This is a genomic window from Blattabacterium cuenoti, assembly GCF_014251755.1.
Taxonomy (GTDB): Bacteria; Bacteroidota; Bacteroidia; order Flavobacteriales; family Blattabacteriaceae; genus Blattabacterium; species Blattabacterium cuenoti_AN.
Window position 1 is genome coordinate 97,957 of sequence record NZ_CP059200.1, and the last position, 56,932, is coordinate 154,888.

Sequence of the window (56,932 nt, forward strand, 5' to 3'; positions counted from 1 at the left end):
ACTATGGGTTTTGCTTTACCGGCTTCTATAGGAGCTCAATTAGGTGTTAAAAATAGGCAAATTCTTTGTATTGTAGGAGATGGAGGTTTTCAAATGACAATCCAGGAAATGGGAACTATCTTACAATATAAGATACCCGTTAAAATTGTACTATTAAATAATAATTTTTTAGGAATGGTACGTCAGTGGCAACAGCTTTTTTTTGATAAACGTTATTCATGTACAAAATTAGTTAATCCAGATTTTATAAAATTAGCTCATGCTTATAACATAAAAGCAAAAAAAGTAAATAAAAGAGAAGAATTAGAAAAATCAGTAAAAAAAGCATTGAATTACAAAAAAGCTTTTTTATTAGAAGTTCTCATCGAAAAAGAAGATAATGTTTTTCCTATGATTCCTTCAGAAGCCGCTGTAGATGAAATTCGTTTAACATAATAATTAATAAATAATAATGATTGATAAATAAAATCATATATAAAAACACTATGAAGCATCAATTCAGAATAATAATTTTAGGGGAAAAAAAACAAGATTATTAAGTAAAATTCTTCTTCTTATATTCCATCGAATAAATATTAAAACTGATCATACTAATGTAGTATCTAGTAAGAATAAAAATGAAACCATCAGTAATATTCAATATGTTTTAGACTTAAAATGTAAAGAAGAACAATTATTGAAAATCAAAAAATCAATTGAAAAGTTAATTGGAATTATTCATGTTTATGATTACAAATTAGAAGAAAAAATTCAAAACAAAACTTATGGAAAAAAATGGATTTACCACTAGATACAACATATTAAATTACTTAAATTAAATCATACAAATTATGAAAATTAAATTTGGATCAATAAAAGAAACTATCATTACAAGAGATGAATTTCCATTATCTAAAGCTAGAGAAATTTTAAAAAAAGAAACTATTTCTGTATTAGGTTATGGAATTCAAGGTCCTGGACAATCTCTTAATTTAAGAGATAATGGATTTCAAGTGATAGTAGGACAAAGAAAACATTCTTATTCTTGGGATAAAGCATTAAAAGACGGATGGATAGAAGGTCAAAATCTTTTTTCTTTGGAAGAAGCTTCTGAAAAAGGGACAATACTCATGTATTTGCTATCAGATGCCGGTCAAATTTCTTTTTGGCCTACTCTTATAAAATATTTAATTGAAGGAAAATCTTTATATTTTTCACATGGATTTGGATTAACTTTTTGTCATCAAACAAAAATATTTCCCCCTAAAAAAATAGACATTTTTTTAGTAGCACCCAAAGGATCAGGAACAAGTTTAAGAAGACTTTTTCAACAAGGAAAAGGAATTAATTCTAGTTATGCTATTTATCAGGATTATAGCGGAAATAGTTTAGAAAAAACTTTATCAATTGGAATCGGAATAGGGTCTGGATATTTATTTGAAACAAATTTTAAAAATGAAGTATTTTCTGATTTAGTGGGAGAAAGAGGAACTTTGATGGGAGCTATACAAGGCATTTTTGCAGCACAATATCAAATATTAAGAGAAAAAGGTCATTCTCCTTCAGAATCTTTCAACGAAACGGTAGAAGAATTAACACAAAGTTTGATGCCACTAATATCGGAAAAAGGAATGGATTGGATGTATGCTAATTGCTCTACAACTGCACAAAGAGGTGCTTTAGATTGGTGGAAAAAATTTAGAGATGCAACTCTTCCAATATTTCAAGAATTATATCATGAAGTATATTCTGGAAATGAAGCAAAAAGAATTATTAAAGTTAATAGTAACATAGATTATAGAAAAAAATTACAAAAAGAATTACAAGATCTTAGAAAAAGTGAATTATGGAAAGTGGGATCCATTATTCGGAACCTTAGACCGGAAGAAAATAAAGATAAAAATTTATAATATTTACTGATAAAAGATTGAAAAATAAATTCAAAGGATTCTTTTATTCTTACAAAGAAAGAATTAAAGCTAAAAATCTTTTAAAAGATATTATTAATGAAACTTCATTACAGAAAAATTCTCTTTTATAAGAAAAATATAAAGCGAATGTTTTTCTCAAAATAGAAGACTTACAAATTATACGTTCATATAAAATTAAAGGGGCTTATAATAAGATAAAAAGTTTATCTCATATAGAACTGAAAAAAAAGATTATTTCATTGTAAAATTTATACAAAAAGCTGGTGTTTTAAAGGAATTCGTCAATAATAATATATTGGGGACCAAAGATGATATTACCTATTTTGAATATTCTAAAAAAAACTTCCAAAGAAGAAGGAACTGCAGTAATAGGAATAAAATTAGCAGATAAGAACGAATTTTATGGATTGATAGGAAAAATGAAAAAACATAAAGTTCATTTTCAATATTTAAATAAAAATCCAGATTTATTTCGTGTTCTAATTTGAAAAAGAAATAAATGAATTTATTTTGTACCCACGACTGGATTTGAACCAGCACATCCTAATCGGATACCACCCCCTCAAAGTGGCGTGTCTACCATTTTCACCACGTGGGCTTTCTTGATCTTACTCATTGGTTGTTTTGTATATCATTCCATTTATATATATACTTATTCTCTATTCATTCAAATATAAAATTTATTAAGACTTCATCAAAAAAAAAATATAAACTATCTTTGAATGAATTATGAATTCTGTTCAAATCAAATAAAATAATATGAATATAGCAATAATAGGATATGGAAAAATGGGAAAATCGATAAAAAAAATAGCTAAGATTAGAAATCATAAAATTTCATTATGTTATGATGATACCCCTTCTTTACTTTTATTAAAGAATTCAAATTCAGATGTAGCAATAGAATTTAGTCAACCTCATTCCGCATTCAAAAATGTAAAAATTTGTATAGAAAATGATATTCCTATTGTAAGTGGAACGACAGGATGGCTTGAAAAATTTGAAATTATTAAAAAAATATGTAAAAAAAAAAATGGATCTTTTTTGTATTCTTCCAATTTTAGTATTGGAATGAACATTTTTTTCGAAATTAATAAAAAATTGTCTAAACTGTTACAGTTATATGATAAAGATTATGAAGTAACAATCGAGGAAATTCATCACAAAGAAAAAATAGATAAACCTAGTGGAACAGCTATTTCTTTAGCAAAAGATATAATGAACAATAAAATGAAAAAAACATGGATTTTGGATGAAAGAAAAACAAAAAACCAAATTTTGATTTTGTCAAAAAGATTCGATCATGTACCAGGAATACATATCGTTAAATATGAATCTCAAATAGAGGATATAAAAATTCAACATCAAGCTCATAACAGAGAAGGTTTTGCATTAGGTGCTGTTATTGCAGCAGAATGGATACAAAACAAAAAAGGTGTTTTTTCTATGAAAGAAGTTTTAGGAATATAAAAATATCTTTTTATGTATACATATTTAATTTTTAGCGGAATTTTTTTATTTATTGAACATGTTATTCATATTTTAGGAACATGGAAGTTTTATAAAAAATTGGGGATTCCATCTTGGAAAATTTTTATTCCTATATATAATATTTTCATTCTTTTAAAAATTTATAAAAGATCTATATGTTGGATTTTTCTATTGTTTATTCCATTAACTAGCATTATATTGATTTTCATTTTGTGGATGGATTTAATTTTTACTTTTTTAAAAAAAACGAAAAAACATTTTTTTTTATTTTTTTTATCTGCAGGATTATATATTTATTACATAAATTTTTTTAAAAAAATTCCCATTTTTAAAATTGAAAATATAAAAAAAAAAGAAGAAAATATAGGAATTTTATTAGCTATGATTTTTTCTTTTATTACTCATACTTATATTGTTCAACCTTTTGTGATTCCCACTTCTTCTATGGAAAGAACTTTATTAGTAGGAGATTTTCTATTAGTCAGCAAAATTCATTATGGATTACGAATGCCTATATCTCCTATATATATCCCTTTTACACATAATAATATCATTGGAAATATAAAATCTTATATCTCTATTTTTCAATGGCCTTATTTTCGTTTTTCTTCCATACAATCTGTACAAAGAAATGATATCGTAGTTTTTAATTTTCCTAAAGATTATAATCATAAAATAATAGATCGAAAAGATCATTATATTAAACGTTGTGTAGGATTACCAGGAGATTTAATTTCTATTAAAAAAGGGATTTTATTTGTGAATTATAAAAAAGAAAGATCTTTTTTAGAAAAACAACAAGCTTATTTTATTAAAACAGAAAATATTCCTTTAAATGTGGAATATCTTGAAAAAGAAATGGATGTTAAAGATATTGAATATATTGGAGAAAAAAATAATGAACATTTTTACCAAATTATGTTAAATGAAAAAAAAGCAGTCGATATAAAAAATTTATTTGAAAACATAATTTTTATAAAAAAGTATATTCTACCCATTCATTTTAAGGAACATTATATATTTCCTAATCACTTTGATTGGAATAGAGATTTTTTTGGTCCATTACACATACCTAAAAAAGGAGAATTCATTAAATTAAATTCAAAAAATCTTCATATTTATAATGAAATTTTCAATTATGAAAAAGTTGAAAAAATTGATATAGTTTCAAAAAAATATTACAAAGTAAAAAAAAATTATTATTTCATGATGGGAGATAATAGACATAATTCATCTGATTCTCGTTATTGGGGTTTTGTTCCAGAAGATCATATAGTAGGTAAACCGATATTTATATGGATGAGTATAGATTGGGATAGAAAAAATCCTATAAATATATTTAGTTGGAAATTTCGTTGGGATAGAATGATGAAAACAATAGATGGAAAACATTCTTATTTATCTTTATTTTTTTTATTTTCATTTGTATATATAGTTTATTTTTTATTTAAAAGTGAAAAATCATGAACTCAATAAAAAGTATTTTTTTCATTATAAAAAAAACTTCCTATAAAATAACCAGATAAAATTCCACCAATATGAGCAAAGTGAGCGACTCCAGGTGCTAAATTAAAAATTGCAGAAATTAAACTTCCAAAAATGAAAATAGTCATGGCTTTCCGAACTGCTATTGGAAAAGGAAAAGGAAGAATGAAAATTTTATGTTCCGGAAAAAATTTAGCAAAAACTCCTACGATTCCACTTACGGCTCCAGAAGCTCCCATCATAGGGGAATACATAGAACTATAAAGATTCATTTTTTGTTCTTCATTTAAAGAATCTAACGTTTTTTGAGCTTGTGAAAAATCTAAAGTTTGAACAAAGTAATATAAAACACCAGTATTAAAAATAATTTGAAATAATGCGGCTAAAATACCTGATAAAAAATATATAATTATAAATTTTTTGACTCCTAACAAAGTTTCTATCTGTCCTCCAAACATAAATAAAGCCAACATATTAAAAATGATATGCAAAAAAAGTCGTTTGGAATGTACAAACATATGAGTTAAAATTTGATAGAATTCAAATCGTTCATCTAAAGGATGATATAAAGAAAGGATGCTATCTATTTTATATTGTGAAAAAACAAAAGTAGCTGTATACACAAGTATATTAATACTAATTAAATGTTTGACAGCATCTGAATTGAAATTGGTATAAAAATTCACTTTTTAAAAAAAATTTTTGTTTAAAACAAAAAACACGGGATCTCCTGAATACGTATAATTTGGATTATGACAAGAAAATAAATCTTTGATGATACATTTCATTCTTTCAGGATATAACTTTGTTCCATATTTTATAGATGCAGATTTAGATATGATTTGGAGAAGTTTTTTTTTATTATTTTTTTTTCCTTTAATAAAATTATATGTTATAATATTTTGAATAACTTCAATCAACAGATTTTGTTGTATCTGTTCAGGAATAGAATACAAATAAACGTATTTTTTACAAATATATAAATGAAAACCAAAACTGATTAAATCATTTTTTATATTCTTCAAAGAAAGAGATTCTTTTTTCAAAAGTTTTACTTTTATAGGAAAAAGAAATTGTTGACTGATCAAATTTTTTTTTCTATAAAAAAATTCAAATAGTATGTTTTGATGTGCTCTATGTTGATCCACCCATACCATATACTCATCATTCAAAACAAAAATTATATATTTCCTCTTAATTTGAAAAGTTTTTATCTCTTCTTTTTTATTATGATGATAAACAAGATGATATAACTCATTTGTTAATTGACAATTTTTTTTAAATGTCCCATATTCATTGAATTTATGAGAAAAATTTTCTAGTCGAACGATTTTTTCTTTATCATAAAGTTTATCATACAAATTATTTAATAAGGAATCTTTTTTTAGTGATTTACAAGATAAAAAAATATCATAGTTTTTTAATTCTTTATTTTTTACTTTATATTGAGAAAATAGAACATTTTTGATTTCTTGTTGAATCATAATACCAATCGTCTCTTCTTCTTCTAATTTTACTTCTTTTTTTGTTGGGTGTATATTCCAATTTATTAAACTAGAATCTATAAAAATAAAAATAAAATAAGAAGCGGTTTTGAAATTTTTCAAAAAACCATCATAAGCATGAATAATTTTTTTATGTAAAAATAAATGAGTAATACAACGTTGATTGACCAATAAAAATTGATCTCCTTTTTTCATAGAACCATCTGGAACGCTAACAAATCCTTCTACAAAAATTCTCTTCTTTTTTATCAAGATAGGAGCTAAATTATTTTTTTCATTTTTAAAAATTTCTTGAATTCTTTCTCTTAAAGAAGCTTTTTTAAAATAAAAAATGATTTTATTATTATGATAAAAACGATATGTTATATTTCTATGTGCTAAAACAATTTTATGAAATTCATAAATAATATGTTGAAATTCTATTCTAGAAGATTTTAAAAATTGTCTTCTAACAGGAAGTTTATAAAAAATATTTTTCACAGAAATTCTTGTTCCTTTAAGCATATTTATAGGAAATTGTTTTTTCACTTGTCCTTCTTCTACAAAAAGGTATGTTCCTACTATATCTTCTCTCTTTTTAGTTTGTATTTCTAATTGAGAAATAAGTGCTATAGAAGATAAAGCTTCTCCTCTAAATCCTTTTGTTTTAATTCTGAAAAGATCAGAAGTTTTTTTTATTTTAGAAGTAGCATGTTTTTGAATACTCATTTTAGCATCGTCAATACTCATTCCTATTCCATCATCTGTTAATTGAATTAATGTTTTTCCTGAATCTTTGATAAAAATATCAATCATTTTTGCGTTTGCATCTATTGCATTTTCTAAAAGCTCTCTTAAAACAGAAGAGGGACGTTGAATGACCTCTCCTGCAGCTATTTGCTGAATCACTTTTTCAGGCAAAAATTGAATAATATTTTTCATTTTATAGATTTTCTAAATAAAGACATATATATAGCTGTTTTAGCACATTCAATTCCCTTATTTCCATTTTTTCCGCCTGATCGATCAAAAGATTGTTGTTGATTTCTATCAGATAAAACACAAAAAATAATAGGAACATCATAGATTATGTTGATCTCTTTAATTCCATGCGAAATCGCTTGACATAGATATTCAAAATGAGGAGTCTCTCCTTGTATCAAAGATCCTATTGCAATGATTGAATCAAAATGGAAACATTGAGCAATTTTTTTAGAAGAATAAATTAATTCATAACTTCCAGGAAGTTTCCAAGTTTTAATTTTTTCTTCTAATACACCTAATTGAATTAAAGTATCATAAGCTCCTTTATACAATCTACTCGTAATTTCTCTATTCCATAAAGAAACAAGAATAGCAATTTTTAAATTTGCATTTTTAATTTTTTTTGGATCTAATGAATAAACAGGATCTTTCTTCATAAAGGTAATTTATTATAATTTATTTTCAATAAACATAATATATTTTTCAACGTTTTTTTTGTATAAAAAAAAAGGATATTTTTTTTCTATTTTTTGAAAAAAAAATTTAGAATTCTCGTATTTTTTCATATAAAAATTCAATAATGCGGCTTTGTAATAATAAAGAGGAGTCGTGATTTCATTCTCTCTTATATTTGCTGCTATAACATAATTTTTTAAGGCTTCTTTTTTATTTTTTATTTGAATGAAAGCATCTCCTATAATTCCATATTTTATAGAAGATAAGATTTCATCTTTTGCGTAAAAACTTTTCATCATTTTTATAGATTCTTTGTAATCCCCTAATTTATAATAGCAAATTCCTGCATAAAATTTAGATATATTACCTGCTTTTGTAAAAAAATATTTAGAAGCTATACCTGAAAATCCTAAATAGTTGATTTTCATATTTTTTTTATTTAAGGCTTTATCTATATCTCCTTGAGAAAGATATTGTTGAGCATAATTCAATTCTTTCATCGCTTTTTCTTCTGATGGAGATAAAAATAATTTTTTAAAAGAAAAATATATAAAATATAATGTGATTATCAATATAATAGAAAAAAAAATGAATTTTTTTTTCATTTCATAACATTTATTTTGATTTATACAATAAATTTAGTTTTAATACACAATATAGATATAATCTAATTCATTTTTTTCTTATTACTTCTATAGTTTTGATCCTTTTATGATCAATACTTTTTATAATAAAAGAATAATTTAAAAAATTTATTTTTTGTTTTTTTTTGGGAAATTCTTTATTTATTTCCATAATAAATCCTCCTAAAGTATCTGCATCCCCTTTTTGATTTTCAAAAAAAATTTCTTCTTTAATATTCATAATACGATAGAAATTAATTAAAGATGTTTTTCCATCAAATAAATAATTATTTTGGTTTAATTTAGAATAAGACATGTCTTCTTCATCAAATTCATCAATAATATCTCCTACTATTTCTTCAATCACATCTTCAAGAGTAACTAGTCCACATGTCCCTCCATATTCATCTACCACAATTGCTAAATGTATTTTTCTTTTTTTAAAATCACTTAAAAGATTATCTATCTTTTTTTTTTCTGGAACAAAAAAAGGAGAATGTATGAGTTTATTCCATTGAAAATGTTTATGATAAATAAATGGAAGTAGATCTTTAGCAAAAAGAACTCCTTCTATATCATCAATACTATCTTTATAAATAGGAATACGAGAGTATCCTTGATCACGAACTGACTCTAAAACATTAGAAAAATTTATATTTTTATTTAAAGCAAACATATCTATTCTGGGAGTCATAATTTGATGTGTTTCTGTATTTCCAAAATCAACAATTCTTTGTAAAAATTGACATTCCTTAACATTTTTTGGATTCGAAGATGTAATTTTTAAAGCCTTTGACAGTTGATCTACAGAAATGAGATTCTTTTTTTTTATGGCTTTTTTATCTATAGATTTTGAAATTAGAATTATCAATTTACTAATTGGATTTAATATTTTGCTAAGAATTATTAAAGGTTTTGCCATAAAAATAGCAAAACGGAAATTATTTTTACTAGCATATATTTTAGGAATGATTTCTCCAAATAAAAGTAAAATAAAAGTAAGAACTACCACTTCCAAAAGGAAGTGAATGGGAATATGAAATTGTTTATAAATAACTAAATATTTTTTTTGTAAAAATTCTGTTATTAAATAAGAACTTAATATAACGATTCCAATATTCAAAAAATTATTAGATATTAATATTGTTGCTAATAGTTTTTTTTTCTCTCTTAGAATTTGAAACACAATATTCCCTTTATAAGAATTTTTTTTTCTTTCTTTGTCAAGAGTTTTTTTTTCAATACAAAAAAAAGCAGTTTCTGATCCAGATATTAGTGCAGAAAATAACAACAGTATTATTATTAATGCAAAATAGAAAACCAAATATAAAGTTTTTTCTAAAAAAATATTCGTCGAAGATTCTTTTTCCAATAGATTAAATTTTGATAAAAATTTTTAGAAAAGAAAATGTAAAAATTGATATGATCAAAAATGGATATAAAATTCATATTAGGATTCATTGAAAATAAAAACTAAATCATTTTTTCGTGTTTTAAAAATAAAATAATAGGACGAGGAAAAGGGTACTCTCCTATTTGATTTGGGGGGATAAAACAAAAATTTTCAAAAAATATATTTTTATTGAAATCTTGCAAGATTTCACAATTCAAGAATTGAATTGATAAAATTTGATGAGTTAGTTTTTGTTCTACTTTATAAATCCCATTTTTATAAAATCTCACTCTAAATTTTTCCCAAGTTTTATCTATGATTTCATAAATTGAAAGATTTTGTTTTGATTCTATTAAAGGAAAATCATAAAGACCCTTCCATATATCTTTAGTTGATCTTTTATTTAAACAAATATTTTTGTTCTGATCACATATGAAAAGATAATAAAAAAATCTATGTCTTATGAATTTTTTTATTTTTTTGACAGGTAATTTATATACAGTTCCATTTTGAATAGAAAAACAAGAATCTTGAACTGGACATAATAAACATTTAGGACTTTTTGGAGTGCATAAAATAGAACCTAAATCCATAATTGCTTGATTAAAAATTCCTGGATGTTCAAAATCCATTATTTTTGAAACCGTAACTCGGAATCTATTTTTTGTAGTAGTAGATGTTATCTTATTGAAAATTCCAAAATATCTAGAAAATACTCGAAAAGCATTTCCATCAATAGCAGGGATAACTTCATGAAAACATATAGATGCTATAGCTGCTCCTGTATATGGACCAATTCCTTTATATTTTATTAATTCTTTATATTTTTTTGGAAAAAATGTTTTATTATTTTTTAATTTTTTAGCAAAAGAATGCAAGTATTTTGCTCTAAAATAATATCCCAATCCTTCCCACTTTTTCAACACATCTTTTTCTTTCGCTTGAGCAAGTTTTTCTAAATTTGGAAATGTTTTTATAAAATTTAAATAATGCTTTATGGTTGTTTGTGAAATTCTTGTTTGTTGCAACATAAACTCTGAAACTAATATATAATATGGATTTTTAGTTTCTCTCCAAGGAAGTTTTCTATGATTTTTTTTATACCAATTTATTATTTTTTTTGAAAAATCCATATATCTTTAATTTTTAAGCAATTTTATAAAAAATTGGTATATTTAAGAAACCGAATTTTGTTATTCGATATAATGATTTAACATGACAAAAGCAGATATAATAACAGAAATCATATCAGAAACTGGATCTGAGAGAATTGATACGCAAAAGGTGATAGAAACATTTATGGAAAAAATCAAACAAAGTTTAACATCGGGAGAAAATGTTTATTTAAGAGGATTCGGATCATTTATTATTAAATTTCGAGCGAAAAAACTTGGACGTCATATATCCAAAGATATGTCTATTGTAATTCCTGCGCATAATATACCAGCATTTAAACCTTCAAAATCTTTTACAGAATTGATAAAAAAAAATGTTCCTATAAAGGAATAAATAAAAATAAAAATACATTGAATCAATAATTACTAATTGTTGAGAATTATGCCAAACGGAAAAAAAAGAAAAAGACGTAAGATAGCAACTCATAAAAGAAAAAAAAGAAATAGGAAAAATAGGCATAAAAAGAAATAATAATTTTATAAAAAAAATGTAATTTCTAAAACTTTTTTCCTTGTTTTTGTGTATATGAATCAAGAGTTAATTATAAATGCAGAAGAACAAGAAGTTAAAATAGCTCTTTTGGAAGAAGGAAAATTACTGGAGCTTCATAGAGATGTTTTGAATAAAAAATTTTCTGTAGGAGATATTTATTTTGGAATAGTTAAAAAAATTTTGTATGGATTAAATGCGGCTATTATAGATATAGGACATTCAAAAGGAGCCTTTTTGCATTATGATGATATTGGATTTCAGATTGATCAAATGTTAAATTTGATATCTTCCAATCATATTAATAATAATCAAAAAAAATCAAATGATTTCGAAAATCAAGAAAACAAAAATTCAATAAATCATATATTGAATATTGGACAAAAAATATTGGTTCAAATTTCCAAAGAACCTATTTCTAATAAAGGACCGAAACTTACTACAAAAATTTGTATTCCAGGTAGAAATTTAATACTTATACCTTTTTCAGATCAAATTTCTATTTCTAAAAAAATAGAAAATATAAAAGAAAAAAATAGATTGATCTCTTATATCAGAAAAATCATTCCCAATAAATTTGGTATGATTATTCGTACAGCTGCTGATAATGAAACAGAAGAAGTACTTCATTTAGAACTCATTTTTTTAATAAAAAAATGGAAAAAAACATTAAATAATTTGATGAAACTTTTTCCACCAGTTCGTGTATTGAGTGAAAATAATAAAACTTATTGTTTATTAAGAGATATATTCAATGACGATTTCAAATCTATTTGTTGTAATAACAATTTTCTTTGCCAAGAAATTCATTCATATTTATCTTTAATTGCTCCAAAAAAAACAAGTATAATTAAATATTATAAAGGAAATGTTCCCATATTTGAAAAATATGGGATAGAAAAACAAATACAAGTATTTTTAGGTAAAAATGTACCTCTTGAAAATGGAGCTTATCTTATTATAGAACATACTGAAGCTTTACATGTTATAGATGTAAATAGTGGAATGATCAATCATATGATGAAAAATTGTACAGAATCAGAAAGGATTAATAATATATTGAAAATTAATTTATTAGCAGCAACAGAAATAGCGAGACAGCTAAGATTAAGAGACATGGGAGGTATAATTGTTGTGGATTTTATAGATATGTATGATTCCATACAAAAAAAACAGCTATATGAACATTTAAAAGAAAAAATGAAGAATGATAGAGCCAAACATCAAATTTTGCCTCCCAATAAATTTGGTTTAGTTCAATTTACTCGTCATAGAGTAAGACCTGAATTAAAAAAAAGAAATGTAAATAATAAACAATATAAAAATTCTCCTGAAAATTATATTCATCATTTAGAATTTGTTATAGAAACTATTATAAAAAACAAAAATCATAAAGGAATCCAATTACATATTCATTCTTTTGTATCAGCTTTTTTAAAAAAAGGATTTCCTTCTATTCAACAAAAATGGTTATTAAAATATAAAAAATGGATTAAAATCATTCCAAGAGATTCATTTAGATATACGGAATATAAAATTGTAGATAAAAATCACGAAATCCTATTGTATTCTTTTTATTTTCATTAAAATTTATTATAACTTTCAAACGAAGTGGGCGTGGTGAAACCGGTAGACACGTCAGAATTAGGATCTGATGCCTATATATAAGGCGTAAGGGTTCGAATCCCTTCGCCCGCATTACGCATTAAACTAATTTTTTTTTATATTTCTTTTTTTATATCCTACATAAATTTGTCTAGGTCTGCCTATGGGATCTTTATTTAATTTCATTTCTTTCCAATGAGCCATCCAACCTGGTAATCTTCCTAAAGCAAACATAACAGTAAACATCTCTTTTGGAATCCCTATAGCTTGATAAATAATTCCGGAATAAAAATCAATATTAGGATAAAGTTTTTTTTCTAAAAAATAAGAATCCTGAAGAGCTTTTCTTTCAACATCTTTTGCCAATTCTAATATTGGATCAGAAATACCTAATTGTTGAATTACATTTTCAGCTACTTTTTTAGCTATTTTAGCTCTAGGATCAAAATTTTTATAAATTCTATGTCCAAATCCCATGAGTCGAAATGGGTCTTTTTTATTTTTTGCTTTTTCTATCCACTTTTTTATATTTCCTCCACTTTTTAAAATAGCTTCTAACATTTCAATTACAGCTTGATTCGCCCCCCCATGTAATTTTCCCCAAAGAGCACTCATCCCTGCAGATATAGATGAAAATAATCCAGCATGAGCAGAACCTAATAAACGAACGGTAGTTGTAGAACAATTTTGTTCATGATCTGCATGTAATATTAAAATCTTGTTCAAAGCATCCGAAATAATCGGATTTAATTCATAAGATTGATTCGGAATAGAAAAAAACATTTTTAACAAATTGGAAGTATAATCAAGATGAGGATCTGCATAAGTAGTAGGTAACCCTATTTTTTTTCTGTAAGTTAAAGCAGCTAATATAGGTAATTTAGCTAACAGATGAAGATATAGATCTTCTTCCCGTAAACAATTTATAAATGCATCTAAAATATAGGTTAAAGAAGATAAAATTCCCATTGGATGATAAGAATTTGGAATATTATCAAGTATTTTTTTTATTTCTTTATGAATCGAATTAAATTTTTTTATTTTTTCAGAAAAATATTTTAATTGTGCAGTATTAGGAAGTTCTCCATTTAAAATAAGATAACTTGTTTCTATAAATGAACATTTATTAATAATTTGTTCAATAGGATATCCTCTATAGAAAAGTTCTCCTTTTTCTCCATCTATAAAACTAATAGAACTTTTTGTTATTCCTGTATTTTTAAATCCTGGATCAAATGTAATAAAACCTGTACTTTCTCTTAATTGAGAAATATTAATAGCTTTTTCACAAAAAGTTCCATAAATGACAGGAAGTTTGTAATGATATCCATTGATATTAAAATTCACGACACTGCACATAATAAATAAATTTTATTTAAATATATATAAATAAAATGTTACTTTTATATTTTAAAAATCATTTCATCAAATGAAATAAGAGTATCAAATCCCTTATTGGAAAAATAATTTTTCATTCCTTTTCTAGAACTTATCAAAACAAAATCTCCCCCCCAAGCACCTAGACTTTTTACGACTCCTAGATAATCTGGGAAATATGTTTCTTTAATAGTTGGAAGATTCAGTATTTTTGATATAATTTTTTCATGTTTTAGTAATAATTCTTCAAATTCTTTTAATGTTTTACAAAAAGGAATTTTTTGAGTGATAGAAGATATGGTCTCTATGTTTTCATTAGATATATTAGAAGATCTAATATTAGAACGAAAATATCGTATTTCATCACAAGTATTTTGTTTTTTATTGAGATGAAGAAAAAAAAGTTGATTTTTAAAGGGCGGATTAAATTCTATGGGAATAATATGAGGTTTTTGATTCCAAAGTTTATAAATTATAGGTTTTGAAATAGAAACACAAGCGATATCATATCCACTACCTAAAAAATTATTTCCTAGTAACATATAAGGATCTATTTTTGCCCATTTTGCTATGTTATTAATTAAAGTAGAACTACTGCCCAACCCCCAATTTCTTGGAAATTCCAACTGTGTTTTAACATATATTCCTAATGAATTAGGAAGAAAATTTTTTTGAATTTTTTTAGATTTTAATAACAAATCTCTTAGTTTAAGAGCCGTATTTTTCTCTGTTTCGTAACAAATATCTAAAGAAGGAAGTCGAAATATTCCTTCAAACCAAGGTTGATTGATTTCATCATAACTTATCCAATGTAAAACAGAAGAAAGATTGTGTTTAAAGATAGTTAATGATTGTCCTTTAATTGTAGGGAGAGCTAACCCACAGGCTCCAAAAAGAATAAAATATTCTCCTGTTAACAATAGTTTTCCATGACTGTAAAAAAAACGTCTATATCGATGCATTATGGATTTATATTTTGTTATAAAGAATTTTTTGAAATTTTTTTAATTAATCCTTGTAAAATATTTCCTGGACCTATTTCTGTAAATGAAACAGCTCCATGAGCTATCATATTTTTTATAGATTGTTTCCACTTAACTGGAGAAGTCAATTGTTCTACAAGATTATTTTTTATATCATAAGATTTTCTAACAGGTAGAGCAGTTACATTTTGGTATATTGGATATTTAGAATCTTTAAAAAAAATTGGATTTACTATTTTTTTAAATTTTGTTTGAGCTGGTTTCATAATCGGAGAATGAAAAGCTCCATGAACAGGAAGAATAAATATTTTCTTAGCTCCTCCTTTTTTTAGAAAAGAACAAACTCTTCTCAAAGCTTGAATTTCTCCAGAAATTACTAATTGCTCAGGACTATTATAATTAGATGGAACTACAATTCCATGATCGTTTTTACAAGCGTTTTCTATAATAGAATCTTCCAATCCAAACACAACAGCCATACCTCCATGGGTAGATTCACAAATATTTTGCATGATTGATGCTCTTTGATTTACTAATTTTAATCCATCTTCAAAAGAAAATACATTAATTGCAGCTAAAGCAGAAAATTCACCGAGAGAATGTCCAGCTACCATATCAGGTTCAAAATAATTTGATACTTTTGCTTTTATAACTGAATATATATAAATTGCCAATTGTGTATACTTTGTCTTTTTTAAAATCTCCATGGGTCCTTCAAACATTACAGATGTGATTTTAAACCCTAAAATTTCGTCAGATAATTGAAACAATTTTTTTGCAGAATGAGAATTTTTGTATAAATCTTTTCCCATTCCTACAAATTGAGACCCTTGACCAGGAAATAGATAAGCTTTCATAAAATATTTTGATTTAAAAATTAAAAATGCATTATTTACATGAAAATAACTGATACTCATACTCATTTATACATGAAAGAATTTGATGAAGATATTAATTGTGTAATACAAAAAGCATTTCATAAAGGAATAAATAGATTTTTACTTCCTTCTATAGATAGTTCTATTGTTCCTAATATATTAAAATTAGAAAAAAAATATCCTAATATATGTTTTTCCATGATAGGATTGCATCCTAATAAAGTAAATCCATATAGTTTAGAAAAAGAATTGAAAAATATAAAAACATGGTTATATAAACATTCCTTTATTTCTATAGGGGAAATCGGAATGGATTTACTGGAAAAAAAATTTATTTCTGAACAGGAATACGCTTTTCAAACTCAAATACAATGGGCTAAACAAAAAAAACTTCCTATAGTTATACACTGTAGAAAAGCTTTTGATCAAGTTTTTCATATTTTATCAAAAGAAAAAAATTCCTTTCTTAAAGGAGTATTTCATTGTTTTTCAGGAACTTTAGAACAATCTCAAAAAATTATTGATTTGGGAATCAAACTAGGTATTGGTGGAATGATTACTTTTAAAAATAATCATATCAGTCAATTTTTACATAAGATAAATTTGAATCATTTAGTATTAGAAACCGATTCTCCTTATCTTTCTCCACATCCTTTGAGAGGAAAAAGAAATGAGCCAAAAAATTTAAGAATAATTTTAAAAAAATTATCACAAATTTATTCTATGTCAGAAGAAAAAATATCCGATATCATTTATTGGAATGTAAAAGAATTATTTTTCACACCATTTTAGATGGATTTACAAATTTTTCAAATTCTTCAACAGTTAAATATCCTAATCGAATCGCTTCTTTTTTTAATGTACTATTATTTTCATAAGCATATTTTGCGATTTCTGCTGATTTTTCATATCCAATATGTGTATTTAGTGCTGTAACTAGCATCAAAGATTTATCCAAAAATTCTTTAATTCTTTTATAATTTGGTCTTATTCCCATCACGCAAAAAGAAGAAAAAGAAATACAAGCATCTGAAAGAAGTTGAGAGGATTGTAAAAAATTATATGCCATTAATGGTTTAGATACATTTAATTCATAATTTCCTGAAGATCCAGCCATAGAAATAGCCATATCATTTCCTATAATTTGAGTGCAAACCATAATAATAGATTCGCATTGAGTAGGATTTACTTTTCCAGGCATTATCGAAGATCCAGGTTCATTTTCAGGGATATGAATTTCTCCAATTCCTGAACGTGGACCAGAAGCTAAAAAACGAATATCATTTGATATTTTAATTAAAGAAACAGCAATTTGTTTAAGAGCACTATGAGATTCCACTATAGCATCATGAGATGATATTGCTTCAAATTTATTTTGTGCTACTTTAAAAGGAAAACCAGTCAACTTACATATGTACTTGGTTATTTTTCGATCATATCCTTTAGGAGCATTCAATCCTGTCCCTACAGCTGTTCCTCCTATCGCTAATTCAGAAAGATGATCCAAAGTTTTTTTTATAGCATTTAATCCATGATCTATTTGAGAAACATATCCTGAAAATTCTTGTCCTAAAGTAATAGGAGTTGCATCCATTAGATGAGTTCTACCTATTTTAATAACATTATGGAACAATTTAGATTTTTCTTCCAAAGTGTTTCTTAATTTTTGGATTGAAGGAATTGTTTTTTTTACTAGTTTTTGATAAGAGGCAATGTGCATTGCTGTAGAAAAAGTATCATTAGATGATTGAGACATATTTACATCATCATTGGGATGAATAAAAGATGGGGCCTTTCCTAATTTTTTACCCATCAAAACATGAGCTCTATTAGAAATTACCTCATTGATATTCATATTAGTATGAGTACCTGAACCCGTTTGCCATATTACTAAAGGAAATTGATCATTTAATTTTTCGTTTATAATTTCATCACAAACTAAGGATATCATATCTTTTTTTTTTTTAGATAAAATCCCAAACTCAAAGTTAACATGAGCAGCCGCTTTTTTTAAAAAACCAAATGCATGAATAATTTCTATAGGCATAGAAGCTTCTGGTCCGATTTTAAAATTGTTTCTAGATCTTTCTGTTTGTGCTCCCCAATATTTATTGAAAGGGACTTTAACGACCCCCAAAATATCTTTTTCTATTCTATATGTCATTTTCCTATTTTTTTCCGAAATTATAATAATATAACAAAATTAGAACTGATTTTTTCTATGATTATTAAATTTGTAGGATTTTTGTTTTTTTTACTCATAACTCTATCTGGTTTTTGGTGTATACTTTTTCTATCTTTTTTTAGTATTTACTGGATGATAAGTTTATTATTATTAATGTTTACAACCGGTTTTAATAAGTATGATAAAAAAAACAAAATATAAAATCATAAAAAATAAATATTTTTGGATTAGTATTTTTTTCTTTATATGGATGTCTTTTTTTGATTCAAATTCTTTCATGTTACACTATAGATTTCAAAATAGTATTCGGAAAATGACATATAATAGAGATTTTTTGAAAAAAAAAATTATATTAGAAGGAAGTCAATTAAAAAAATTGAAAACAGATACTCTATATCTTGAGAAATTAGCAAGAGAAAAATTTTACATGAAAAAAGAAGATGAAGATTTGTTTATTGTATCTAGAAAAAATAAAAAAAACAACAAACTAACGTCCCATATAAATGAGTAAAACACTTAAATCTGAAGGAGAAATCCCACTAATTCTTGAAGCTTGAGCTAATGATATTGGACGATAATAATCTAATTTTTCTTTTGCTTCTGAAGAAAGAGATTTAATTGATTGGTAATCAAAATTATTTGGAATTTTAAGATTTTCCAATTTCAATAGCTTTTTTGCATTTTTTTTTTCTCTATCTATATATCCCTTATATTTGATTCTAATAGAAACTTGTTCCAATATTTCCTGATAAAAATCATTTTTTTGAATTTTTTCCATTAAAAATGGAATGGATATAATATCTTGAATATCAATTTCAGAACGAGATAAAATAGTTTCTATTTTTTTATCATGACATATTGGAGCAGATTTTTTAGCATTTAAGATAGGATTTATAGTCTTTGGATCAAAATTTGTTTTTTGAAATAAAGACATACATTTTTCTATTTTAGATTTTTTGTTATCTAACATTCTCATTTTTTTTTCTGAAATTAAACCTATATTATATCCCATAGGAGTTAATCTTTCATCAGCATTATCTTGTCGCAATAACATTCTATATTCTGCTCTTGAAGTGAACATTCTATAAGGTTCTTTTGTTCCTTTGGTCACCAAATCATCTATTAAAACTCCAATATAAGCCTGATTTCTTTTGAGAATAAATGGTTCTTTTTTATGAATTTTTAAATGAACATTAATTCCTGCCATTAATCCTTGTGCCGCCGCTTCTTCATATCCAGTTGTTCCATTAATTTGTCCAGCAAAAAAAAGATTTTCTATAATTTTACTTTCTAAAGTAACCTTTAATTGTTCTGGTGGAAAATAATCATATTCAATAGCATATCCGGGTCTTAATATTTTTACTTTTTCAAACCCTGAAACTTGTTTCAAAGATTGATATTGTATTTTTTCTGGAAAAGAGGTAGAAAAACCATTTACATATACTTCTACAGTATTCCACCCTTCTGGTTCAACAAAAATCGTATGTTCTTTTTTGTCTGCAAATCGGAAAACTTTTTCTTCTATAGAAGGACAATATCTAGGACTGATCCCTTGAATGGATCCTTTATAAACTGGTGAATGACTAAAATTATCTCGTACTATATCATGTACTTTTTGATTGGTATAAGTAATATAACATTTTTTTTGTTGTCTCAATTTTTTTGGATTATAAAAAAAAGAAAATTTTTTCGGATCTCTATCTCCATTTTGAGATTTCATTTTCTCATAAATCAAAGAGCGTCCATCTACTCTTGGCGATGTTCCTGTTTTCATTCTTCCAAATTTAAATCCAAAATTTTTAGTTAACTGTTCCGTAATCCCTCTTACTTCTTGTTCTGCTATTCTTCCTCCATTAATTTTTTTTCTTCCAATATGAATCTTTCCATTTAGAAAAGTTCCATTTGTCAGTATTACTGACTTTCCTTTAATTTTTAATCCAAAAATAGTTTGCACCCCTTTGACCTTATCTCCTTCTATTATTAAAGATATCACTGTATCTTGGTATACATCTAATTTAGAATTTTTTTCTAAAAAATATTTACAATAATAAGAAAATAATTTTCTATCACATTGAGCCCTAGGACTCCACATAGCAGGTCCTTTAGATTTGTTTAACATTCTAAATTGAATTGTACTAGAATCTGCAATCATTCCAGAAATTCCACCTAAAGCATCTATTTCTCTAATTATTTGACCTTTTGCAATTCCTCCTATAGACGGATTACATGACATTTTACCTATAGTTTGCAAGTTAGTGGTAATAAGTAAAGTTTTGGATCCCATATTAGAAGATGCAGAAGCCGCTTCAATGCCAGCATGTCCTCCCCCAACCACAATCACATCATATGTATATAAAAACATGATTTCTTAAAATTGAAATAAATTTAAATAAAACTCTTCTTTTTTTTTCATTATTCTTTTATCTATATGATTCTGGTCATCATATCCTAAAAGATGTAATACAGCATGTATCATAACACGTTTTAATTCAAACATGAAAAATTGATTCCATTGTTTAGAATTGTCATAAATCCGATCTACACTAATAAATATGTCTCCAGAAATGGATTTATTGATAGAATAATTAAATGCAAGTACATCTGTGTAACAATTTTTTTTCAAAAATTTTTGATTCATCTCGAAAAGATAATCATCATTACAAAAAATATAGTTTATATTTCCAATATATCCTCCTTCATTATTTAATAATATACAGATTTCTTTAATGAAAAAAGATTCTTTTTGAATAGAAAAATCATAAATTTCATAAAATAATTTAATCATTAGAAAATATTACTTTCTATTTTAGAATAATTTTTCTTACATATTATATACATTTTGATAACGAAAAAAATAATTCCTAATATATTCACTTTATTAAATTTATTTTGTGGATGCATATCTATTATATTTTTGCAATCAAAAAATTTTAATGATTCTGCTATTTATACTTTATTTTCAATAATTTTTGATTTTTTGGATGGTTTTTTTTCTAGATTGATAAAAATAGAAAATCTATTTGGAAAAGAATTAGATTCTCTAGCAGATATGATTTCTTTTGGAATGGTTCCATCTATAATAGTTTTTCTTTTATTGGAAAACAAAACACCCATTCCATTTATTGAATATTTATCTTTTTTGATTTCCATTTTTTCTGCATGTCGTTTAGCTAAATTCAATATTAACAACCCTGATAATAAAAATCATATTATGGGACTAACAACACCCGTAAATACCTTATTTTTTTCTTCTATCTCTCTTATCATTACAAATGATCCTGTTCCTTTTATAATAGAAAAAAAAATCATATATCTTATTGTAATGCTTTTGATGATATTTTTATCCTGTTATCTTTTGGTATCTAAGATACCAATGTTTTCTTTTAATTTTAAAAATTTATCTTGGAAAAAGAATAAAATACGTTATATTTTTTTATTGATTAGTATATTTCTTTTATTAACTTTACATATGATCGCTTTGCCATGTATTATTATTTTTTATATCATAATCTCAATCTATTTTCATAGATTGAAAAAAATTCATATAAAAACATGAAATTAAAACTTCATCGTCCTATTTGTTTTTTTGATATAGAAGCAACAGGAATCAATATAGGAAAAGACAGAATTATAGAAATATCTATATTAAAAATATTTCCCCATGAAAATAAAGAAGAAAAAACTTGGTTAATTTATCCTGAAATTCCTATTCCTCCACAATCAACAGCCATTCATGGGATTAAAGATGAAGATGTAGCAGGAAAACTGAAATTTAAAGATGTAGCTTCTTCTATTTTTAAAATGATTGAAAATACAGATTTAGCAGGATATAATTCTAATAGATTTGATATTCCAATTTTAGCAGAAGAAATGCTTCGTGCAGGAATGTCTTTTGACATTAAGAAACATAAAACTATAGATGTTCAAGTTATATTTCATAAAATGGAACCCAGAACCCTTTCCGCTGCTTATAAATATTATTGTAGTAAAGATCTTATGAAAGCTCATAGTTCTAGATCTGATACATTTGCCACATACAAAATATTATTAGCACAATTAGAAAAATATAAAAACTTAAAAAAAGATGTAAAAAGTCTAAATCAATTTTCTCATCAAAAAAACATAGCAGATCTTGCTGGTTTTGTAAAAATAGATGAACAAGGAAATGAAATATTCAATTTCGGAAAATATAAAGGAGAGAAAGTTTTTGAAATCTTTGAAAAATTCCCAAATTATTATGGATGGATACAAAATTCAGATTTTCCATTATATACAAAAAAAATATTAACAGAAATCAAATTAAAAAAATTTAATAAATAAAAACCTATTCTTGAATAAGATCCTCCAATCTTTTGGATATAAAATCGGTCAAATTTTTTCCATGTAATAAATCTTGGGATAAAAGAGTCAGATTTAAAGCTTCTTGGATCATCCTTTTCCTTTCTCCTTCTGATGTTTCTTTTAATATTTTTTTCATCAAAATATGATTTGTATTGACTATCAATTGATAATATTTATCTTTTTTTACTATGTTTTCTCCCATAGTAGAATTCATTTCTTTGATTCTTCTTAAAAATTCTGGAATGATAATTAAAAAAGGATAATCTTTTTTGGATAAATCTTCTAATTGTATGGAAAATTGGAATTGTTCCATGATATAATGCTGAATCAAATTTTTTAAATCTTGTTTTTCTGGGTCTGAAAGTTCTGAATGAAGTTCTTCCTTTTTTTTTAAATTGATTAATTTATCAATATGATCCGAATCTACTCGAACAAAACAGATATCTGTATAAGACAATTCTAATTTCTGTATTAAATGAACTGAAAGTGGACTATCAAAAATCAAAACTTCGTAGCATCTATCTATAGCTTCTTTTATAAAACTATATTGTTTTTCTGGGTCTGAAGAATAAAGAAAAACAATTTTTCCTTCTTTATTTTTTTGAGTTTCTTTTATTTTTTCCCTACATTCATCCAATGTACAATAACTATTGTCTATAGTAGAAAAAAGAAAAAATTTGATAGCTTTATCGAAGAAATTTTGTGTACTAATCATTCCATATTCTACTATAATTTTGAAATTATTCCATTTTTTTTGAAAATTTTCTCTGTTTTTTCTAAACATCAAATCTAGTTTATCAGATACTTTTCTTGTTATATATTTAGATATATTTTTAACAGATGTATCATATTGTAAATGAGAACGGGACACATTAAGAGGTATATCTGTAGAATCTATAACTCCTCTTAATAAACTAAGAAAATCTGGAACAATTCCTTCCAAGTTATCCGTAATATAAACCTGATTTTGGTACAAATGTATTTTATCTTTTTGTACGTCTATTTTTTTTCCTATTTTAGGAAAATATAAAATACCTGTTAAATGGAAAGGATGATCTATATTTAAATGAACCCAAAATAAAGGATCTTCTAATTGATTTGGATATAATTCATGATAAAAATCTAAATAATTTTTATCGTTCAACTGAAGTGGATTTTTTTTCCAATCAGGATTAATGTTATTGATAACGATTTCTTTATCCTCTTTTGATTTTGATGATAAAGAAATTGTTATAGGCATAAATTTACAGTATTTTTGTAATAACTTTAAAATACGATCATATTCTAAAAATTCTTTACTTTCTTCATCATTCAAATACAGAATAACTTCTGTTCCTCTGTCTCTTTTTTCAATCTCTCTCATGATGAAATTTGGATCTCCTTCGCAAGACCAAAATATAGATGGTTCGTTTTTTTTATAAGATTGAGTTAATATCATAACTTTTTTTGATACCATAAAAGAAGAATAAAAACCTAATCCAAAATGTCCAATAATATTAGAAGAAGAATCCGTTGTAGATACATTTTTATATTTTTTGATAAACTCTTCGGCTCCAGAAAAAGCAATTTGATTAATATATTTATCCACTTCTTCTTTAGTCATTCCTATTCCATTATCTAGAATATGAAGGGTTTTATTTATTTGATCTATGATAATTTTAACTTTAAAATCATCAATAATATCATACAAATTTTCTAATTTTATTAAAGTTTGTAATTTTACAACAGCATCTATTGCATTAGAAACTAATTCACGTAAGAAAATTTCTTGATTTGAATAAAGAAATTTTTTAATAATAGGAAAAATATTATCTGAAGTAACACTAATTTTAGTCATACCATATAAAATTATACCATACATTTTTTATCTCTAAAGAAGAGACAGACTATGACGGGTTCATCCTCATTCAAAGAAACAATTTACAAATTTTTTTCTATCAAATACTTTTAAATCTTGTATTTTTTCTCCTATTCCCAAATATTGAATAGGAATTTTAAATTGATCCATAATTCCTATTACTACTCCCCCTTTGGCTGTTCCTTCTATTTTCGTTAAAACAATAGAAGAAATTTGAACAAAATAGGTAAATTTTCGAACCTGTTCAAAAGCATTTTGACCAGTTGTTGCATCTAAAATTAGCATAATCTCATGAGGAGGTTCAGATGTTATTTTTTTGATGACTCTACTTATTTTAGATAATTCTTTCATAAGATTAATTCGATTTTGTAATCGACCAGACGTATCAATTAGAACCACATCTTTTTTTTTGGATTTTGCAGATTGTAAAGTATCATATACCACAGAAGCTGGATCCGCATGCATATGTTGTTTAATTAAAGGAACTTCAGCTTTATTTGCCCAGATTTCAATCTGATCAATAGCAGCGGCTCTAAATGTATCTGCAGCACTTATTATAACATGAAACCCTTTCTTTTTTAGAAAAAAAGCTAATTTCCCAATTGTAGTTGTTTTTCCTACTCCATTTACTCCTACTATCAGGATTACATATGGTTTTTTGTTATTTTTCTTGATTTTTTTTTCTAAACAAACATTTTCAATATCTATAAGATTTTCAATTTCTTCTTTAAGAAGATTATAAATATCTTGCAAATTTTTATATTTTTCTTTTTGAACTCTTTCTTCTAAATTGTTAATAATTTTTATAGTAGTTTGTGTTCCTATATCTGCAGATAATAATATCTCTTCTATGTGATCAAGAATATTAATATCGATTTTGGATTTTTTCGAAAAAAAATTTTGGATTTTTTCGAAAAAAAATCCTCTAGATTTTTTTAATTCATGATGGAATACTTTATTTGTTTCTTTCTTAAAAATCATTATAATTCATTACTTTTTTTAAAAAAAATCTTGATTCTGTCATTATACATCATCTTATTCTCAAAAGTATAACAACCTGATTTTTTAGATTTAACTATTTTTATGGCTAAAGTCATTTTTTTTGAAATCTTTTTTTTTTTGTTATCTCCTCCCTTTTTAGACATTGATAATATGAATTTTATTATTTATTTAATTTCTTTATGAATTGTATATTTCCTTAATACTGAATTATATTTTTTTAGTTCAATTCTGTTCGGAGTATTTTTCTTATTTTTTGTTGTTATATATCTGGAACAACCAGAAATTCCAATTTTTCTTTGTTCAGTACATTCTAATATAACTTGTATCCTGTTTCCCCTTTTTCCCATTTTTAATATTTATATTTAAAACGTTTTAAAACGTTTTCTATCCCTATTTTATTGATAAGTTTCACAGTAGAAACGCAAATTCTCAAAGTGATCCACTTTTTTTTTTGTATTAAAAAAAAACGTTTTTTACATAAATTAATGTTAAATCGACGTTTTTTTTTATTATTTGCATGAGAAACTCGGTTTCCTGTCATTGATTTTTTTCCTGTCAATTCACAAATCTTGGACATAAGAATTTTTTTCTTTAATATTGTAAAGAATGACAATATAATAAAATTTATATAATATAAAAACATTTCATGTCAGGACACAGCAAATGGTCAAATATACAACATAGAAAATCAAATCAAGATTCCTTAAAATCTAAAAAATTTTCTAAAATTATTAAAGAAATTTCTATAGCTGTAAAAGAATCAGGAACAAATAATCCTCGTTTTAGAAATGCAATTTTAAATGCAAAATCAATAAATATCCCTAAAAATACCATAGAAAAAGCTATAAAAAAAGCTTTACAAATCAAAACAAATAATTATAAAAATTTAAATTTAGAAGGACTGATTCATGGAATCAGTATCATTATAGAATGTATGACGAATAACAATATTCGAACGATATCCAATATTAGAACACTTTTGAATAAAAATGAAGGAAGATTATGTCATAATGGGGAATTAACCCATTTTTTTAAAAAAATGGGTGTTTTTTATATAAAAAAAAAAGACATTCATTTTTCAATAGAAGATTTTGAACTCATGATAATAGATTTTGGGGCTCAAGATTTTAAAATAAATCACAATATGATTTATTTATACATAGATTTTGAATCCTTTAGATCTATGAAAAATAATTTGGAAAAATTAAAAATACTTCATGAGTATAAAGTGGAACATATCCCCAAACAAATTCAATCTATTTCAGAAGAAAAAAAGAACAAAGTTTTAAACTTAATTGATAAACTTTATCTGAATGAAGATGTAGAAAATATTTACTACAATTTATATAATGAAAATAAAAAGTAAAATGTCCTATCGCATTTTTTAAATAAAAACAATAAATTAAATAATGAGGAAAGTCCGGACACCGTAGAGCAACACAATGGGTAACACCCATCCATCGTAAGATGAGGAATAGTGCAACAGAAAGAATATACAGACAGGATGATATATTGTTGATTGCTGTAGTGAAATCATGTAAACTCTGTGTGGTGAAATGCCATGTATACCGGAAAACTAGCTCGGTTGAAACCGGGGGGTAGGCAGATTGAGATCGTGGGTAACCTAGATCCTAGATAAATGATAGGGTGTGAAAACAGAATCCGGCTTACAATTTTACTTTTTGTATGGAGGGAGAGATGGCCGAGAGGATTAAGGCGCACGTCTGGAAAGCGTGTTCACAAAAAAAGTGTCAAGGGTTCGAATCCCTTTCTCTCCGCTGTTATTTATTATTTCTATAAAGTTTCTATATCTTTTAACTTTTTATCTATCAAATTGTTCCTAACACCTAACAATCGATCTATATCCTTGGAAGCTCCTTGTAATTTATCTTGAGCTTGATGAAGTAACAATCCAAATTTTTTAAATTCCTGTTTGACTATTTCTAAAATTTTCCACACTTCAGAACTTCTTTTCTGAATAGCTAAAGTTCGAAATCCAATTTGGAAACTATTTAATACAGCAGCTAATGTAGACGGTCCGGCTATCACTGTTTTATATTTTCTTAACAATTCTTCTAATAAACTAGAATTTTTTATAATTTCAGCATATATTCCTTCAAAGGGTAAGAACAAAATAGCAAAATCAGTTGTATATGGTGGATCAATATATTTATATTGAATATCTTTGGACATTTTTTTTAGAACAGATTCCATATTTTTTATAGCTATTTCTATATTTTTTTTTCCTCCATTACGATAAGCTTCCTGCACTTTTTCATAAGTTTCTTTTGGAAACTTAACATCAATAGGTAACCATATCATATTTTTGTTTCCAAGTCCTGGAAGTTTAATTGCAAATTCTACCACAAATTTTGTACTAGATTTTGTCACGACATTTGAAGCATATTGTTCTGGAGATAAAATTTGTTGTAAAAGCATTGAAAGCTGCATTTCACTAAAACTTCCACATATTTTTACATGATTTAAGGTTCTTTTTAAAGAACTTACATCTTTTGCTAAAATCTTCATTTCTCCTAACTCTTCTTGTAAAAAAAATAATTGATTTCCAATGATTTCAAATGATTTTCCCAAATGTACATTTAAAGAAGTTTGAAGTTTATTATTAACATTTTCTCTTATGTCTTCCAGTTTTTTTTCAAGAATTTGAATTAATTTTTCCTGTGAGGAATAAATAGCATCTAATTTTCTATCTTGATTTTCAATATAAAATTGAATTTTTTTGTCAATAGAATCCTGAAAAATATTCACAGTTTGTATTATACCATTTTTCATTTCAATGAAAGAATCACCGATTTCGCTTCTACTATATTTAGACAGTTTTTGAATTTCATCTTGTTGATTTTTAAATTCTTTTCTAAAGAAAAATTCCAATTTTCTAAAAAAATAGATGCATATAAAAAAAAGAAAAAAATTTAAAAGTATAAATGAATAATCCATTCAAAAAATTATGAAGCTAAAATAGCGGGAATAGGACTCGAACCTATGACCTTCGGGTTATGAGCCCGACGAGCTACCAACTGCTCCATCCCGCGATAATTGTGAATATAATCTTTTTCATTTACAAAATCAAATATTAAAATTATTTATCCATTCATAGATATCAAAAATTCTTCATTGTTTTGAGTTCTAGACATTCTAGATCTTAAAAAATCCATAGCTTCTACTGGATTCATATCGGAAAGATGTTTTCTCAAAATCCACATTCTTTGTAATGTGTTGGGATCAAGTAAAAGATCATCTTTTCTTGTACTAGAAGAAACAAGATCAATAGCTGGATAAATTCGTTTATTAGCTATTTTTCTATCCAATTGAAGTTCTTTATTTCCTGTTCCTTTAAATTCTTCGAAAATCACTTCATCCATTTTTGATCCTGTATCAATCATAGCTGTAGCAATGATCGATAAAGATCCCCCGTTTTCTATGTTTCTAGCAGCTCCAAAGAATCTTTTAGGTTTATGTAAAGCGTTGGCATCCACTCCTCCTGATAATACCTTTCCAGATGCAGGAGCAACAGTATTATAGGCACGAGCTAAACGTGTAATAGAATCTAACAATATAACAACGTCATGTGAACATTCTACCATTCTTTTTGCTTTTTGCAAAACAATATTAGCAACTTTAACATGTCGATCTGCTGGTTCATCAAAAGTAGATGCAATGACTTCTCCCCTTACGTTTCTCTGCATATCTGTTACTTCTTCTGGACGTTCATCAATTAACAATATAATTAAATATACTTCAGGATGATTAGCGGCAATAGCATTGGCTACTTCTTTTAACAAAGTAGTTTTTCCTGTTTTAGGGGGAGCAACAATCATTCCTCTTTGTCCTTTTCCTATAGGAGTAAATAAGTCTACAATTCTTGTAGAAAGAGTTGCATTTTTTTCAGCTAATTTAAATTTTTCATTCGGAAATAATGGAGTCAGATGTTCAAAAGGATCTCTATCCCTAACAAAAGAAGGACCCCTTCCATTAATCTCAAGAATTTTAATTAGAGGAAAATATTTTTCCCCATCTTTAGGTGGACGAACTTCTCCTCTTATTGTATCTCCTGTTTTCATTCCAAAAAGTCTGATTTGAGATTGAGAAACGTAAATATCATCAGGAGATGATAAATAATTAAAATCAGAAGATCTCAAAAATCCATAATTTTCTGGCATAATTTCCAATACTCCCTCACTAATTATTATTCCTTCGAATTCGTATTCAGGAGTACGGTATTTATTAGAAAAAATTTTTTGTGATCCCACTTCTATTCCGTGAGATGATGATATATTCTGAGTTTCGAGTTTATCATTTTTTTTCCAATTATAAAAATTTTTATGTTTTTTTTGAATTTTTGTGGTTTCTTCTGAGAGTTTAGAATTAGAAATTTTTAAATGTTCTTGAGATATAGATTTTTTTCTATCATTTATGCTTTTGTTTTCTGAAAATGAATTTTTAGATTCAGTATTTTTTTGCATGTTAAATCCTTTTTTTAAAGAATTATCCCTTTTTGAGAGTTCAAAAGTCTTTTTATTATTAAAAATGGAAATGATTTTCTCTAGGAGTTCGTTTTTTCGTAATTGTGTACATTTTTTCAATCCTGATAAACGAGCAATCTCCTGTAATTCAAAAAGTTTTTTACTTTTTAATTCAGTAATATCAAACATAAAGTAATTGGGTTTTTATATATGCTTGGTAAGTAATATACTTTTTAGTATAATAACTTAGAAACGATAAATGCAATTATACAAAAAATTAATTTGAACTTAAGTAACAAAATAAAAAATTATAAAATAATTTAATATTTATATTATGAATTTATATTATTATGTTATATAGAATACAAACATTATACTTACTTATTTCAATTTTTATTTATTCTCTTCTCATATATTTTTTATGTTTTTTTAATAAAAATCTAATGGATTTTCTTGAATGTAATTTTTTGAAAAAAAAATTTTTTTTAATTTTTCTAATTATATGTTTATTTCTATCTATTTTAAGTTTTTTCTTTTTTCATCAAAAAAAAATTCAAATATTTTTAAATAAAATTAATATACTTACTAATACAATTTATGAAGGAATTCTTTTTTTTTCATGTTCTAAATGGAATAAATACACATTTATTATGTTCCTTTTTTTTATATTATGTATATGTTTTTTATATCTAACAAATAGAGCTATCAAAAAAGATATAAAATTAATCAATTCTATCAATCGAATCCGATAAATAAATATTTTTGATTTCCAAAAAAATTTTGAAAAAGATCCCAAAAATGAAAAAAACTTCATTAATTCAAAAGTTAGAAGTTTCTAAAAAGGAATTTTTAGAAACTTCTAAATTAATTATACAACCCAATATTATATCTGATCAAAAAAAATACAGAATACTATTAAAAAAATATATGACATTAGAAAAAATAGTCTTTTTTTATGAAGAGTACAAGAAACAATTGGTTTCACTTAAAGAAGTGGATTTTATTTTAAAAAACGATTCAGATACGGAAATGAAGGAATTAGCTACTACAGAAAAATACAAAATTTTAGAAAATTTATCTTCTATTGAAAAAAAGTCTTATAATCTTCTTTTTTCTTCGAAAGAAGAAGATGAAACAGAAGATGATAAAAAAGCTGTCATCGTAGAACTCCGTTCTGGAACAGGAGGGGATGAAGCATGTATTTTTGTTGAAGATATATTAAGAATGTATACAATGTATTTTAAAAAATCAGGTTGGAAATATAAAATTATACACGCTCAAAAAGGAGGAATCAAAGGATACAAAGAAATTATTTTAGATCTCAATGGAGAAAAAGGAATTTATGGTAATTTAAAATTCGAATCTGGAGTACACAGAGTGCAAAGAATTCCAAAAACGGAATCTCAAGGAAGAGTACACACATCTGCTATAACCGTAGCAGTCCTTCCTAAAGTCAAAGATATAGAATTCAACATTAATTTATCTGATATAAAAAAAGATACTTTTAGATCTAGTGGAGCAGGAGGTCAACATGTAAACAAAACAGAATCTGCTGTACGATTAACTCATATTCCAAGTAAAATTACAGTAGAATGTCAAGAAGAACGTTCTCAACATAAAAATTTTGAAAAAGCGATCAGTGTTTTACGATCAAGAATTTATCAAAACGAAAAAGAAAAAAGATTAAGAAAAATATCCATAAAAAGAAAATCTTTAGTTTCTACAGGAGATCGTTCTATAAAAATTAGAACCTATAATTATCCTAAAAATAGAGTTACGGATCATAGAATTCATAAATCTATTTATAATCTTGCAGGATTTATGGATGGAAATATTCAAGAAATGATTAATTTATTAAAATTATTTGAAAATAAATAACATTTTGTACAATATTTTATAATCCAGTCTCTAAATCTAGATTATCTAAAAAATTCGTATTATAATTTCCTTTTAAAAAATCATTATTTTGCATAAGTTTTCTAAGTAAAGGAAGAGTCGTATGTATTCCTTCTATAACAAATTCATCTAAAGAACGACGCATTTTTTCAATGGTTTCTTTTCTACTTTTTGCCGTGGTAATAATTTTAGCAATCATAGAATCATAATAATGTGGAACAAAATATCCTGCATAAATATGTGTATCGATACGTACGCCTTTTCCTCCAGGTAAATGCATTTGAGTTATTCTTCCAGGAACTGGACGAAAATTTTGATACGGTTCTTCTGCATTAATTCTACATTCTATAGAATACATTTTGGGATAAAAATTTTTTTTTATAGAAAGTTTTTTTCCATAAGCTAAAAATATCTGTTCTTGAATTAAATCTAGCCCTGTTATTTCTTCGGTAATCGTATGTTCCACTTGTATTCTGGGATTCATTTCCATGAAATAAAAATTTTCGTTATGATCTACCAAAAATTCTATAGTTCCTACTCCTTCATAATGAAGATATTCAGCTGCTTTTACCGCTTCATTTCCTATTTTTTTTCTAAGAAATGGAGTTAAAAATGGAGAAGGCGCTTCTTCTACCAATTTTTGATTTTTTCTTTGAATAGAACAATCTCTTTCTGACAAATGACATACTTTTCCATATTTATCTCCGATTATTTGTATTTCTATGTGTCTGGGATTCAAAATTAATTTTTCTATGTACATATTTTTGTTTCTAAAACAATACCAAGCTTCTTTTTTAGCTTCTTCCCAAGAATTTTTTAAATTTTTCTTATTTAAAACAGATCGGATTCCTTTTCCTCCACCTCCAGAAACAGCTTTGATAATAATGGGGTATCCTATTTCATTTGCTATTTTTTCTATCTCTTGATAAGATGATTTAAAAAAACAGTCAGATCCAGGTAAACAAGAAATCCCAATTTTTTTCATGGTTTTCTTGGCTAGAATTTTATTTCCTATCTGAAGCATATGATTTGGTTTTGCCCCAATAAATTTTATTCCATGTTTTTGGCACATCGAAGAAAAATATGCATTTTCAGATAAAAATCCATATCCAGGATGAATTGCATCTGCGTTTGTAATTTCTGCAGCAGAAATCAAATTTGAAATATTTAAATAAGATTGATATGGAGAAGGAGGGCCAATGCATACAGCTTCATCCGCAAAATAAACATGAAGACTATGTTTGTCTACTGTAGAATAAACAGCTACAGTTTTAATTCCCAATTCTCTAGACGTTCGTATGATTCGTAAAGCAATTTCTCCACGATTAGCTATTAATATTTTTTTAAACATAAAATTTAATAGTTAGGATCTAAAATAAATAAAGGCTGGTCATAATCTACAGGAGAAGCATCTTCCACTAAAATTTTAATCAATTTTCCATTTACTTCAGATTCAATATCATTAAATAATTTCATCGCTTCTATCACACAAACTTTCGTTCCTATTTTTATTTGATCTCCTACTTTTACAAAAGGTTTTTGATCCGGATGAGGTCTCCTATAAAATGTACCTATCATAGGAGATGTTATGGTGATATATTGATTCTTGTTTTCTTTTTCTGTTTTATAAAATCTATCAGGAAAATCAAAAGAAGTAGAAGAAGATGATAATGAAGACTTTTTAGTAGTAGAAAAATCAGGATTCCATGAATATGGTTCTTTTTTTATCAATGCTCTATTTTTTATGTAAATCTCAGTATTTCCTATTTTTATCCTTATTTCATCAATATTTGAATCAGAAATAAATTGAATCAGGGATTTTATTTTTTTTAAATCCATAATATTGATGTTTATGAGAATTTTTTTTCATTCTTACCACGACGATATAGAACAATCTTTCCTCTATAATAAAGTTTATTTTCATACCAATATGCATGATGATATAAATGTTTTTGATTTGTTAAAGCACATTTTGCTAATAAAGGTTTTTTGATTTTCAAATGACTTCTTCTCTTATTTTTTCTAGATTTAGATTGTCTTCTTTTAGGATGCGCCATAAATAATATTTATTAAATTACTAATTTAGAAATAAAATTAAATGTGTTAAATAATTTTTCTATCTTTCATATAGATTATTCATTTATTATGTTTTTTTTATGAATCCATTAACTAAACGTAGTGAAAATTATTCAAAATGGTATAATGAAATAGTTGTTAGATCTGGGTTAGCAGAATTTTCCGGAATACGTGGCTTTATGATTCTAAAACCATATGGTTACTCTTTATGGGATAGAATGAAAACAATATTAGATAAAATGTTAAAACTGACTGGACATCAAAATGTTTATTTTCCTTTACTTATTCCAAAATCTCTTTTTTCAAAAGAAAAAGAACATACTCAAATTTTTTCTGAAGGATGTGCCGTGGTTACACATTCTAGATTAATAAGAAAGAATCCAAATCAAGAAGAACTTATCGTTGATTTGGATTCTAAGTTAGAAGAAGAATTAGTAATTAGACCCACTTCAGAAAGTATAATATGGAAAACTTATAAACGTTGGATTCAATCTTATAGAGATTTACCTATTTTATTTAATCAATGGGGAAATGCATTAAGATGGGAAATGCGAACTCGTTTATTTCTTAGAACTACTGAATTTTTATGGCAAGAGGGGCATACTGCTCATTCTACAAAAAAAGAAGCGATAGAAGAAACTATAAAAATATTGAATATTTATACAAATTTTTCCGAAAAATTTATGGCAATTCCTGTATTACAAGGAATCAAACCATATATGGATAAATTTTCTGGTTCAGAAAAAACATATTGCATTGAAGCGCTCATGCAAGATGGAAAAGCATTGCAAATGGGAACTTCACATTTTTTAGGACAAAATTTTTCGAAAGCATTCGATGTGAAATTTACTAATTTTAACGGAAAAAAAGAATATGTATGGTCTACTTCTTGGGGTGTATCTACCAGATTAATAGGTGGATTAATCATGTCTCATTCTGATGATAAAGGATTAATTTTACCTCCAAAAATAGCTCCTATACAAGTTGTTATAATTCCAATATTTTATAAAAAACAACGTATTACTAATATTCATGATATATCCATAAAAATTCTAAATCTATTAGAAAAAGAAGGAATAAGAGTCAAATATGATGATAGAATGATATGTACTCCTGGATGGAAATTTCATGAATATGAAATAAAAGGAATTCCCATTCGAATCAGTATCGGAAAAAATGAAATTCAAAATGAAAAAGTAGAAATCTTTAAAAGAGACACATGTGAAAAAATATATATACCTTGGATAAATTTAAAAAATTCAATTCCAAAATTACTAGATGAAATACAAAATAACATTTATAAGAAAGCGGTTCAAAGAACTCAAAAATTAATCATGAAATCGGATCATTACAATGATTTTAAACATCAAATAAATCATTCAGGAGGTTTTATTTTTGCTCATTGGGATGGAACAAAAAATACAAGTAAAAAAATACAAGAAGAAACAGAAGCAACCATCCGTTGTATTCCTATTTCTAATGAGAAAGAAAAAGGAAAATGCATTTTTTCTGGAAAAACCTCTTTACAAAGAGTCGTTTTTTCTAAATCTTATTGAATGTTTTTTAGTTTTCCTTTGAAACTATTTAAAGATGAATAATTTTTTTTTTCCAAAATCAAAGTTAATTCTTTTTTCAATCTTTCAAACACTAAAATTCCCTCTTTCAGAAATTGTGTTCCAATTTGAACAGCAGAAGCTCCACATAATATATGTTCAAAAATGTCTTTTCCAGAAGAAATACCTCCACATCCTATTATAGAGATATCTTTTCGGAGATAAGTATAAAACTTATGAACATTGGCTAATGCAAATGGCTTTATCATATATCCACCAATTCCTCCAAATCCTTTTTTGGGGCGTATTACGACTGACTCTTTATTTGCATCAATAAAGAGACCATTAGGTAAACTATTAATACAAGTAACAAAAAAAATGGGAAATTGATTTAAAATCAAAGCTATATTTTTAATATGTTCATCTTGAAAATAAGGAGGAAGTTTAATTCCTAAAGGTTTTTTATTAAATTTAAATATGTTTTCTATGAAATTTGATATTTGATCAAAATCATATCCGAACATTTCTTTTTTTCCAATAAGATTCGGACAAGATAAGTTTAATTCTATAGCAGTTACTTTTGAAGATTGATTTGCTTTTTGAATGAGAAAATAATTTTCTTCTTTGGATAATCCGGATATAGAAAGAAAAACAGGTTTATTTATTTTTTTTTTCTCTAAAAAATCTAGATAAAAATGAATTCCAAGATTAGGTAAACCCATAGAATTTATGCTTCCTATATTCCATTCAAAATATCTGGGTAAAACATTTCCTTTTCTTGGTTGAGATGTACAACTTTTTGTAACAACTCCACCAGAAGAACTATTTAATAAATTAGATAGTTCTTTATCTGTAGAACAAAGAACTCCTGAAGCATTCATTATGCATAATGGAAGTTGAATTCCATTTATACTAGCAGTAGTATCTATTTTTTTCATAATCATATGAATCAATTGTAATAATATTCAATTATAAAATTTTTTAACTTTACTAAAACAGTTTTTTATGGAAGAAAAAGAACAATTCTTTTTAGAAATTTATAATTTAGGAATCATAAAATTTGGAAATTTTACACTAAAAAGTGGAATGAATTCTTCTATATATATAGATTTTCGTCCAATAGCTTCTAGACCAGATTTATTAATAAAGTTATCGGATTTACTCCTACATGAGGTTCCATCTTATGATTTTGAACTAATTTGTGGAGTTCCATATGCGGCTTTACCTATAGCTACTACTTTATCTTTAAGATCCAAAATTCCGCTAATTATTAAAAGAAAAGAAAATAAAGGATATGGAACAGAACGAATGATTGAAGGAATATATAAAATAGGACAAAATTGCCTGATTATAGAAGATGTTATTACAAGTGGAGATAGTTTATTAAAAACTATAATAGACCTTGAGAAAGAAGGATTAATAATTAAAAATATTATGTCCATTCTTGACAGAGAACAAGGAGGAATAGAAAATATAAAAAAAATAGGGTATAATATCCGAACTTTATTTCGAATAGGAGAAGTTTTCAAAATATTAAAAAAAAAATCTTTTCTGAAAGAAAAAGAAATACATATGATTCAATTTTTTATTAAAAATAATATAAAAAATATTCAAAATAAACGGATTTCTTATGAAGAAAAAAAAGAAAAAATATCTCATCCTATAGGAAAAAAACTTATAGATATTACGTTGAAAAAAAAAACAAATTTAATAGTTTCGGCTGATTTAATAGATCCTAAACAAATTTTAAAATTAGTCAGTTTAATTGGAGATAGAATTTGTGGATTAAAACTTCATGTAGATATCATAAATGATTTTTCATTTTCATTTATAAATTATCTTAAAAATATTTCTATAAAAAAAAATTTTTTATTATTAGAAGATAGAAAATTATGTGATGTTAGTTCTACAAATTGTCTTCAATTGCATTACGGAATACACAAAATTTCTTCTTGGGCAGATATTGTTACGGCACATGTACTTGCTGGAAGTATGAGTATTCAAAACTTGAACATTCCTTATAATATGGGATTGATTACAATATCTGAAATGTCTTCTTATGGAGGATTATATGATGATAATTACATAAGAAAAGTACTAAATATTTCTTTAAAAAATCCAAAAGTTATTGGAACTGTAGCACAAAGAAAAGTGGATGATAGATTACTATTATTTACACCTGGTATCCATTTTTATGAAAAAAAAAATAATCTAGGAAATAAATATATTCATCCTGTTCAAGCTTTTGAAAAAAATAAAAGTGATTTTATTATTGTAGGCAAAGCTATTTTTCAATCTGAAAATCCAAAAATAACGGCAGAAGAATATAAAAATGCGGGATGGAAAGCTTATGAAAATGGACTTTAAATTATTCATTTTATTCCATTAGCATAATATGAGTTTTTTTTTTAAAAATTAATGATACTGATAATATTTTTCTTTAATTTGTATAAAGGTAGTCATATTTAAAAAATTGTTTTGTAATCATAAAAAAATTGAAAGAAACAAGGTTAAAAAAATTCTTTGAATAAATTTTTAGTATGGAATGGGTCAATTCGTTAATTAGTTGTTTTATGATACTTTTTAGCATTATAGATATATTAGGTAATGCTCCTATAATTATGGGATTTAAATCAAAAGGAAACATTATAGACACCAAAAAAGTTGTAATTACTTCTCTTGTAATATTTTTATCTTTTCTTTTTTTAGGACAACCTATGCTTACAATCATTGGAGTTGATGTCCATTCTTTCTCTGTAGCGGGATCTATAGTATTGTTTTTCATTGGATTAGAAATGATATTAGGAATAGATCTTCATAAGGTTACGGAAAATGCTCAAACTTCTATTGTTCCAATATCCTTTCCCCTTATAGCTGGTCCTGGATCTTTAACAACTTTAATTTCATTAAGAACAACTTATGACGTAAATATTATTCTTTTATCTCTTATTTTGAATATGATAGTTGTTTATTTTGTAATAGATAAATGTGATTTTATAGCCGAAAAAATAGGAAATAATGGATTGGATATTTTAAAGAAAATATTTGGAATTGTTTTATTAGCTTTTGCTGTAAAAATTTTTGGAGCAAATGCTAGTCAATTATTTCAACAATAATTTTTTATTATGTTATTGAAAATTTTTATAACAGATTCATTTACATTTTTAAATTCAGGTAAATAAAAAGCTTTATAAATCAAAATTATGTCATAATAATTTTGATTTATAACATGTTTTTCAATCATGGATTTGTTCAACAAAAAAGAAGCTTTTAACAAACGTTTTATTCTATTCCTGTAAACTGATTTTTTAAAATTTTTTTTTTACTAAAGTTCCAATCAGGTTGATTGATAAATTTTTTTCATTATTTATTTTTTGTAATAAAAAAACAGATAGGATAGGATACACAAACAAATATTTTCCGTTTTTTATTACTTCTTCAAAAATTTTTTTTTTGAATTTCATTTTCAATCATATTCACAATCTAACATAAATTTTTCTAACTTGGAAACCATTCCTATAGGTCCACAAACAAATGGAGTTCTTTGATGTAATTTAATCGGTTTTATATCTAGAATCCGTTGTTTTCCATCAGAAGCTTTCCCTCCAGCTTGTTCAGCTAAAAAAGCCATAGGATTACATTCATAAAGCAATCTTAATTTTCCTTCTGGAGAAGAAGCTGTTTTGGGATAAATATATATCCCTCCTTGTATCAAATTTCTGTGAAAATCACCCACTAAAGAACCGATATATCTTGCAGTATAGGGTCTATTCTCTTTTTTTTCTTTACAATATCTGATAAATTTCCTAATTCCATTAGGAAATTTATCAGAATTTCCTTCATTTATGGAATAAATTTTTTCCGTTTTGGGAAAACAAAGATTAAAATGAGATAAATAAAATGTTCCAACTGAAGGATCTAAAGTAAATCCATGCACTCCATTTCCAGTACTATATACCAATATAGTAGAAGATCCATAAATAATATATCCTGCAAGAATTTGTTGAATTCCTTTTTGCAAGAAATCTTCTATTGTTAAATTCATTTGAATTGGAGATTTTCTCATATATACAGAAAATATAGTTCCAATAGATATATTCACATCTATATTAGAAGAACCATCAAGTGGATCTATTAAAACAATATATTGATTTTGAAAAATATTTTCTTGCTTCCCTTTTATAACTATAAAATCTTTACTTTCTTCAGAAGCTATTCCACAAACAACATTTCTACTTTTAAAAGATTCAATAAATGCTCTATGAGCAAAATCATCCAATTTTTTCTGATTTTCTCCTTGAACATTAGTAATACCAGAACTTCCTATAACTTTTTCTGTTAACCCTGCTTTGTTCACTTCTTTATGAATTGCTTTAGAAGCTAATTTTATAGAGCTAAATAAACGCAATAATGCCTCGGTTGAAGAGGAAAAACAATTGATATTTTTTTCTATAATAAATTCTCCTAATGTGTACATGTCTCTTTCAAACAAGATTTTAAAATCAGATTTTTTTACTAAAAAACATAAAATTATAAAAAGACGGACATGAATAATAGAAAATTTCGTACAAACAAATATCACAATAATTTTTCAATATTCAATAATAAAATAAAAACATTGCTGTAATTCACTTTTAGTTTGAATATTTAAACAAAAAAAATAGCATGAATCAATCTCTTCATCATGCTATTTAATTTTTAAAAATCAGGAATGGGTACTATTCCTGATACTTTATTTAAAGTTTGAATAATTTCTCTAAGATTAGGATCGTTACGCATCATTTCTTTCAGAGATAGTGTTTTTTCATTCTCTTGCTCTTGAGAAGTAGAAGAGGCTGATGCAATTTTTGTAGTTTGATCATCAGTTACTACAGTTTTAGTTTTTTTGATGATATCTGATTTATCAATGATTCCAGATAAACCTTCATCATGACATGATGAAAAAAATATGATCGAAAACAACAAAAAGATGAAAATAAATATTTTTTTCATTTTTTATCGATTTTTATTCCGTAATATAAATCTTTTTTTTTAAATTATTGCAATAAATATGTGCATTACTATAAAAATATTTAATACTTCATCTAATCCTTTACCTAATTATGAAACAAAAGGATCCTCTGGAATGGACTTAAGAGCTTATTTAAAAAATAATATTACAATTCTTTCTATGGAAAGAAAAATTATAAAAACAGGTTTATTTATTGAAATTCCTAAAGGATACGAAGGACAAATTCGACCAAGGAGTGGTTTAGCTTTAACTCATGGAGTCACTGTATTAAATGATCCAGGAACTATAGATTCTGATTACAGAGGAGAAATAAAAATATTATTATTGAATTTGTCCAATCATCCTTTTATTATAGAAAATGGAAATAGAATTGCTCAAATTATATTTTATAAATATGAAAAAATAAAATGGAATCCTAAATTAATTAGAAAATAAATTCTACTTTTCTGTTTTCATTAAAATGAAAATGCTATAATTTAATATATCTATATAATTATCATAAATTTTGTCATAAAAATTTTTTATGTTTAAAAAATTTTTTTCCATATTTTGAATTCTAAGTAATTTTTGAAAGATTATATCTTTCATAGAGGAAAGTTCCATAATTTTCCATGCTTCTTCATAATCAAAATTTTTTTTAATCATTAAAAATTTTGCTTTTTTTGTATATAGATCATAATAATGATATATTTTTTTTTTGATTAAAATCAACATTTTCATATCTATAATATTTTTTTTTATAAAAAAAATAGCAATTATAGATAAATTGATGACATCAACCCATTGATTTTTTTTAATTTTCAAAAAAATAATATTATTTATATTTTTTTTTTGAAAATCTTTTTCTTTATCCATTTTAGAATTTTCAATTAATTTTTTTTTAAAAAAAAATTTACATTTTTTTAATATCACATCATATTGAACAGAAGTCTCAATATTTTTATTATTATTCATTTAATTATTTAAATATTGATCTATATAAATTTTTGCTTGATCAAAAGAATAACAAATATTTACATTCCAATTGTATGAATTTAATATATTTATAATTTTGGTTTGATTTTTCGTTAATTTATTCGGTTTAATTTTAAATTCTAAAGCCATACCTGTTATTCCTTTTTTAGGCATAGGTACCAATAAATCAGGCATACCAGGTCTTAATCTCATTACCTTAATAAGAAATCTTTCATAAAAACTCCTCTTAGATTCATTATGTGGATGAAAATAAAATATATGAGGATACTTATAATCTAAATAATCACAAACAGAACTATGTAATAATTGTTCTTTTCCAAGAAAATTTTTATACCAATTTTTCATGTTAAGATTCGCAAGAAATACATTCAGATCCTCCCAAATTTTGTTTTTTATTTTTTAATAAAATTTTTAATATTTTATTTTCTGATTTTTTTTTATCATACACATTTTCTAAATTAGAAGAAATAAAAAGATCATCATTCCAATCTTCATTAGGTTTACTATATCCCGTTTCACGATTATCAAAAAAATCAGTTTGTTGCTCTCCAGATATTGTTATATAAAACCAATCCATATTAGATAACAGACCCTTATTGATATGATATGAATCATTCAACCCTAATTCTCTCAATTTCAAATTTGCTCTATCTTTCATAAAATTTTTAAGATCTTCTTTTTTAATAGTAGAAAGATCTCCTTTTCCAAATATTTGATCAATAAAAATAAATTCATTCCTCAATGCTAAATCTATTCCTTGATAAACAAATTTTTCAACCGATTTTTTTAATCCCTCATTTTCCTCACAAAAAGTACGAAATATTTTACATCCCGCTTCCGAATGTAAAGATTCATCTCTAACAGAAAAAATAATTTGTTGACCTATTCCTTTTAAACGATTTGATTTTCTGAAAGAAAGTAAAACTGCAAAAGAAGAAAATAATTGTATTCCTTCTGCAGCTGCAGAAAATAAAGCAATGCTTCTCGCTATTTCTTTTTGATCGTACTGTCCATGCGAGCTTTTTCTAATATCCATTAAAATTTTCAACTTATTCATTGTCGCTTCATCTTTCAAAAAAGCATGAAAATCATCTAAACCCAAAATATCATTCAAATAAGAATAAGCTACAGCATGAATTGTTTCAAATGATCCAAAAGTTTGGCCCATCATTTTTATTTCAGGAATAGGAAACCACCTAGGAATCATTTCTGACCAATAATTTCCAACTTCTGTTTCTGTTTGAGTAAATCCTTTTAAAATATCCCCAATTACATTTTTTTCCTGAAAAGAAAGATTTTCATTCCAATCATGAATATCCGATTGCATATTAATCTCCGTATGTAACCAATGTGCATTTTGCTGTTTAAACCAATAATCATAAGCCCACTGATATTCAAAAGGTTTAAAATTTAAACGATCTTTCGTTATACTCATTTTTATTCATTGTTTCACCTAAATAAATGTACTAAGAATTTATATAAAATATAAAAACAAACAAATTTTTTCATTACATCACTCAAGTCAAAATTAAAGTATATTATGACATATTGTCATATCTTATGTTATACATTATCTACTATTAAATGAAACTCTTTGTTTTTGAAACATTTTTTGTTTAAAATATTATGAATTTTATATATTTCTATTAAATTTTAATAATGAAAATTATACAAATATCATTGATATTGTTATGGCGTACATGGTTTTTTCTCATTAATATATTTTTGATTCCCTTATGGGCAGGAGCTTCTATCCCGTTTTTATTTAAAGAAAAACACTATCCCATTGCGTATTGGTTTCACCAAATGTGGGCTAGAAGTAATCTTTTTTTCATGGGATTTTGGTATGTATTAGAGAAAGATAAAGAAATATTAGATAAAAATCAACAATACGTAATTATCAGTAATCACAGTTCCATTATGGATATTATGTTAATTTACTCTGTGATGAAAAATCATCCTTTGGTTTTTGTGGGAAAGGCAGAATTAGCCAAACTTCCTTTTTTTGGTTTTGTTTACAAAAAAAGTAATATTTTAATTGATAGAAAAAACTTATCAAGTTGTATACAAGTATTTAAAAAAATAAAAGATAAAGTAGATTCTGGAAAAAGTGTTTGTATTTTTCCAGAAGGTGGTGTTCCTAAACCTTATATTTTTTTAGACCATTTTAAGAGTGGAGCTTTTTTTATCGCTATTATAAAAAGAATTCCTATTATTCCTTTTACAATAGCTGACATAAAAACAAAATTTCCTAGTTCTTCGATTATAAAAGGAAGACCAGGTAAAATAAGGATTAAACAACATCATTCCATATCAACCCAGAATTTATCCTTAAAAGATAAGAATTTTTTGAAAGAAAAATGTTTCAATTTAATCAAATATCAACTAAAAAAATTTGAACGTGAAAAAAAAAATAATTAATATGAGTTATTCGTGAATAAAAAAATTCATATTTATACTGACGGTTCTTCAAAAGGAAATCCTGGACCAGGAGGATATGGAATTTTTATAGAAATATTTTGGGGGCATTTTTATAACAGAAAAATAATTTCTGAAGGATTTCGTTATACAACGAATAACAGAATGGAACTATTATCAGTGATAATAGGATTAGAAAAAATAGAAAATAAAAAACAAAATATTGTTGTTTTTACTGATTCTAAATACATAATAAATACTGTTCAAAATAAATGGATTAATAAATGGAAACAAAATAATTTTAAAAATAAAAAAAATATAGACTTGTGGAAAAGATTTTTAGATTTATTTTATAAACATTCTGTAATATTTCATTGGATAAAAAGCCATAATCATCATTATGTAAATGATTATTGCGATAGATTGTCTGTGACAGCTGCTAAAAGTAAAAAATTGAAAATCGATTATATTTATGAAAAACATAGATAATCAATGAATTATATGGCATAATTTCTTTGTCTAAGAATTTCATATATGATGATAGACATTGCATTACTAACATTTAATGAATCTATATTTCCAAACATAGGAATAGTTATAATTTGATTGGCTTTCTTTAACCAAAAATTGGATACTCCCTTGCTTTCGGAACCAAAAACGATAGCTATATGATTATGGGGAAATTGAGTATGGTATAAATTTATAGCTTTTTTATGTTTATCAAATCCTGTTGCAATAATTTTTATTTTATTTTTTTGTAACCAATATATAATTGATTCTATTTTTTCCATAAAAATCTTTCTTGTAAAAAGACTGCCTAAACTACATCTAATAATATTAGAATTATAGACATAAGTTTTCATGTTACATAGTATTATCATATGAATATTTGCAGCGTCAGCTATTCTTAACATCGCTCCTATATTCCCAGGTTTTTCTATTCCGTCTAAAATAAGTATTAAAGAAGAATTTTTATTAGAAATTTTAATATTTTTCAATTGATTCATATATTTTTTTTCTTTAAATAAAGCGATAATTCCACCTGAATTTTCTCTGTATGCTAATTTTTTAAAAATTTTCATACTAATAATAAAGGTTATGGAATAAAATGGCTTAATCATATTATATTTATGAAATATTTTTTCGCATATGAATATTTTTTTGGGTAAAAATTTTCCTTTTATAGCCATTTCGAATTCTTTGATTCCTTCAACAAAAAAAATATTCATATAATTTTTTTGTTGATAAATTTTTATCAAATCTTTAATTTTTGTATTTTGTATACTGCATATTTTTTTCATATTGATTATGATTTATAAAAAAAACGATGATATCGTATATATGAATACGGCGATTGAACATTCAAAATTTTCTTTTTGTAAAAAAAAAAAGTAGGAGCTGTTATAGTGAAAAATAGCCGAATCATATCGGATGGATATAACCGTACTCCAAATAGTTTTGATGATATCTGTGAAGATCATTACGGAAATACTAAATGGTATGTCCTTCATGCAGAAGCAAATGCAATATTAAAAATGTCCTCTTCTTTTTTATCTTGTGAAGGAGCTTCCATATATATCACTCATTTTCCATGTAAAGAATGTTGTAAACTAATTTATTTATCTAATATAAAAAGAGTTATTTATTTATTACATGAAAAAAATGATGAAGAATTTTCTTTTTTAAGAAAATTGAGAATTAAAATAAAAAGACTAATTTCAACTAATTCATAAAAAAAACCCAGGTGGCGAAATAGGCAGACGCGTTGGACTCAAAATCCAGTGATTTTACATCATGCGGGTTCGAATCCCGCCCTGGGTATTTTTTTCAGAATAAAAAATATCTTTGAGAAAGTGGTAAAATATCAGAAGGAGGAGAAACTATTTTTTCTCCATTGATATAAACATTATAAGTTTTGGGATCAACTTCTAAATTTGGAATTTCTCCATTTAATATCATATTATTTTTGGATAATGTGCGACATCCTTTTACAATTTTTATTTGTTTTTTGATTTTATTTGTTTCAAAAAAACCATTATTGATGGCATTTATTGAAACAAAAACACAGCTTAATTTTGGTTCAAAATATCCAAACATTTTTCGATACATCAATGGTTGAGGTGTAGGGATCGTAGCATTAGGATCTCCCATACTAGCATAGACAATCATCCCACTTTTTATAACTAATTCTGGTTTGACTCCAAAAAAAGAAGGTTTCCATAGTACCAAATCTGCCATTTTTCCGATATGAATCGATCCAACATATTCAGAAATACCATGGGTAATAGCGGGATTTATTGTATATTTTGAAATATATCTTTTCACTCTAAAATTATCGTTTTTTGTATGATCTTTATTCAGAAATCCTCTTTGTTTTTTCATTTTATCAGCTGTTTGCCATGTTCGTTTCACGATTTCACCTATTCTTCCCATAGCTTGAGAATCTGAACTAGTCATACTAATGGCACCTATATCATGTAAAACTCCTTCTGCACTAATAGTTTCAGATCTGATCCGTGATTTAGCAAAAGCAATATCTTCTGGTAAATTAGAATCCAAATGATGACAAATCATTAACATGTCTAAATGTTCATCTATAGTGTTACAAGTATATGGCATAGTCGGACTTGTTGATGAAGGTAAAATATTAGAAAAAGATATCACTTTTAATAAATCAGGAGCATGTCCACCACCGGCTCCTTCCGTATGATACATATGAATTGTTCTATTTTTGAATGTTTTTAAAGTATCTTCTACATAACCTGATTCATTTAGGGAATCTGTATGTATATTAACTTGAACATCCAATTTTTCTGCAACAGTCAAACATTGATCTATAACATGAAAAGTACTCCCCCAATCTTCATGTATTTTTAATCCACCAGCTCCAGCTTTTATTTGTTCAATTAAAGCAACAGGATGAGAACTATTTCCACTGGCAAGAAAAATAAAATTAATAGGAACATGATCTGTTGTTTTTAACATTCTCTGAATATTCCATACACCTGAAGTACAATTTGTGGCTATAGATCCAGTGGTTGGACCTGATCCTCCACCAATAATAGTTGTTGTTCCACTTTCTAATGCAACTTTAAACAATTGTGGACATATATAATGAACATGACTATCTACACTTCCAGCTGTTACTATCATATTTTCTGAAGAAATGACTTCAGTTCCCGCTCCAATATACATGTTAGGAGTAATTCCGTCCATAAAATATGGATTTCCAGATTTTCCTATTCCAACAATAATTCCATTTTTAATTCCTATATCCGCTTTTACAATTCCCCAATAATCTACAATAATAGCATTAACTAATACTAAATCTAAAACTCCTTCATCTCTTGTAGCAAATGGATGTTGTCCCATTCCATCTCTAATAACTTTTCCTCCTCCAAAAACACATTCGTCTCCATAAACAGTATGATCTTTTTCTATTTCAATCCATAAAGAAGTATCCCCTAAACGGATTTTATCTCCTTGAGTGGGTCCATACATCCTTGCATAAGATTCTCTATTTATTTTCTTCATAAATTCATATAGTTATATTTTCTTTTCCTGAAAATCCATAAATTTTTTTACTTCCTCCAATTTCGACTAAAATAATTTCTTTGGTTTCTCCTGGTTCAAAACGAACAGATCTACCAGAAGGGATATCGAGTTTATATCCTTTAGTTCCTTCTCTATCAAAAAGAAGGGCCGAATTGGTTTCATAAAAATGAAAATGAGATCCTACTTGAATTGGACGAGTTCCTGTATTGGATACAATTCTTTTTATACGATATCTTCCAGGTAATAATACAATTTCTTCTTTTAGTAGATCGTACTGTCCTGGAATCAGATTAGAATTTTTTTTTCTATTTTTTTTGATAGGATGATGTATGGTAACTAATTTTGTTCCATCAGGAAATGTCGCTTCTACTTGAACACTATTCAGTAATTCATACACCCCATCCATAATTTGTTCATCATTCAGAATATTTCCTGCTTCATACATGAGATCTTTTACTGTTTTTCCATCACGAGCTCCTTCCATTACATAATGAGTAATTAAAGCTAAAGATTCAGGATAATTCAATTTTAATCCTCTTTTTAAACGTTTTTTTGCTAATTCTCCAGCCATATGCAGAAGAATTTTTTCCTTTTCATAAGAAGTTAAATGCATATACTTTCTTTAATTTAATTCATAAAAAAAAACATAATATTCGTTATTAACAAACAACAGTTATATGGGGTTCAAAGTTATGAAATATTATAATAATGAAAGAGAAATAGAATCGTTTTTCATCCTTTTTAGAACTTCAAAAAAAAGGATTGAATTGGTAAGATTTATTTAAAAAATAAATACATAAAAAAAACTTTTTTTTTCAGGAAAAAAAATTAAAAAATACGCCTCCATAAATTATCATTATTTTTGTGAACATCATGAACAATGAGAAAATTGTTTTAAACAAATAATTAAAAAATGCAAGTTTTAAAATTTGGAGGTAGTTCCGTAGCTCATTCTGATGCTATAAAACGTATTTGTTCTTTATTAGAAAAGAAACCAAAAGGAAGATATGCTATTATTGTTTCTGCATTAGGAAATATTACGGATCAATTAATACAATGTGGAAAATTAGCTTCCGAAAGAAGAAATATTTATAAAAATATTTTAGAAGAAATCGAAATTCGCCATCTTAACATTATAAGAGAATTGTTTCCTATCACCTATCAAAGCCATTTAATCAGTTGGATTAAAAAAAATATCAATGATTTAGAAAGTTTATGTGATGGAATTTTTCAAGTAGAAGAACTTTCAAAACGTTCTTTAGATAAAATTATGAGTTTTGGAGAATTGACTTCTTCTTTTCTCATTGCAGAAAAATTGAAACAATTTGGATTAGACGCTATTTGTAAAGATAGCAGAGATCTAATTATTACAGATTCTCAGTTTGGATGTGCACAAGTAGATTTTATTACAAGTAATCATCATATTATTCAGTATTTTCGTGAAAACACATCAGAATACATTGTTTTACCAGGATTTATAGGTTCTACGTTAGAAAACGAAACGACAACTCTTGGAAGAGGAGGTTCTGATTATACAGCTGCTATTTTAGCTGCGGCTATATCTGCTAGTTTATTGGAAATATGGACGGATGTCAGTGGAATGATGACAGCAAATCCACAAATTGTGAATCAAGCTTTTCCTATCAAAGAAATTTCTTATGAAGAAGCAATGGAATTATCCCATTTTGGAGCAAAAGTCATTTATCCTCCTACAATTCATCCTGCTATGAAAAAACATATCCCAATACAAATTAAAAATACTTTTTCTCCTATAGATCCGGGAACTTTGATTTATATTAATAAAAATACAAATATAAGTCAACCTGTAACCGGAATATCGGGAATTCAAAATATGGCATTGCTTACCTTAGAAGGGAGTGGTATGATAGGAATTCCTGGATATTCCAAACGTTTATTTGAAGCGTTATCACGTGAAAAAATAAATGTGATATTTATCACTCAAAGTTCTTCAGAACATTCCATTACTACAGGAATTCATGAAACGGATATAATCAAAGCAAAAACTGTAATAAATAACGAATTTTCTCAAGAAATCCATCAAAGACGTCTTGATCCATTAAGAATAGAAAAAGATCTTTGCATTATTGCCGTAGTAGGAGATAACATGAAAAATCTTCATGGAACCAGTGGAAAAATGTTTTCGGCTTTAGGAAGAAATAGTATTAATGTTCGAGCGATAGCACAAGGATCTACTGAAAAAAATATATCAGCCGTTATTAGAAAAACCGATTTTAAAAAGGCATTAAACACTTTACATGAAGCTTTTTTTGAAAGTCCACCAAAACAAATTAATCTTTTCATTTGTGGAGTGGGAAAAGTAGGAAGCAAATTGATGGAACAAATTGATCAGCAACAAAATTACTTATTAAAAGAATTAAAGCTTCAAGTAAGAGTCATTGGATTAGCGAACAGTAAAAAAATGTATTTTAATGATCATGGAATCAATTTAAGTAATTGGGAAAAAAATCTAAACCAAAAAGGCATTCATATGAATATATATTCCTTTATGGAAAAAGTATGGAAATTTAACCTTAGGAATAGTTTATTTGTTGATAATACAGCTAGTGAAGAAATGGCTATGACTTATGAGAAATTTTTAAAAAATGGGATAGGAGTGATCACTTGTAATAAAATAGCTTGTTCATCAGATTATGATCATTATAAAAGATTAAAAACACTTTCTAGACATTTCAAAGCTCCATTTTTATTTGAAACTAATGTAGGAGCAAGTCTTCCCGTCATTAGTACACTTAACGATCTAATTAATAGTGGAGATAAAATTAATAAAATAGAAGCTGTATTGTCAGGAAGTTTAAATTTTATATTTAATCATTTTTTAGGAAAAAAATCTTTTTTAGAAGTTGTAAAAAAAGCTCAATTAAAAGGATATACGGAACCTGATCCTAGAATTGATTTAAGTGGATTAGATGTCATGAGAAAAATACTAATTTTAGCAAGAGAATGTGGGTGTTCATTAGAACTGAGTGACATTCATCAAAAATCTTTTCTTCCAGAAACTTGTTCAAATTCCAGTTCTATAGAAGATTTTTATCAAAAATTACATAAATACAGAGATTACTTCTTCAAAATTAGAAATAAAGCGGAAAAATATAAAAAACGTTTGCGTTTTATTGCACGTTATGAAAATGGGATTGCTTCTGTTGGATTAGAATCTGTTTTACAGATTCATCCGTTTTTTCAACTAGAAGGAAAAGATAATATGGTTTTATATAATACATATCGTTATGCTGAACAACCTCTTATCATAAAAGGAGCGGGTGCTGGAGCAGAAGTTACTGCATCTGGAGTTTTTTCAGATATTATTAAAGCTACTAAATAAAAGTCATGAAGGGAATTAAAATATTTTCACCAGCTACTGTTGCCAATTTGGTTTGTGGTTTTGATGTTATTGGATTGGCTTTAGATTTTCCTAAAGATGAAATTTTTTTATATAAATCCAATAATCCAGGAATACGTATACACCGAATACATAGGTCATCATTACCTAATGATCCAATGAAAAATTCTGCTTTTGTTGCTTTACAATATTTGTTGAAAAAGTATAAACAAAAACAAAAATTTGATAAAAAAGAAAAAATAGGATTTGAAATTGAATTGATTAAAAATATTTGTCCTGGAAGTGGAATAGGATCTAGTGCTGCTAGTGCAGCTGGTGTTGTTTATGGAGCTAATATTTTATTAGGAAATCCTTTTAGTGCTATACAGTTAATCCGTTTTGCTATGGAAGGAGAACGTGTAGCAAGTGAAACAGCTCATGCTGATAATGTCGCTCCTGCTATTATGGGGGGAATTACATTAATCAGAAGTTATCAACCATTGGATATTACTAAATTACATATTCCCAATGAATTATGGGTAAGTATTATCCATCCACAAATTGAAATCAGAACATCTGATGCTAGAAAAATTCTAAAACAAAAAATATTGATGACAGATGCCATTAGACAGTGGGGAAATGTGGGGGCATTAGTAGCGGGTTTATATCGAGAAGATTATGGATTAATCAGTAGATCCTTAGAAGATGTTATTGTAGAACCTATACGATCAATGCTAATTCCAGCTTTTTATGAATTACAAGTAAAATGTAAAGAAATAGGAGCTTTAGGAGGTGGAATATCTGGTTCAGGTCCTTCTGTTTTCATGCTTAGCAAAGGAAATTATACGGCAAAAAAAGTGACTGAAGTCATGAATAGAGTCTATTCTCCGTTACAAGTTGATTATAAAACTTATACTTCTCCTATCAATTCAAAAGGGATCAAGTGGACTCAAATATTGTAAATAATAATTATAGAAAAAAATATATTATGTTATATTTCAGTTTGAAAAATTGTAAAAATTTAGTCTCTTTCAAAGATGCGGTTTTAACAGGATTATCGTATGATGGTGGATTATATATGCCTCAATGTATTCCTAAATTAGAACCAAAATTTATTCATAAACTTCCGATTTATGATATTTATACGATTGCCATGTTTGTTATCAAACCTTATATTGGAAAATATATTCCAGAAAAATTTATTGATCATATTATTCATGATACTTTAAATTTTTCTTTTCCATTGAAAAACATACATGATAATATTCATGTATTAGAACTATTTCATGGACCCACTTTAGCTTTTAAAGATGTGGGCGCTAGATTTTTGGCGGGATGTTTAAGTTATTTTTCTGAAAAATTAGGAAAAAATGTGACGGTTTTAGTAGCGACTTCAGGAGATACCGGAGGTGCTGTTGCTAAAGGATTTCACAAAAAAACTGGAATAGAAGTTATTATTTTATATCCATATAATGGAATTAGTTCCATACAAAAAAAACAAATCACTTCATTAGGAGATAATATCTTTGCTTTAGAAATAGATGGAAATTTTGATGATTGTCAAAACATGGTTAAAAAAGCTTTTCTAGATCAAGAAGTAAAAAAAAAATATATATTAACTTCTGCAAATTCAATCAATATAGGGAGATGGCTTCCTCAAATGTTTTATTATTTTATAGCTTACAAACAAATAATAGTTGAAAATCCGACAGAATTAATTTTTTCAGTTCCTAGTGGAAATTTTGGAAATCTTTGCGCAGGAATGATGGCAGAAAAAATGGGTTTACCTATAAAATCTTTTATTGCATCTACAAATGTAAATGACACTATACCTAGATTTTTAAAATCTGAAAAATACCATCCTCTTCCAGTCAAAAAAACTATATCGAATGCTATGGATATATCTGCTCCAAGCAATTTTTCTAGAATATGGCATTTATATCAAAAAAATATATTTCAATTAAGAAAAAAACTTTTTTCCTATAAATTTACGGATGAAGAAACCCTAGAAATTATAAAAATGATATGGAAAAAATATAAATATATGCTAGATCCACATGGGGCTATTGGTTATTTAGGACTTAGAAAATATTTACAACAAAAAAAAATTCATAATATTTCCGACCCCGCTATTTTTTTAGAAACAGCTCATCCTATTAAATTTTTAGATCATATGCCACCTTTTTTGCAAAAAAAAATTGTTTCTAATCAGGAACTTGAAATTTTTTTGAAAAAAAAAAGAAAAATAAAAACAACATCATTATCCAATGATTTTAATGTTTTTAAAAGTTGGTTATTAGAAAGAAAATGAGATAAATTTTTAAATGGCTACATCTCCCTTAATATGAGGAAAAGGATTATAGTTTTTTAACTCAAAGTCTTCAAAACAAAATTGAAAAATATCTTTTACATAAGGATTGAGAATCAATTTAGGAAGTGGTCTTGGATTTCTTTTTATTTGTAGTTTAATTTGTTGAATATGATTGTTATAGATATGAGCATCTCCTATAGTATGAATGAGTTCTTTTTCTTTTAAATTCAAAACTTTAGCTAACATAATAAGTAACAAAGCATAAGATGCTATGTTAAATGGTAATCCAATAAAAATATCTGCACTTCTTTGATATAGAAGTAACGATAATTTTTTTTGATGTACATAAAATTGGAATAACAAATGACAAGGAGGTAATGCCATTTTTTGAATCATTCCTACATTCCAAGAAGAAACAATTAAACGTCTGGAATTGGGATTAAACTTTATTTCTTTTATAATATTAACGATTTGATCGATAAAATGTCCATCATAGGTAGGCCATTTTCTCCATTGAAATCCATATATAGGACCTAGTTCTCCATTATCATCCGCCCACTGATTCCAAATATTAACTTGATTATTTATTAAAAATTGAATGTTAGTCTCTCCTTTTAAAAACCATAATAGTTCATAAATAATAGATCGTATGTTTAATTTTTTAGTGGTTAAAATAGGGAACCCTTTTTTTAAATCAAATCTCATTTGATATCCAAATAGGCTTATTGTTCCTACGCCAGTACGATCTTCTCTTTTGATCCCCTTTTTTAATACGTTTTTTAATAAATTTAAATATTGTTTCATGATCTTAATCAAGATGCATTTATTTTTTTAATTTTAAAAGTATTTTTGCATAATAAAAAATACAACTATGAATCAAAAGGTTTTCTTTTTTTCTACAAGAAGTGGGTTAAAATTATCGAAGAATATAGCTTATTATTATGGAAATTTTATTGGTAAAGTACGATTTTTAGAATTTAGTGATGGAGAATATACTCCTTGTTTTGAACAATCTGTTCGTGGATCTCAAGTATTTTTGATTGGTTCTACTTTTCCTCCAGTAGATAATTTGATGGAATTATTATTAATGTGTGATGCAGCTTGTAGGGCTTCAGCTTATAACATAACACTTGTTATTCCGTATTTTGGATGGGCTAGACAAGATCATAAAGATAAACCTAGAACTCCTATTGCCGCAAAACTAATAGCAAATCTCATAGTTGCTTCAGGAGCTACTAGAGTCATGACCATGGATTTACATGCAGATCAAATTCAAGGATTTTTTGATATTCCTGTAGATCATTTATATGCATCTAGAATATTTATTAATTATATTAAAAAATTAAACATAGATCAATTAACCATTGCTTCTCCAGATATGGGAGGGGCTAAAAGAGCCAGAAGTTATGCAGGCTATTTAGGTACAGATGTAGTAATCTGTTATAAAGAAAGAAAAAAAGCGAATGAAATAGAATTTATGAATTTGATAGGAAATGTAAAAAATAAAAACATTATACTTATAGATGACATGGTAGATACAGCTGGTACTTTAACAGAAGCGGCTAATTTAATCAAAAAACAAGGAGCTAAAAGTATACGTGCGATAGCGACTCATCCTGTTCTATCAGGAAATTCCTATGACAAAATACATCAATCCGAAATTGAAGAATTGGTGGTGACTGATACGATTCCTATAAATCAAATGAAACAAAATGATAAAATTCAAGTTTTGTCTTGTGCTCCACTTTTTGCGGAAGTGATGCAATCAGTACATAAAGACGAGTCCATTAGTAATAAATTTATAATATGAAATATGTAAATATATACGGAAATAAAAGAAACATTGGAAAAAAAGCAGTTCGATTTATTCGAATGTCTGGATATATTCCATGTATTTTGTATGGAAAAAATATAAATATTCCGTTTTCTATTTCATTAGAAAGTTTAAAAAAAATAGTATCTACTACAGAAATATATGGTGTTACTCTTAAAATAGAGGGATATGATCAAAGTATCAATGCCATTCGAAAGGAAATACAATTTGATCCGGTTAATAATAAAATATTACATGTAGATTTTTACCAAATTGATCAATCTAAACCGATTATATTAGAAATTCCCGTAAAAACGGTTGGTAGACCTGTTGGAGTTGAAAAAGGTGGAGAATATTATTCTTTTATTAGAAAATTAAAGGTAAAAGCAAGTCCATATAATATGCCAGAATCCATTGAACTCAATATTAATTTTTTAGATATAGGAGATAGAATCATAGTCGAAGATTTATATAATGATCAATATACTATTTTACATCCTTCTCATACTCTGATAGCACGGGTAAAAAGTTCCCGTACAATTATTAAAAGTTCTCAAGAAGAAAATCAAGAAGAAAAAGGAAAAGAAAAAGGAAAAGAAAAAGAAAAAGAAAAAGAAAAAGGAAAAGGAAAAGGAAAAGGAAAAGGAAAAGGAGATAAAAAATAAAATGAACAATGTGTTTAGACTTTTATTTTATGAAAATAGCTTTAAAAGAGGCTTTTATTGCTTTTTATAAAAATGAAATTCCTATAGGTGCTGCAATTACATATCAAAATATAGTTATAGCAAAAGCTCATAATTTAACTGAAACTTTATGTGACATTACTGCACATGCAGAAATGTTAGTAATAAACTTAGCCTCTAATTATTTAAAAAAAAAATATATCAAAAAATGTACTTTATATGTGACCCTAGAACCATGTGTTATGTGTGCGGGAGCCCTATTTTGGTCTCAAATAGGACGAGTTGTTTGTGGAGCTTCTAATCCCTCAAAAAGAGGATTCATATATTCTGGAACTAAATTACATCCCCAAACAGAATTTGTATCTGGAATTATGAAAAATCAATGTAAAGCTCTGATACAAGAGTTTTTTTTTTATAAAAGAATCTATAAAAAGAAAAAAAAATTTATATAAATATTTTTTTCTTTTTATTCTTACTGATTTTCATTTTAAAAAAAACTGGTAAAGTTGTCATTAATACAATCAATAAAATAATCCATTCAAGATGATTTTTTAATTCCGGAAAATGTTTATCTAAATAATGTCCAGCTAACATAATAGAAAAGGTCCAAGCAAGCGCTCCAATAATATTATATATCATAAACTTTTTGAAATCTACACGAATTGCTCCTGCTACAATAGGAGCAAAAGATCGAAACATGGGAAGAAAACGACTCATAATAAGAGCCGTTGTTTTATATTTATTATAAAACAATTTTGCTAAAATTAAATGTTTTTTCTTAAAAAAAAAGGAATCTTTTCTATTGTATAACAATTTTCCGGATTTGTACCCTAGCCAGTATCCTTGCATATTTCCAAGAATAGCCACACATGATACAATTAAAATAATCACAAAAAAAGGTACATTATAAAAATTTTTGCATAAATCTTTTCCAAAAATTCCGGCAGTAAATAATAAAGAATCTCCAGGTAAAAAAAAACCGATAAAGAATCCTGTTTCCGCAAATACAATAGCTAAAAGAATAAATAAAGCTGTATTTCCGAAATATAAAAATATCCATCTAGGATTAAATAAATGTT

Annotated in this window: 61 protein-coding genes, 5 tRNA genes, 1 other RNA gene and 1 pseudogene (2 of these 68 running past the window's edge); 32 read left to right on the forward strand and 36 right to left on the reverse strand. The window is 26.0% G+C overall.

Annotated elements, in window-relative coordinates; translation table 11 throughout:
• The 4 genes from ilvB to H0H57_RS03105 all read left to right on the forward strand — a co-directional run.
• A protein-coding gene (gene ilvB, locus H0H57_RS00415) for a biosynthetic-type acetolactate synthase large subunit (protein WP_185863876.1) crosses the window boundary here: on the forward strand, nucleotides 1-435 show its 3' portion. Its footprint begins 1,260 nt before the window's first position; 435 of the gene's 1,695 nt are visible here — the last part of the coding sequence; its start codon lies beyond the left edge, outside the window; it ends in the stop codon at nucleotides 433-435.
• A gap of 395 nt (nucleotides 436-830) precedes the next feature.
• A complete protein-coding gene (gene ilvC / locus H0H57_RS00420) occupies nucleotides 831-1,889 on the forward strand; it encodes a ketol-acid reductoisomerase (protein WP_185863877.1) in 1,059 nt (352 codons plus the stop codon).
• 226 nt (nucleotides 1,890-2,115) lie between these two features.
• Complete coding sequence (locus tag H0H57_RS03155; RefSeq protein WP_317168250.1) at nucleotides 2,116-2,301, forward strand: hypothetical protein; 186 nt, start codon at nucleotides 2,116-2,118, stop codon at nucleotides 2,299-2,301.
• Nucleotides 2,219-2,398 (forward strand): hypothetical protein, encoded by a 180-nt coding sequence (locus H0H57_RS03105; RefSeq protein ID WP_238784331.1) that lies wholly within the window; start codon nucleotides 2,219-2,221, stop codon nucleotides 2,396-2,398. Before H0H57_RS03155 ends, H0H57_RS03105 begins: the two co-directional genes overlap by 83 nt.
• A 25-nt stretch (nucleotides 2,399-2,423) precedes the next feature.
• On the opposite strand, the gene H0H57_RS00430 is transcribed toward H0H57_RS03105, so the two are convergent.
• Nucleotides 2,424-2,508: transfer RNA gene (locus H0H57_RS00430), tRNA-Leu, on the reverse strand.
• Nucleotides 2,509-2,669: 161 nt separating this feature from the next.
• Here H0H57_RS00430 and dapB point away from each other — a divergent pair.
• A complete protein-coding gene (gene dapB, locus H0H57_RS00435) occupies nucleotides 2,670-3,380 on the forward strand; it encodes a 4-hydroxy-tetrahydrodipicolinate reductase (protein ID WP_185863878.1) in 711 nt (236 codons plus the stop codon).
• Between the two features lie 12 nt (nucleotides 3,381-3,392).
• Nucleotides 3,393-4,868, forward strand: a complete 1,476-nt coding sequence (lepB, locus tag H0H57_RS00440) for a signal peptidase I (protein ID WP_185863879.1) — start codon at nucleotides 3,393-3,395, stop codon at nucleotides 4,866-4,868.
• Nucleotides 4,869-4,870: 2 nt separating this feature from the next.
• Here the strand turns inward: lepB and H0H57_RS00445 are convergent, their stop codons facing one another.
• The 6 genes from H0H57_RS00445 to mutY form a co-directional block, all read right to left on the reverse strand.
• Nucleotides 4,871-5,572 (reverse strand): rhomboid family intramembrane serine protease, encoded by a 702-nt coding sequence (locus tag H0H57_RS00445; protein WP_185863880.1) that lies wholly within the window; start codon nucleotides 5,570-5,572, stop codon nucleotides 4,871-4,873.
• A 3-nt stretch (nucleotides 5,573-5,575) separates the two neighbouring features.
• A complete protein-coding gene (mutL, locus tag H0H57_RS00450; RefSeq protein WP_185863881.1) occupies nucleotides 5,576-7,312 on the reverse strand; it encodes a DNA mismatch repair endonuclease MutL in 1,737 nt (578 codons plus the stop codon).
• Nucleotides 7,309-7,791 carry a 6,7-dimethyl-8-ribityllumazine synthase gene (gene ribH, locus H0H57_RS00455; protein WP_185863882.1) on the reverse strand — a complete coding sequence of 161 codons (483 nt, stop codon included), beginning with the start codon at nucleotides 7,789-7,791 and terminating at the stop codon, nucleotides 7,309-7,311. The genes mutL and ribH overlap by 4 nt, the downstream gene beginning before the upstream one ends.
• Nucleotides 7,792-7,803: 12 nt before the next feature.
• The gene (locus H0H57_RS00460; RefSeq protein ID WP_185863883.1) at nucleotides 7,804-8,415 is read right to left on the reverse strand and encodes a tetratricopeptide repeat protein; all 612 of its coding nucleotides are present in this window, start codon (nucleotides 8,413-8,415) and stop codon (nucleotides 7,804-7,806) included.
• A 67-nt stretch (nucleotides 8,416-8,482) separates the two neighbouring features.
• On the reverse strand, nucleotides 8,483-9,805 hold the full coding sequence (gene gldE / locus H0H57_RS00465) for a gliding motility-associated protein GldE (RefSeq protein ID WP_185863884.1): 1,323 nt from the start codon (nucleotides 9,803-9,805) through the stop codon (nucleotides 8,483-8,485).
• Between the two features lie 101 nt (nucleotides 9,806-9,906).
• Entirely contained in the window at nucleotides 9,907-10,959 is a 1,053-nt protein-coding gene (mutY, locus tag H0H57_RS00470) for an A/G-specific adenine glycosylase (protein WP_185863885.1), read from the reverse strand.
• Between the two features lie 82 nt (nucleotides 10,960-11,041).
• Here mutY and H0H57_RS00475 point away from each other — a divergent pair, with 82 nt between their 5' ends.
• From H0H57_RS00475 to H0H57_RS00485, 3 genes are all read left to right on the forward strand, one after another.
• Nucleotides 11,042-11,335: an HU family DNA-binding protein gene (locus tag H0H57_RS00475; RefSeq protein ID WP_185863886.1), complete on the forward strand. Its 294-nt coding sequence runs from the start codon at nucleotides 11,042-11,044 to the stop codon at nucleotides 11,333-11,335.
• 192 nt (nucleotides 11,336-11,527) lie between these two features.
• Nucleotides 11,528-13,078 carry an Rne/Rng family ribonuclease gene (locus H0H57_RS00480; protein WP_185863887.1) on the forward strand — a complete coding sequence of 517 codons (1,551 nt, stop codon included), beginning with the start codon at nucleotides 11,528-11,530 and terminating at the stop codon, nucleotides 13,076-13,078.
• Nucleotides 13,079-13,102: 24 nt separating this feature from the next.
• Nucleotides 13,103-13,189: transfer RNA gene (locus tag H0H57_RS00485), tRNA-Leu, on the forward strand.
• A 12-nt stretch (nucleotides 13,190-13,201) separates the two neighbouring features.
• On the opposite strand, the gene H0H57_RS00490 is transcribed toward H0H57_RS00485, so the two are convergent.
• From H0H57_RS00490 to fabD, 3 genes are read right to left on the reverse strand one after another with little or no spacing between them, the layout of a single operon-like run.
• Nucleotides 13,202-14,455, reverse strand: coding sequence for a citrate synthase (locus H0H57_RS00490; protein ID WP_185863888.1), 1,254 nt, complete (start codon nucleotides 14,453-14,455; stop codon nucleotides 13,202-13,204).
• Between the two features lie 44 nt (nucleotides 14,456-14,499).
• Nucleotides 14,500-15,435: a GYDIA family GHMP kinase gene (locus H0H57_RS00495; RefSeq protein ID WP_185863889.1), complete on the reverse strand. Its 936-nt coding sequence runs from the start codon at nucleotides 15,433-15,435 to the stop codon at nucleotides 14,500-14,502.
• A gap of 17 nt (nucleotides 15,436-15,452) precedes the next feature.
• A complete protein-coding gene (fabD, locus tag H0H57_RS00500; protein WP_185864068.1) occupies nucleotides 15,453-16,313 on the reverse strand; it encodes an ACP S-malonyltransferase in 861 nt (286 codons plus the stop codon).
• A gap of 39 nt (nucleotides 16,314-16,352) precedes the next feature.
• On the opposite strand from fabD, the gene H0H57_RS00505 reads away from it, so the two are divergent.
• Nucleotides 16,353-17,126: a TatD family hydrolase gene (locus H0H57_RS00505; RefSeq protein ID WP_185863890.1), complete on the forward strand. Its 774-nt coding sequence runs from the start codon at nucleotides 16,353-16,355 to the stop codon at nucleotides 17,124-17,126.
• Here the strand turns inward: H0H57_RS00505 and fumC are convergent.
• A complete protein-coding gene (gene fumC, locus H0H57_RS00510; RefSeq protein ID WP_185863891.1) occupies nucleotides 17,113-18,498 on the reverse strand; it encodes a class II fumarate hydratase in 1,386 nt (461 codons plus the stop codon). The genes H0H57_RS00505 and fumC overlap by 14 nt on opposite strands.
• A 199-nt stretch (nucleotides 18,499-18,697) precedes the next feature.
• Here fumC and H0H57_RS00515 point away from each other — a divergent pair, with 199 nt between their 5' ends.
• Nucleotides 18,698-19,030 carry an FtsB family cell division protein gene (locus tag H0H57_RS00515; RefSeq protein WP_185863892.1) on the forward strand — a complete coding sequence of 111 codons (333 nt, stop codon included), beginning with the start codon at nucleotides 18,698-18,700 and terminating at the stop codon, nucleotides 19,028-19,030.
• Here the strand turns inward: H0H57_RS00515 and mnmG are convergent.
• Nucleotides 19,007-20,881: a tRNA uridine-5-carboxymethylaminomethyl(34) synthesis enzyme MnmG gene (gene mnmG, locus H0H57_RS00520; protein WP_185863893.1), complete on the reverse strand. Its 1,875-nt coding sequence runs from the start codon at nucleotides 20,879-20,881 to the stop codon at nucleotides 19,007-19,009. The genes H0H57_RS00515 and mnmG overlap by 24 nt on opposite strands.
• 6 nt (nucleotides 20,882-20,887) lie before the next feature.
• Nucleotides 20,888-21,304, reverse strand: a complete 417-nt coding sequence (ybeY, locus tag H0H57_RS00525; protein WP_185863894.1) for an rRNA maturation RNase YbeY — start codon at nucleotides 21,302-21,304, stop codon at nucleotides 20,888-20,890.
• 54 nt (nucleotides 21,305-21,358) lie between these two features.
• On the opposite strand from ybeY, the gene H0H57_RS00530 reads away from it, so the two are divergent.
• Nucleotides 21,359-22,075: a CDP-alcohol phosphatidyltransferase family protein gene (locus H0H57_RS00530; protein WP_317168249.1), complete on the forward strand. Its 717-nt coding sequence runs from the start codon at nucleotides 21,359-21,361 to the stop codon at nucleotides 22,073-22,075.
• A complete protein-coding gene (locus H0H57_RS00535) occupies nucleotides 22,072-22,839 on the forward strand; it encodes a 3'-5' exonuclease (protein ID WP_185863895.1) in 768 nt (255 codons plus the stop codon). The genes H0H57_RS00530 and H0H57_RS00535 overlap by 4 nt, the downstream gene beginning before the upstream one ends.
• Nucleotides 22,840-22,843: 4 nt before the next feature.
• On the opposite strand, the gene htpG is transcribed toward H0H57_RS00535, so the two are convergent.
• From htpG to rpmB, 5 genes are read right to left on the reverse strand one after another with little or no spacing between them, the layout of a single operon-like run.
• A complete protein-coding gene (htpG, locus tag H0H57_RS00540) occupies nucleotides 22,844-24,721 on the reverse strand; it encodes a molecular chaperone HtpG (RefSeq protein ID WP_238784332.1) in 1,878 nt (625 codons plus the stop codon).
• 42 nt (nucleotides 24,722-24,763) lie between these two features.
• On the reverse strand, nucleotides 24,764-25,699 hold the full coding sequence (gene ftsY, locus H0H57_RS00545; protein ID WP_185863896.1) for a signal recognition particle-docking protein FtsY: 936 nt from the start codon (nucleotides 25,697-25,699) through the stop codon (nucleotides 24,764-24,766).
• Nucleotides 25,699-25,863, reverse strand: a complete 165-nt coding sequence (locus H0H57_RS00550) for a DUF4295 family protein (RefSeq protein ID WP_185863897.1) — start codon at nucleotides 25,861-25,863, stop codon at nucleotides 25,699-25,701. Before H0H57_RS00550 ends, ftsY begins: the two co-directional genes overlap by 1 nt.
• Nucleotides 25,864-25,884: 21 nt before the next feature.
• Nucleotides 25,885-26,067, reverse strand: coding sequence for a 50S ribosomal protein L33 (gene rpmG, locus H0H57_RS00555; protein WP_185863898.1), 183 nt, complete (start codon nucleotides 26,065-26,067; stop codon nucleotides 25,885-25,887).
• A 2-nt stretch (nucleotides 26,068-26,069) separates the two neighbouring features.
• Complete coding sequence (gene rpmB, locus H0H57_RS00560; RefSeq protein WP_185863899.1) at nucleotides 26,070-26,297, reverse strand: 50S ribosomal protein L28; 228 nt, start codon at nucleotides 26,295-26,297, stop codon at nucleotides 26,070-26,072.
• A 69-nt stretch (nucleotides 26,298-26,366) separates the two neighbouring features.
• On the opposite strand from rpmB, the gene H0H57_RS00565 reads away from it, so the two are divergent.
• The 3 genes from H0H57_RS00565 (at nucleotide 26,367) to H0H57_RS00575 (ending at nucleotide 27,498) form a co-directional block, all read left to right on the forward strand.
• Entirely contained in the window at nucleotides 26,367-27,086 is a 720-nt protein-coding gene (locus tag H0H57_RS00565; RefSeq protein ID WP_185863900.1) for a YebC/PmpR family DNA-binding transcriptional regulator, read from the forward strand.
• Nucleotides 27,080-27,406, forward strand: an RNA gene (rnpB, locus tag H0H57_RS00570) — RNase P RNA component class A. Before H0H57_RS00565 ends, rnpB begins: the two co-directional genes overlap by 7 nt.
• 6 nt (nucleotides 27,407-27,412) lie before the next feature.
• A tRNA-Ser gene (locus H0H57_RS00575) sits at nucleotides 27,413-27,498 on the forward strand.
• A 16-nt stretch (nucleotides 27,499-27,514) separates the two neighbouring features.
• On the opposite strand, the gene H0H57_RS00580 is transcribed toward H0H57_RS00575, so the two are convergent.
• From H0H57_RS00580 to rho, 3 genes are all read right to left on the reverse strand, one after another.
• Nucleotides 27,515-28,612 carry a DNA recombination protein RmuC gene (locus tag H0H57_RS00580; protein ID WP_238784333.1) on the reverse strand — a complete coding sequence of 366 codons (1,098 nt, stop codon included), beginning with the start codon at nucleotides 28,610-28,612 and terminating at the stop codon, nucleotides 27,515-27,517.
• A gap of 88 nt (nucleotides 28,613-28,700) precedes the next feature.
• A tRNA-Met gene (locus tag H0H57_RS00585) sits at nucleotides 28,701-28,773 on the reverse strand.
• A gap of 51 nt (nucleotides 28,774-28,824) precedes the next feature.
• Nucleotides 28,825-30,393 (reverse strand): transcription termination factor Rho, encoded by a 1,569-nt coding sequence (gene rho / locus H0H57_RS00590; RefSeq protein ID WP_185863902.1) that lies wholly within the window; start codon nucleotides 30,391-30,393, stop codon nucleotides 28,825-28,827.
• Between the two features lie 161 nt (nucleotides 30,394-30,554).
• Between rho and H0H57_RS00595 the strand changes: the two genes are divergently transcribed.
• Nucleotides 30,555-30,956 carry a DUF4293 family protein gene (locus tag H0H57_RS00595; RefSeq protein ID WP_185863903.1) on the forward strand — a complete coding sequence of 134 codons (402 nt, stop codon included), beginning with the start codon at nucleotides 30,555-30,557 and terminating at the stop codon, nucleotides 30,954-30,956.
• A 46-nt stretch (nucleotides 30,957-31,002) separates the two neighbouring features.
• Nucleotides 31,003-32,082 (forward strand): peptide chain release factor 1, encoded by a 1,080-nt coding sequence (gene prfA, locus H0H57_RS00600; protein ID WP_185863904.1) that lies wholly within the window; start codon nucleotides 31,003-31,005, stop codon nucleotides 32,080-32,082.
• Between the two features lie 16 nt (nucleotides 32,083-32,098).
• Here prfA and accC read toward each other — a convergent pair whose 3' ends face one another.
• From accC to rpmF, 3 genes are read right to left on the reverse strand one after another with little or no spacing between them, the layout of a single operon-like run.
• Nucleotides 32,099-33,451, reverse strand: a complete 1,353-nt coding sequence (gene accC, locus H0H57_RS00605; RefSeq protein WP_185863905.1) for an acetyl-CoA carboxylase biotin carboxylase subunit — start codon at nucleotides 33,449-33,451, stop codon at nucleotides 32,099-32,101.
• Between the two features lie 5 nt (nucleotides 33,452-33,456).
• Nucleotides 33,457-33,939, reverse strand: coding sequence for an acetyl-CoA carboxylase biotin carboxyl carrier protein (gene accB, locus H0H57_RS00610; protein ID WP_185863906.1), 483 nt, complete (start codon nucleotides 33,937-33,939; stop codon nucleotides 33,457-33,459).
• Between the two features lie 11 nt (nucleotides 33,940-33,950).
• Nucleotides 33,951-34,157 carry a 50S ribosomal protein L32 gene (gene rpmF, locus H0H57_RS00615; RefSeq protein ID WP_185863907.1) on the reverse strand — a complete coding sequence of 69 codons (207 nt, stop codon included), beginning with the start codon at nucleotides 34,155-34,157 and terminating at the stop codon, nucleotides 33,951-33,953.
• Nucleotides 34,158-34,256: 99 nt separating this feature from the next.
• Here rpmF and proS point away from each other — a divergent pair, with 99 nt between their 5' ends.
• The gene (gene proS / locus H0H57_RS00620; protein WP_185863908.1) at nucleotides 34,257-35,732 is read left to right on the forward strand and encodes a proline--tRNA ligase; all 1,476 of its coding nucleotides are present in this window, start codon (nucleotides 34,257-34,259) and stop codon (nucleotides 35,730-35,732) included.
• Here proS and H0H57_RS00625 read toward each other — a convergent pair.
• Nucleotides 35,726-36,673, reverse strand: a complete 948-nt coding sequence (locus H0H57_RS00625; RefSeq protein ID WP_185863909.1) for a dihydroorotate oxidase — start codon at nucleotides 36,671-36,673, stop codon at nucleotides 35,726-35,728. The two genes, proS and H0H57_RS00625, sit on opposite strands and share 7 nt — an antisense overlap.
• 61 nt (nucleotides 36,674-36,734) lie before the next feature.
• On the opposite strand from H0H57_RS00625, the gene pyrF reads away from it, so the two are divergent.
• Nucleotides 36,735-38,096 (forward strand): orotidine-5'-phosphate decarboxylase, encoded by a 1,362-nt coding sequence (pyrF, locus tag H0H57_RS00630; RefSeq protein ID WP_185863910.1) that lies wholly within the window; start codon nucleotides 36,735-36,737, stop codon nucleotides 38,094-38,096.
• A gap of 173 nt (nucleotides 38,097-38,269) precedes the next feature.
• Nucleotides 38,270-38,845: a MarC family protein gene (locus tag H0H57_RS00635; RefSeq protein WP_185863911.1), complete on the forward strand. Its 576-nt coding sequence runs from the start codon at nucleotides 38,270-38,272 to the stop codon at nucleotides 38,843-38,845.
• Here H0H57_RS00635 and H0H57_RS03165 read toward each other — a convergent pair.
• The 3 genes from H0H57_RS03165 to H0H57_RS00650 form a co-directional block, all read right to left on the reverse strand.
• A complete protein-coding gene (locus H0H57_RS03165) occupies nucleotides 38,836-39,006 on the reverse strand; it encodes a hypothetical protein (protein WP_394798853.1) in 171 nt (56 codons plus the stop codon). The two genes, H0H57_RS00635 and H0H57_RS03165, sit on opposite strands and share 10 nt — an antisense overlap.
• Nucleotides 39,007-39,195: 189 nt before the next feature.
• Entirely contained in the window at nucleotides 39,196-40,206 is a 1,011-nt protein-coding gene (fbp, locus tag H0H57_RS00645; protein ID WP_185864072.1) for a class 1 fructose-bisphosphatase, read from the reverse strand.
• A 221-nt stretch (nucleotides 40,207-40,427) separates the two neighbouring features.
• Nucleotides 40,428-40,721, reverse strand: coding sequence for a hypothetical protein (locus H0H57_RS00650; RefSeq protein ID WP_185863912.1), 294 nt, complete (start codon nucleotides 40,719-40,721; stop codon nucleotides 40,428-40,430).
• 58 nt (nucleotides 40,722-40,779) lie between these two features.
• Here H0H57_RS00650 and dut point away from each other — a divergent pair, with 58 nt between their 5' ends.
• Nucleotides 40,780-41,175 carry a dUTP diphosphatase gene (gene dut, locus H0H57_RS00655; RefSeq protein WP_185863913.1) on the forward strand — a complete coding sequence of 132 codons (396 nt, stop codon included), beginning with the start codon at nucleotides 40,780-40,782 and terminating at the stop codon, nucleotides 41,173-41,175.
• Between the two features lie 3 nt (nucleotides 41,176-41,178).
• On the opposite strand, the gene H0H57_RS00660 is transcribed toward dut, so the two are convergent.
• Genes H0H57_RS00660 through H0H57_RS00670 form a run of 3 tightly spaced genes read right to left on the reverse strand, consistent with a single transcriptional unit; the run spans nucleotide 41,179 to nucleotide 43,150 of the window.
• On the reverse strand, nucleotides 41,179-41,694 hold the full coding sequence (locus tag H0H57_RS00660) for a DUF1599 domain-containing protein (RefSeq protein WP_185863914.1): 516 nt from the start codon (nucleotides 41,692-41,694) through the stop codon (nucleotides 41,179-41,181).
• Entirely contained in the window at nucleotides 41,695-42,060 is a 366-nt protein-coding gene (locus tag H0H57_RS00665; protein ID WP_185863915.1) for a VRR-NUC domain-containing protein, read from the reverse strand.
• A gap of 1 nt (nucleotide 42,061) precedes the next feature.
• A complete protein-coding gene (locus H0H57_RS00670; RefSeq protein WP_185863916.1) occupies nucleotides 42,062-43,150 on the reverse strand; it encodes a ribonucleotide-diphosphate reductase subunit beta in 1,089 nt (362 codons plus the stop codon).
• Nucleotides 43,151-43,374: 224 nt separating this feature from the next.
• On the opposite strand from H0H57_RS00670, the gene H0H57_RS00675 reads away from it, so the two are divergent.
• Both H0H57_RS00675 and H0H57_RS00680 read left to right on the forward strand, forming a co-directional pair.
• The gene (locus tag H0H57_RS00675) at nucleotides 43,375-44,136 is read left to right on the forward strand and encodes a lysophospholipid acyltransferase family protein (RefSeq protein WP_185863917.1); all 762 of its coding nucleotides are present in this window, start codon (nucleotides 43,375-43,377) and stop codon (nucleotides 44,134-44,136) included.
• 12 nt (nucleotides 44,137-44,148) lie between these two features.
• A complete protein-coding gene (locus tag H0H57_RS00680; protein WP_185863918.1) occupies nucleotides 44,149-44,622 on the forward strand; it encodes a ribonuclease HI in 474 nt (157 codons plus the stop codon).
• An 8-nt stretch (nucleotides 44,623-44,630) separates the two neighbouring features.
• On the opposite strand, the gene H0H57_RS00685 is transcribed toward H0H57_RS00680, so the two are convergent.
• Nucleotides 44,631-45,434, reverse strand: a complete 804-nt coding sequence (locus H0H57_RS00685) for an RNA methyltransferase (protein ID WP_185863919.1) — start codon at nucleotides 45,432-45,434, stop codon at nucleotides 44,631-44,633.
• Nucleotides 45,435-45,441: 7 nt separating this feature from the next.
• On the opposite strand from H0H57_RS00685, the pseudogene H0H57_RS00690 reads away from it, so the two are divergent.
• Together H0H57_RS00690 and H0H57_RS00695 are read left to right on the forward strand one after the other, a co-directional pair.
• Nucleotides 45,442-45,866 (forward strand): annotated as a pseudogene (locus H0H57_RS00690) (deoxycytidylate deaminase).
• 5 nt (nucleotides 45,867-45,871) lie between these two features.
• A tRNA-Leu gene (locus tag H0H57_RS00695) sits at nucleotides 45,872-45,954 on the forward strand.
• 6 nt (nucleotides 45,955-45,960) lie between these two features.
• Here the strand turns inward: H0H57_RS00695 and ureC are convergent.
• Nucleotides 45,961-47,667: an urease subunit alpha gene (gene ureC / locus H0H57_RS00700; RefSeq protein ID WP_185863920.1), complete on the reverse strand. Its 1,707-nt coding sequence runs from the start codon at nucleotides 47,665-47,667 to the stop codon at nucleotides 45,961-45,963.
• A 4-nt stretch (nucleotides 47,668-47,671) separates the two neighbouring features.
• The gene (locus H0H57_RS00705) at nucleotides 47,672-48,301 is read right to left on the reverse strand and encodes an urease subunit gamma (protein WP_185863921.1); all 630 of its coding nucleotides are present in this window, start codon (nucleotides 48,299-48,301) and stop codon (nucleotides 47,672-47,674) included.
• Between the two features lie 300 nt (nucleotides 48,302-48,601).
• On the opposite strand from H0H57_RS00705, the gene thrA reads away from it, so the two are divergent.
• From thrA to thrC, 3 genes are read left to right on the forward strand one after another with little or no spacing between them, the layout of a single operon-like run.
• Nucleotides 48,602-51,049: a bifunctional aspartate kinase/homoserine dehydrogenase I gene (gene thrA / locus H0H57_RS00710; protein WP_185863922.1), complete on the forward strand. Its 2,448-nt coding sequence runs from the start codon at nucleotides 48,602-48,604 to the stop codon at nucleotides 51,047-51,049.
• A 5-nt stretch (nucleotides 51,050-51,054) separates the two neighbouring features.
• On the forward strand, nucleotides 51,055-52,008 hold the full coding sequence (locus tag H0H57_RS00715) for a homoserine kinase (RefSeq protein WP_185863923.1): 954 nt from the start codon (nucleotides 51,055-51,057) through the stop codon (nucleotides 52,006-52,008).
• A 26-nt stretch (nucleotides 52,009-52,034) separates the two neighbouring features.
• Nucleotides 52,035-53,357 (forward strand): threonine synthase, encoded by a 1,323-nt coding sequence (gene thrC / locus H0H57_RS00720; RefSeq protein WP_185863924.1) that lies wholly within the window; start codon nucleotides 52,035-52,037, stop codon nucleotides 53,355-53,357.
• Nucleotides 53,358-53,366: 9 nt separating this feature from the next.
• Here the strand turns inward: thrC and H0H57_RS00725 are convergent, their stop codons facing one another.
• Nucleotides 53,367-54,161, reverse strand: a complete 795-nt coding sequence (locus H0H57_RS00725) for a thymidylate synthase (protein WP_185863925.1) — start codon at nucleotides 54,159-54,161, stop codon at nucleotides 53,367-53,369.
• A gap of 67 nt (nucleotides 54,162-54,228) precedes the next feature.
• On the opposite strand from H0H57_RS00725, the gene H0H57_RS00730 reads away from it, so the two are divergent.
• The 3 genes from H0H57_RS00730 to H0H57_RS00740 are packed head-to-tail and all read left to right on the forward strand — an operon-like array spanning nucleotide 54,229 to nucleotide 56,305.
• Nucleotides 54,229-55,167 carry a ribose-phosphate diphosphokinase gene (locus tag H0H57_RS00730; RefSeq protein WP_185863926.1) on the forward strand — a complete coding sequence of 313 codons (939 nt, stop codon included), beginning with the start codon at nucleotides 54,229-54,231 and terminating at the stop codon, nucleotides 55,165-55,167.
• Entirely contained in the window at nucleotides 55,164-55,835 is a 672-nt protein-coding gene (locus H0H57_RS00735; protein WP_185863927.1) for a 50S ribosomal protein L25, read from the forward strand. Before H0H57_RS00730 ends, H0H57_RS00735 begins: the two co-directional genes overlap by 4 nt.
• 29 nt (nucleotides 55,836-55,864) lie before the next feature.
• Nucleotides 55,865-56,305: a nucleoside deaminase gene (locus H0H57_RS00740; protein ID WP_185864073.1), complete on the forward strand. Its 441-nt coding sequence runs from the start codon at nucleotides 55,865-55,867 to the stop codon at nucleotides 56,303-56,305.
• Here H0H57_RS00740 and H0H57_RS00745 read toward each other — a convergent pair.
• Nucleotides 56,298-56,932, reverse strand: the 3' portion of a protein-coding gene (locus H0H57_RS00745) for a DedA family protein (RefSeq protein ID WP_185864074.1). Its footprint extends 25 nt past the window's final position; 635 of the gene's 660 nt are visible here — the last part of the coding sequence; its start codon lies beyond the right edge, outside the window; its stop codon occupies nucleotides 56,298-56,300. The genes H0H57_RS00740 and H0H57_RS00745 overlap by 8 nt on opposite strands.

Excerpts from the sequence above, each read along its gene's own strand:
- H0H57_RS00490 (WP_185863888.1), bottom strand. The coding sequence starts at position 14,455 with ATGTGCAGTGTCGTGAATTTTAATATCAATGGATATCATTACAAACTT.
- H0H57_RS00625 (WP_185863909.1), bottom strand. The coding sequence starts at position 36,673 with ATGATTATGAAAAAAATAGATACTACTGCTAGTATAAATGGAATTCAA.
- H0H57_RS00480 (WP_185863887.1), top strand. The coding sequence starts at position 11,528 with ATGAATCAAGAGTTAATTATAAATGCAGAAGAACAAGAAGTTAAAATA.
- fumC (WP_185863891.1), bottom strand. The coding sequence starts at position 18,498 with ATGACATATAGAATAGAAAAAGATATTTTGGGGGTCGTTAAAGTCCCT.
- H0H57_RS00670 (WP_185863916.1), bottom strand. The coding sequence starts at position 43,150 with ATGAGTATAACGAAAGATCGTTTAAATTTTAAACCTTTTGAATATCAG.
- rho (WP_185863902.1), bottom strand. The coding sequence starts at position 30,393 with ATGTTTGATATTACTGAATTAAAAAGTAAAAAACTTTTTGAATTACAG.
- pyrF (WP_185863910.1), top strand. The coding sequence starts at position 36,735 with ATGGAAGAAAAAGAACAATTCTTTTTAGAAATTTATAATTTAGGAATC.
- mutY (WP_185863885.1), bottom strand. The coding sequence starts at position 10,959 with ATGGATTTTTCAAAAAAAATAATAAATTGGTATAAAAAAAATCATAGA.
- prfA (WP_185863904.1), top strand. The coding sequence starts at position 31,003 with ATGAAAAAAACTTCATTAATTCAAAAGTTAGAAGTTTCTAAAAAGGAA.
- accC (WP_185863905.1), bottom strand. The coding sequence starts at position 33,451 with ATGTTTAAAAAAATATTAATAGCTAATCGTGGAGAAATTGCTTTACGA.
- H0H57_RS00705 (WP_185863921.1), bottom strand. The coding sequence starts at position 48,301 with ATGCATTTAACTTCTTATGAAAAGGAAAAAATTCTTCTGCATATGGCT.
- H0H57_RS00665 (WP_185863915.1), bottom strand. The coding sequence starts at position 42,060 with ATGAAAAATTGGTATAAAAATTTTCTTGGAAAAGAACAATTATTACAT.
- dut (WP_185863913.1), top strand. The coding sequence starts at position 40,780 with ATGTGCATTACTATAAAAATATTTAATACTTCATCTAATCCTTTACCT.
- H0H57_RS00685 (WP_185863919.1), bottom strand. The coding sequence starts at position 45,434 with ATGAAAAAAATATGCAGTATACAAAATACAAAAATTAAAGATTTGATA.
- proS (WP_185863908.1), top strand. The coding sequence starts at position 34,257 with ATGAATCCATTAACTAAACGTAGTGAAAATTATTCAAAATGGTATAAT.
- H0H57_RS00735 (WP_185863927.1), top strand. The coding sequence starts at position 55,164 with ATGAAATATGTAAATATATACGGAAATAAAAGAAACATTGGAAAAAAA.
- ribH (WP_185863882.1), bottom strand. The coding sequence starts at position 7,791 with ATGAAGAAAGATCCTGTTTATTCATTAGATCCAAAAAAAATTAAAAAT.
- ybeY (WP_185863894.1), bottom strand. The coding sequence starts at position 21,304 with ATGATTAAATTATTTTATGAAATTTATGATTTTTCTATTCAAAAAGAA.
- H0H57_RS00565 (WP_185863900.1), top strand. The coding sequence starts at position 26,367 with ATGTCAGGACACAGCAAATGGTCAAATATACAACATAGAAAATCAAAT.
- thrA (WP_185863922.1), top strand. The coding sequence starts at position 48,602 with ATGCAAGTTTTAAAATTTGGAGGTAGTTCCGTAGCTCATTCTGATGCT.
- thrC (WP_185863924.1), top strand. The coding sequence starts at position 52,035 with ATGTTATATTTCAGTTTGAAAAATTGTAAAAATTTAGTCTCTTTCAAA.
- H0H57_RS00460 (WP_185863883.1), bottom strand. The coding sequence starts at position 8,415 with ATGAAAAAAAAATTCATTTTTTTTTCTATTATATTGATAATCACATTA.
- ureC (WP_185863920.1), bottom strand. The coding sequence starts at position 47,667 with ATGAAGAAAATAAATAGAGAATCTTATGCAAGGATGTATGGACCCACT.
- H0H57_RS00650 (WP_185863912.1), bottom strand. The coding sequence starts at position 40,721 with ATGAAAAAAATATTTATTTTCATCTTTTTGTTGTTTTCGATCATATTT.
- fbp (WP_185864072.1), bottom strand. The coding sequence starts at position 40,206 with ATGTACACATTAGGAGAATTTATTATAGAAAAAAATATCAATTGTTTT.
- rpmG (WP_185863898.1), bottom strand. The coding sequence starts at position 26,067 with ATGGGAAAAAGGGGAAACAGGATACAAGTTATATTAGAATGTACTGAA.
- H0H57_RS00515 (WP_185863892.1), top strand. The coding sequence starts at position 18,698 with ATGATAAAAAAAACAAAATATAAAATCATAAAAAATAAATATTTTTGG.
- H0H57_RS00550 (WP_185863897.1), bottom strand. The coding sequence starts at position 25,863 with ATGTCTAAAAAGGGAGGAGATAACAAAAAAAAAAAGATTTCAAAAAAA.
- H0H57_RS00740 (WP_185864073.1), top strand. The coding sequence starts at position 55,865 with ATGAAAATAGCTTTAAAAGAGGCTTTTATTGCTTTTTATAAAAATGAA.
- lepB (WP_185863879.1), top strand. The coding sequence starts at position 3,393 with ATGTATACATATTTAATTTTTAGCGGAATTTTTTTATTTATTGAACAT.
- H0H57_RS00535 (WP_185863895.1), top strand. The coding sequence starts at position 22,072 with ATGAAATTAAAACTTCATCGTCCTATTTGTTTTTTTGATATAGAAGCA.
- mutL (WP_185863881.1), bottom strand. The coding sequence starts at position 7,312 with ATGAAAAATATTATTCAATTTTTGCCTGAAAAAGTGATTCAGCAAATA.
- mnmG (WP_185863893.1), bottom strand. The coding sequence starts at position 20,881 with ATGTTTTTATATACATATGATGTGATTGTGGTTGGGGGAGGACATGCT.
- H0H57_RS00595 (WP_185863903.1), top strand. The coding sequence starts at position 30,555 with ATGTTATATAGAATACAAACATTATACTTACTTATTTCAATTTTTATT.
- H0H57_RS00725 (WP_185863925.1), bottom strand. The coding sequence starts at position 54,161 with ATGAAACAATATTTAAATTTATTAAAAAACGTATTAAAAAAGGGGATC.
- H0H57_RS03105 (WP_238784331.1), top strand. The coding sequence starts at position 2,219 with ATGATATTACCTATTTTGAATATTCTAAAAAAAACTTCCAAAGAAGAA.
- H0H57_RS00730 (WP_185863926.1), top strand. The coding sequence starts at position 54,229 with ATGAATCAAAAGGTTTTCTTTTTTTCTACAAGAAGTGGGTTAAAATTA.
- H0H57_RS00715 (WP_185863923.1), top strand. The coding sequence starts at position 51,055 with ATGAAGGGAATTAAAATATTTTCACCAGCTACTGTTGCCAATTTGGTT.
- H0H57_RS00495 (WP_185863889.1), bottom strand. The coding sequence starts at position 15,435 with ATGCATCGATATAGACGTTTTTTTTACAGTCATGGAAAACTATTGTTA.
- H0H57_RS00505 (WP_185863890.1), top strand. The coding sequence starts at position 16,353 with ATGAAAATAACTGATACTCATACTCATTTATACATGAAAGAATTTGAT.
- H0H57_RS00475 (WP_185863886.1), top strand. The coding sequence starts at position 11,042 with ATGACAAAAGCAGATATAATAACAGAAATCATATCAGAAACTGGATCT.
- fabD (WP_185864068.1), bottom strand. The coding sequence starts at position 16,313 with ATGAAAGCTTATCTATTTCCTGGTCAAGGGTCTCAATTTGTAGGAATG.
- ftsY (WP_185863896.1), bottom strand. The coding sequence starts at position 25,699 with ATGATTTTTAAGAAAGAAACAAATAAAGTATTCCATCATGAATTAAAA.
- rpmF (WP_185863907.1), bottom strand. The coding sequence starts at position 34,157 with ATGGCGCATCCTAAAAGAAGACAATCTAAATCTAGAAAAAATAAGAGA.
- H0H57_RS00635 (WP_185863911.1), top strand. The coding sequence starts at position 38,270 with ATGGAATGGGTCAATTCGTTAATTAGTTGTTTTATGATACTTTTTAGC.
- htpG (WP_238784332.1), bottom strand. The coding sequence starts at position 24,721 with ATGTATGGTATAATTTTATATGGTATGACTAAAATTAGTGTTACTTCA.
- H0H57_RS00675 (WP_185863917.1), top strand. The coding sequence starts at position 43,375 with ATGAAAATTATACAAATATCATTGATATTGTTATGGCGTACATGGTTT.
- accB (WP_185863906.1), bottom strand. The coding sequence starts at position 33,939 with ATGGATTTAAAAAAAATAAAATCCCTGATTCAATTTATTTCTGATTCA.
- ilvC (WP_185863877.1), top strand. The coding sequence starts at position 831 with ATGAAAATTAAATTTGGATCAATAAAAGAAACTATCATTACAAGAGAT.
- dapB (WP_185863878.1), top strand. The coding sequence starts at position 2,670 with ATGAATATAGCAATAATAGGATATGGAAAAATGGGAAAATCGATAAAA.
- rpmB (WP_185863899.1), bottom strand. The coding sequence starts at position 26,297 with ATGTCCAAGATTTGTGAATTGACAGGAAAAAAATCAATGACAGGAAAC.
- H0H57_RS00660 (WP_185863914.1), bottom strand. The coding sequence starts at position 41,694 with ATGAATAATAATAAAAATATTGAGACTTCTGTTCAATATGATGTGATA.